General features: G+C 58.3%; 49 protein-coding genes (2 of these 49 only partly in view). 31 read left to right on the top strand and 18 right to left on the bottom strand.

From position 1 onward, the window contains the following. Window positions 1–143 carry the start of a hypothetical protein gene (locus GXP70_RS18715; protein ID WP_162358242.1) on the bottom strand. The gene continues 307 nt to the left of window position 1, outside the view, so 143 of the gene's 450 nt are visible here — the first part of the coding sequence; it begins with the start codon at window positions 141–143; the stop codon falls past the left edge of the window. A 156-nt stretch (window positions 144–299) separates the two neighbouring features. On the opposite strand from GXP70_RS18715, the gene GXP70_RS18710 reads away from it, so the two are divergent. After that, window positions 300–1,097, top strand: a complete 798-nt coding sequence (locus tag GXP70_RS18710) for a carbon-nitrogen family hydrolase (RefSeq protein WP_162358241.1) — start codon at window positions 300–302, stop codon at window positions 1,095–1,097. Window positions 1,098–1,179: 82 nt separating this feature from the next. On the opposite strand, the gene GXP70_RS18705 is transcribed toward GXP70_RS18710, so the two are convergent. Then, a complete protein-coding gene (locus GXP70_RS18705; protein WP_162358240.1) occupies window positions 1,180–2,085 on the bottom strand; it encodes a LysR family transcriptional regulator in 906 nt (301 codons plus the stop codon). A gap of 172 nt (window positions 2,086–2,257) precedes the next feature. Between GXP70_RS18705 and leuC the strand changes: the two genes are divergently transcribed. The 12 genes from leuC (at window position 2,258) to purT (ending at window position 22,139) form a co-directional block, all read left to right on the top strand. Continuing rightward, window positions 2,258–3,679 (top strand): 3-isopropylmalate dehydratase large subunit, encoded by a 1,422-nt coding sequence (leuC, locus tag GXP70_RS18700; RefSeq protein WP_162358239.1) that lies wholly within the window; start codon window positions 2,258–2,260, stop codon window positions 3,677–3,679. Between the two features lie 28 nt (window positions 3,680–3,707). Continuing rightward, window positions 3,708–4,301: a 3-isopropylmalate dehydratase small subunit gene (gene leuD / locus GXP70_RS18695; protein WP_162358238.1), complete on the top strand. Its 594-nt coding sequence runs from the start codon at window positions 3,708–3,710 to the stop codon at window positions 4,299–4,301. A gap of 323 nt (window positions 4,302–4,624) precedes the next feature. Continuing rightward, window positions 4,625–6,070, top strand: coding sequence for an N-acetylmuramoyl-L-alanine amidase (locus GXP70_RS18690; protein WP_162358237.1), 1,446 nt, complete (start codon window positions 4,625–4,627; stop codon window positions 6,068–6,070). 10 nt (window positions 6,071–6,080) lie between these two features. Then, window positions 6,081–6,764: a GerMN domain-containing protein gene (locus tag GXP70_RS18685; RefSeq protein ID WP_162358236.1), complete on the top strand. Its 684-nt coding sequence runs from the start codon at window positions 6,081–6,083 to the stop codon at window positions 6,762–6,764. 14 nt (window positions 6,765–6,778) lie between these two features. Beyond that, window positions 6,779–9,490, top strand: a complete 2,712-nt coding sequence (locus GXP70_RS18680) for an S-layer homology domain-containing protein (RefSeq protein WP_162358235.1) — start codon at window positions 6,779–6,781, stop codon at window positions 9,488–9,490. Window positions 9,491–9,671: 181 nt separating this feature from the next. Beyond that, window positions 9,672–10,322, top strand: coding sequence for an endonuclease III (gene nth, locus GXP70_RS18675; RefSeq protein WP_162360550.1), 651 nt, complete (start codon window positions 9,672–9,674; stop codon window positions 10,320–10,322). A 41-nt stretch (window positions 10,323–10,363) separates the two neighbouring features. Next, the gene (locus tag GXP70_RS18670) at window positions 10,364–10,630 is read left to right on the top strand and encodes an NAD/NADP transhydrogenase alpha subunit (RefSeq protein WP_162358234.1); all 267 of its coding nucleotides are present in this window, start codon (window positions 10,364–10,366) and stop codon (window positions 10,628–10,630) included. A gap of 160 nt (window positions 10,631–10,790) precedes the next feature. After that, window positions 10,791–14,516, top strand: a complete 3,726-nt coding sequence (locus GXP70_RS18665) for a dynamin family protein (RefSeq protein WP_162358233.1) — start codon at window positions 10,791–10,793, stop codon at window positions 14,514–14,516. Window positions 14,517–14,870: 354 nt separating this feature from the next. Then, window positions 14,871–15,899, top strand: coding sequence for an iron-hydroxamate ABC transporter substrate-binding protein (locus GXP70_RS18660; RefSeq protein ID WP_162358232.1), 1,029 nt, complete (start codon window positions 14,871–14,873; stop codon window positions 15,897–15,899). Window positions 15,900–17,241: 1,342 nt separating this feature from the next. Continuing rightward, on the top strand, window positions 17,242–19,023 hold the full coding sequence (locus tag GXP70_RS18655; RefSeq protein WP_162358231.1) for an ABC transporter ATP-binding protein: 1,782 nt from the start codon (window positions 17,242–17,244) through the stop codon (window positions 19,021–19,023). Beyond that, window positions 19,020–20,852 (top strand): ABC transporter ATP-binding protein, encoded by a 1,833-nt coding sequence (locus tag GXP70_RS18650; RefSeq protein WP_225442470.1) that lies wholly within the window; start codon window positions 19,020–19,022, stop codon window positions 20,850–20,852. The genes GXP70_RS18655 and GXP70_RS18650 overlap by 4 nt, the downstream gene beginning before the upstream one ends. Window positions 20,853–20,960: 108 nt before the next feature. Then, the gene (gene purT / locus GXP70_RS18645; protein ID WP_162358230.1) at window positions 20,961–22,139 is read left to right on the top strand and encodes a formate-dependent phosphoribosylglycinamide formyltransferase; all 1,179 of its coding nucleotides are present in this window, start codon (window positions 20,961–20,963) and stop codon (window positions 22,137–22,139) included. Window positions 22,140–22,260: 121 nt separating this feature from the next. On the opposite strand, the gene GXP70_RS18640 is transcribed toward purT, so the two are convergent. The 3 genes from GXP70_RS18640 to GXP70_RS18630 all read right to left on the bottom strand — a co-directional run bounded on the left by GXP70_RS18640 (window position 22,261) and on the right by GXP70_RS18630 (window position 23,970). Then, window positions 22,261–23,175 carry an alpha/beta hydrolase gene (locus GXP70_RS18640; RefSeq protein ID WP_162358229.1) on the bottom strand — a complete coding sequence of 305 codons (915 nt, stop codon included), beginning with the start codon at window positions 23,173–23,175 and terminating at the stop codon, window positions 22,261–22,263. A gap of 64 nt (window positions 23,176–23,239) precedes the next feature. After that, window positions 23,240–23,782: a MerR family transcriptional regulator gene (locus GXP70_RS18635; RefSeq protein ID WP_162358228.1), complete on the bottom strand. Its 543-nt coding sequence runs from the start codon at window positions 23,780–23,782 to the stop codon at window positions 23,240–23,242. A 20-nt stretch (window positions 23,783–23,802) separates the two neighbouring features. After that, window positions 23,803–23,970, bottom strand: coding sequence for a hypothetical protein (locus GXP70_RS18630; RefSeq protein WP_162358227.1), 168 nt, complete (start codon window positions 23,968–23,970; stop codon window positions 23,803–23,805). On the opposite strand from GXP70_RS18630, the gene GXP70_RS18625 reads away from it, so the two are divergent. The 5 genes from GXP70_RS18625 to gyrA all read left to right on the top strand — a co-directional run bounded on the left by GXP70_RS18625 (window position 23,969) and on the right by gyrA (window position 31,554). After that, on the top strand, window positions 23,969–24,796 hold the full coding sequence (locus tag GXP70_RS18625; RefSeq protein ID WP_162358226.1) for a GDSL-type esterase/lipase family protein: 828 nt from the start codon (window positions 23,969–23,971) through the stop codon (window positions 24,794–24,796). The two genes, GXP70_RS18630 and GXP70_RS18625, sit on opposite strands and share 2 nt — an antisense overlap. An 11-nt stretch (window positions 24,797–24,807) precedes the next feature. Beyond that, complete coding sequence (locus GXP70_RS18620; protein ID WP_225442469.1) at window positions 24,808–25,776, top strand: ABC transporter ATP-binding protein; 969 nt, start codon at window positions 24,808–24,810, stop codon at window positions 25,774–25,776. Beyond that, window positions 25,769–26,755 (top strand): ABC transporter permease, encoded by a 987-nt coding sequence (locus GXP70_RS18615; RefSeq protein WP_162358225.1) that lies wholly within the window; start codon window positions 25,769–25,771, stop codon window positions 26,753–26,755. The genes GXP70_RS18620 and GXP70_RS18615 overlap by 8 nt, the downstream gene beginning before the upstream one ends. A gap of 347 nt (window positions 26,756–27,102) precedes the next feature. Further along, on the top strand, window positions 27,103–29,076 hold the full coding sequence (gene parE / locus GXP70_RS18610; protein WP_162358224.1) for a DNA topoisomerase IV subunit B: 1,974 nt from the start codon (window positions 27,103–27,105) through the stop codon (window positions 29,074–29,076). A gap of 21 nt (window positions 29,077–29,097) precedes the next feature. Then, the gene (gyrA, locus tag GXP70_RS18605) at window positions 29,098–31,554 is read left to right on the top strand and encodes a DNA gyrase subunit A (RefSeq protein WP_162358223.1); all 2,457 of its coding nucleotides are present in this window, start codon (window positions 29,098–29,100) and stop codon (window positions 31,552–31,554) included. Window positions 31,555–31,656: 102 nt separating this feature from the next. Here the strand turns inward: gyrA and GXP70_RS29600 are convergent, their stop codons facing one another. Continuing rightward, window positions 31,657–31,824, bottom strand: coding sequence for a hypothetical protein (locus GXP70_RS29600; protein WP_192043370.1), 168 nt, complete (start codon window positions 31,822–31,824; stop codon window positions 31,657–31,659). Window positions 31,825–32,124: 300 nt separating this feature from the next. On the opposite strand from GXP70_RS29600, the gene GXP70_RS18600 reads away from it, so the two are divergent. Next, window positions 32,125–32,532: a MarR family winged helix-turn-helix transcriptional regulator gene (locus tag GXP70_RS18600; RefSeq protein WP_162360547.1), complete on the top strand. Its 408-nt coding sequence runs from the start codon at window positions 32,125–32,127 to the stop codon at window positions 32,530–32,532. A gap of 195 nt (window positions 32,533–32,727) precedes the next feature. Here the strand turns inward: GXP70_RS18600 and GXP70_RS18595 are convergent, their stop codons facing one another. The 4 genes from GXP70_RS18595 to GXP70_RS18580 are packed head-to-tail and all read right to left on the bottom strand — an operon-like array spanning window position 32,728 to window position 36,532. Beyond that, a complete protein-coding gene (locus GXP70_RS18595) occupies window positions 32,728–34,188 on the bottom strand; it encodes a CapA family protein (RefSeq protein WP_225442468.1) in 1,461 nt (486 codons plus the stop codon). Continuing rightward, on the bottom strand, window positions 34,185–34,946 hold the full coding sequence (locus GXP70_RS18590) for an RluA family pseudouridine synthase (RefSeq protein ID WP_162358222.1): 762 nt from the start codon (window positions 34,944–34,946) through the stop codon (window positions 34,185–34,187). Before GXP70_RS18590 ends, GXP70_RS18595 begins: the two co-directional genes overlap by 4 nt. A 1-nt stretch (window position 34,947) precedes the next feature. Then, a complete protein-coding gene (locus GXP70_RS18585; RefSeq protein ID WP_162358221.1) occupies window positions 34,948–35,814 on the bottom strand; it encodes a class I SAM-dependent methyltransferase in 867 nt (288 codons plus the stop codon). Then, a complete protein-coding gene (locus GXP70_RS18580) occupies window positions 35,801–36,532 on the bottom strand; it encodes a response regulator transcription factor (protein WP_162358220.1) in 732 nt (243 codons plus the stop codon). Before GXP70_RS18580 ends, GXP70_RS18585 begins: the two co-directional genes overlap by 14 nt. 50 nt (window positions 36,533–36,582) lie before the next feature. Here GXP70_RS18580 and GXP70_RS18575 point away from each other — a divergent pair, with 50 nt between their 5' ends. Beyond that, window positions 36,583–38,712 (top strand): sensor histidine kinase, encoded by a 2,130-nt coding sequence (locus GXP70_RS18575; RefSeq protein WP_162358219.1) that lies wholly within the window; start codon window positions 36,583–36,585, stop codon window positions 38,710–38,712. A 1-nt stretch (window position 38,713) separates the two neighbouring features. On the opposite strand, the gene GXP70_RS18570 is transcribed toward GXP70_RS18575, so the two are convergent. Both GXP70_RS18570 and GXP70_RS18565 read right to left on the bottom strand, forming a co-directional pair. Continuing rightward, window positions 38,714–39,040 (bottom strand): helix-turn-helix domain-containing protein, encoded by a 327-nt coding sequence (locus GXP70_RS18570; protein ID WP_318652382.1) that lies wholly within the window; start codon window positions 39,038–39,040, stop codon window positions 38,714–38,716. 966 nt (window positions 39,041–40,006) lie between these two features. Beyond that, a complete protein-coding gene (locus GXP70_RS18565) occupies window positions 40,007–41,908 on the bottom strand; it encodes a terpene cyclase/mutase family protein (RefSeq protein WP_162358218.1) in 1,902 nt (633 codons plus the stop codon). A gap of 414 nt (window positions 41,909–42,322) precedes the next feature. On the opposite strand from GXP70_RS18565, the gene GXP70_RS18560 reads away from it, so the two are divergent. Together GXP70_RS18560 and GXP70_RS18555 are read left to right on the top strand one after the other, a co-directional pair. After that, a complete protein-coding gene (locus GXP70_RS18560) occupies window positions 42,323–44,038 on the top strand; it encodes an ABC transporter ATP-binding protein (RefSeq protein ID WP_162358217.1) in 1,716 nt (571 codons plus the stop codon). Between the two features lie 255 nt (window positions 44,039–44,293). Then, the gene (locus tag GXP70_RS18555; protein WP_162358216.1) at window positions 44,294–45,532 is read left to right on the top strand and encodes an aminopeptidase; all 1,239 of its coding nucleotides are present in this window, start codon (window positions 44,294–44,296) and stop codon (window positions 45,530–45,532) included. Window positions 45,533–45,582: 50 nt separating this feature from the next. Here GXP70_RS18555 and GXP70_RS18550 read toward each other — a convergent pair whose 3' ends face one another. From GXP70_RS18550 to GXP70_RS18530, 5 genes are all read right to left on the bottom strand, one after another. Beyond that, a complete protein-coding gene (locus tag GXP70_RS18550) occupies window positions 45,583–46,125 on the bottom strand; it encodes a GNAT family N-acetyltransferase (protein WP_162358215.1) in 543 nt (180 codons plus the stop codon). 69 nt (window positions 46,126–46,194) lie between these two features. After that, window positions 46,195–46,830, bottom strand: coding sequence for a hypothetical protein (locus GXP70_RS18545; protein WP_162358214.1), 636 nt, complete (start codon window positions 46,828–46,830; stop codon window positions 46,195–46,197). A 12-nt stretch (window positions 46,831–46,842) separates the two neighbouring features. After that, the gene (locus GXP70_RS18540) at window positions 46,843–47,250 is read right to left on the bottom strand and encodes a permease prefix domain 1-containing protein (protein ID WP_162358213.1); all 408 of its coding nucleotides are present in this window, start codon (window positions 47,248–47,250) and stop codon (window positions 46,843–46,845) included. 3 nt (window positions 47,251–47,253) lie between these two features. Continuing rightward, a complete protein-coding gene (locus tag GXP70_RS18535) occupies window positions 47,254–47,580 on the bottom strand; it encodes a PadR family transcriptional regulator (RefSeq protein ID WP_162358212.1) in 327 nt (108 codons plus the stop codon). A 297-nt stretch (window positions 47,581–47,877) separates the two neighbouring features. Next, the gene (locus tag GXP70_RS18530; RefSeq protein WP_162358211.1) at window positions 47,878–48,057 is read right to left on the bottom strand and encodes a hypothetical protein; all 180 of its coding nucleotides are present in this window, start codon (window positions 48,055–48,057) and stop codon (window positions 47,878–47,880) included. Window positions 48,058–48,324: 267 nt separating this feature from the next. Here GXP70_RS18530 and GXP70_RS18525 point away from each other — a divergent pair, with 267 nt between their 5' ends. The 8 genes from GXP70_RS18525 to GXP70_RS18490 all read left to right on the top strand — a co-directional run bounded on the left by GXP70_RS18525 (window position 48,325) and on the right by GXP70_RS18490 (window position 56,191). Next, window positions 48,325–48,804 carry a DUF6530 family protein gene (locus GXP70_RS18525; protein WP_162358210.1) on the top strand — a complete coding sequence of 160 codons (480 nt, stop codon included), beginning with the start codon at window positions 48,325–48,327 and terminating at the stop codon, window positions 48,802–48,804. Between the two features lie 30 nt (window positions 48,805–48,834). After that, window positions 48,835–49,227 (top strand): GIY-YIG nuclease family protein, encoded by a 393-nt coding sequence (locus GXP70_RS18520; RefSeq protein ID WP_162358209.1) that lies wholly within the window; start codon window positions 48,835–48,837, stop codon window positions 49,225–49,227. 340 nt (window positions 49,228–49,567) lie between these two features. Further along, window positions 49,568–51,133, top strand: a complete 1,566-nt coding sequence (locus GXP70_RS18515) for a histidine kinase N-terminal 7TM domain-containing diguanylate cyclase (RefSeq protein ID WP_162358208.1) — start codon at window positions 49,568–49,570, stop codon at window positions 51,131–51,133. A 259-nt stretch (window positions 51,134–51,392) separates the two neighbouring features. Next, window positions 51,393–51,701, top strand: a complete 309-nt coding sequence (locus tag GXP70_RS18510) for a phasin family protein (protein WP_162358207.1) — start codon at window positions 51,393–51,395, stop codon at window positions 51,699–51,701. 13 nt (window positions 51,702–51,714) lie between these two features. Further along, window positions 51,715–53,388, top strand: coding sequence for an ABC1 kinase family protein (locus GXP70_RS18505; protein ID WP_162358206.1), 1,674 nt, complete (start codon window positions 51,715–51,717; stop codon window positions 53,386–53,388). 191 nt (window positions 53,389–53,579) lie between these two features. Beyond that, entirely contained in the window at window positions 53,580–54,590 is a 1,011-nt protein-coding gene (locus GXP70_RS18500; RefSeq protein ID WP_162358205.1) for an ABC transporter substrate-binding protein, read from the top strand. 4 nt (window positions 54,591–54,594) lie between these two features. Continuing rightward, complete coding sequence (locus GXP70_RS18495; RefSeq protein ID WP_225442467.1) at window positions 54,595–55,410, top strand: ABC transporter ATP-binding protein; 816 nt, start codon at window positions 54,595–54,597, stop codon at window positions 55,408–55,410. After that, the gene (locus GXP70_RS18490; RefSeq protein ID WP_162358204.1) at window positions 55,385–56,191 is read left to right on the top strand and encodes an ABC transporter permease; all 807 of its coding nucleotides are present in this window, start codon (window positions 55,385–55,387) and stop codon (window positions 56,189–56,191) included. Before GXP70_RS18495 ends, GXP70_RS18490 begins: the two co-directional genes overlap by 26 nt. Before the next feature lie 158 nt (window positions 56,192–56,349). Here the strand turns inward: GXP70_RS18490 and GXP70_RS18485 are convergent, their stop codons facing one another. Continuing rightward, window positions 56,350–57,135, bottom strand: coding sequence for a class I SAM-dependent methyltransferase (locus GXP70_RS18485; RefSeq protein WP_162358203.1), 786 nt, complete (start codon window positions 57,133–57,135; stop codon window positions 56,350–56,352). Window positions 57,136–57,384: 249 nt separating this feature from the next. On the opposite strand from GXP70_RS18485, the gene speD reads away from it, so the two are divergent. Continuing rightward, window positions 57,385–57,671, top strand: partial view of an adenosylmethionine decarboxylase gene (gene speD, locus GXP70_RS18480; protein ID WP_162358202.1) — the start only. The gene runs 526 nt beyond the window's last position; the window shows 287 of its 813 coding nt (coding positions 1–287); the start codon lies at window positions 57,385–57,387; its stop codon lies beyond the right edge, outside the window.

Below are 57,671 nucleotides of genomic sequence, written 5' to 3'. Positions count from 1 at the left end.
CCCGCGACGACGTCGAATGCCTGCACGGGACGGAGTCCCGTTCCGCCTTCGCCCTCGTTGGCGGCGGCGTTCGCGGAGGAAGGATAGACTAAACAGAGCAGAAGGGCGAATACGGCCAGCAGGTTTATGCTTTTTATTCTCATGCAGATAAGCTCCTTTAAGATGGATTATCGTTTCGTTGATACGTTGCCCATCTTGACAGGGAAGCATGAGACGTTATCATTAGGTAAAACTGAGCAAAACAGGCGCGGGAAACCGCTTTGGGCGGTATGCCGGCATGGAAAACGGGAGGCAATGGGATGAGTGGAAACAAAATGCGGCTGGCTCTCGTGCAGATGCATGTCGATGCGGGAAATCCGGACGCGAATTTCGAACGGCTGCGGCTGAAACTGGAAGAAGCCGTGAACGGCGACGCGAAGCCGGATCTGATAATGCTTCCCGAGATGTGGAACACGGGGTATGCCCTTGAACGAATCGAGGATATCGCCGATCCGGAAGGACGCCGTGCGAAGGAGCTGCTGTCGTCCTTCGCGAGAACGCACGGCGTTCAGCTGATCGGCGGCTCGATTGCGGAGAGACGGGAGGACGGCGTGTACAATACGATGTACGTCTTCAATGAAGAAGGCGTGCTGACAAGCCAGTATTCCAAAATCCATCTCTTCCGTCTGATGGACGAAGAGAAGTATTTGCGGGCCGGGGAGGAACCGGGGCGTCTGGAAGCCGGCGGAACGCCCGCGGGCATGATGATCTGCTACGATATCCGGTTCCCGGAGCTTGCGCGCAAGCTGGCGCTCGGCGGCGCGCGCGCGCTGTTCGTGCCGGCGCAATGGCCGAACCCGCGGCTGCATCATTGGCGGACGCTGCTGACGGCAAGAGCGATCGAGAACCAAATGTTCGTCATCGCCTGCAACCGCTGCGGGACGAGCGGCGAGAGCGAGTTCTTCGGCCATTCCCTCGTTATCGATCCATGGGGCGAAATTATCGCGGAAGCGGGCGAAGAAGAGACGATCGTGCGGGCCGAAATCGATTTGTCCCTGGTGGACGCCGTCCGCACCAAGATCCCCGTGTTCGAGGATCGCAGGCCGTCGCTATATTAAGTCCTGACGTTGAGCATCGCCGTATTGTCGCCGCGGCGACGGATAGGCTGCCTGAAGCGTAGTCTTATGCGTCGTTGAAAGGCTAGGCATTGTTGAAATGCTGCTCGGTCGTCACATTCATCGTTTCAATGAACGCCTCGGCCGCTCTCGACAGATAGCGGCCTTTGCGGCTTGCGATGACGAGCGTTCTCGTCGGCTTCGGCACGGCAAAATCCAGATAGACGGGAGCCAGCTCTCCGGTTACGTGGCGCTTGAGCATCTTCGGTACGAGCGTAATGCCCATGCCCGCCGCGACCAGCGATTGCACGGTCTCGATGTTGGTGCTCTCGAAGACGACCCGCGGCTCGAAGCCCGCCTTCTCGCATGTCTCGAGGACAATCTGGCGAAACCCTTGTCCCCGCTTGAGCACGATGAACGGCTCGCTGCGCAGCTCGTCGACCCGCACGGGCTTCGTCCGTTTCGCAAGCGGATGCTCCGGCGGCACGGCCAGCACGATTTCTTCCTCTATAATCGGGATCCATTCCAGCGAAGGCTCGTGCAGCGGCAGAGCGAGCAGACTGAGGTCGGTCTGGCCGCTCGCGGTCAGCTGCTCCAGCTTGGAAGGGGTATCCTCGACGAGCACGACTTCGATTTCGGGATATCGGCGTCCGAAGATCGGGAGCACGATCGGCAAGACATGCGAGCCGGTAATCGACAAGCTGCCGACGACGAGCTTGCCCTTGCGCATATGCGCGAGGTCGTCCAGCTCCTGCTTGAGCTGCTCGACGTTATCCAGAATGCCCTGCGCTTTCTCGACGAAGACGTTGCCGGCATGCGTCAGCTCGACGGAATTGGTCGTGCGGCGGAACAGGAGCACGCCGATTTCCTTCTCCAGCTTGGAGAGCTGCTGGCTAAGCGACGGCTGGGCGATATGCAGCTTCTCCGCGGCGCGGGAGAAGTTCTTTTCTTTCGCGATCTGGATGACGTACTGAAGCTGGCGAAGTTCCAAGTAAATACACTTCCTTTTATGAAGAATCGAAGGTAAGATCGTCATAGGCCGTACCTATTGCTTTTATAGATATTATATCTTGGTTCAATGAAGAAAGAAATGCTATGATGACAACAAGGAATTACTAGATTGCGCCAATGAAATAACGAGAATCTTTTATGAGGTGAACACGATGACGAAGAGAACGATGTTTGAGAAAATTTGGGATAACCACGTCATTCATGCCGAAGAAGGCAAGCCGAGCGTCATTTATATCGACTTGCAGCTTGTGCACGAAGTAACGTCTCCGCAAGCTTTCGAAGGCCTTCGCATGACAGGCCGCAAAGTTCGCCGTCCGGACCTGACGTTCGCGACGATGGACCACAACGTACCGACAAAAGACCGCTACAACATCAGCGATCCGATCTCCAAGCAGCAAATCGATACGCTGACGCAGAACTGTAAGGATTTCGGCGTCAAGCTGTTCGACCTGGACAACATCGACCAAGGCGTCGTACACGTCATGGGCCCTGAAATCGGTCTGACGCATCCGGGCAAAACGATCGTCTGCGGCGACAGCCACACGTCCACGCACGGCGCGTTCGGCGCGCTGGCGTTCGGTATCGGCACGTCCGAAGTCGAGCACGTGCTTGCAACGCAATGTCTCCAGCAGTCCAAAGCGAAGACGATGGAAGTTCGTTTCGTCGGCTCCCGCAAGCCCGGCGTAACGGCGAAGGATATGATCCTCGGCGTTATCGCCAAATACGGCACCGACTTCGGCACGGGATACGTTATGGAATACACCGGCGAAGCGATCCGCTCGCTGACGATGGAAGAGCGTATGACCGTCTGCAACATGTCGATCGAAGCCGGCGCGCGCGCAGGCCTGATCGCACCGGACGAAACGACCTTCAACTACTTGAAAGGCCGCGAATACGCGCCGCAAGGCGAAGCGTTCGACCGCGCGATCAAGGTATGGAAAGAGCTGGCGACGGACGAAGGCGCTGCGTTCGACGTGGTCATTGAATTCGACGTCGACTCGCTGATCCCGCAAGTGACATGGGGCACTAGCCCGGGCATGGGTACGGACATCACGAAGTCTGTTCCTGTACCGTCCGAGCTTCCGACCGAGAACGAGCGCAAAGCTGCCGAGAAGGCGCTTGAGTACATGGGTCTTACGCCCGGCACGCCGATGAACGAAATCGAAATCGACTACGTCTTCATCGGTTCTTGCACGAACGGCCGTATCGAAGATTTGCGCGCCGCTGCCGAAATCGCGCGCGGCTACAAAGTCAGCGACCGCGTAACGGCAATCGTCGTGCCGGGTTCCGGCCGCGTTAAAATCCAGGCCGAGAAGGAAGGCCTCGACAAAGTGTTCACGGAAGCGGGCTTCGAATGGCGCGATGCGGGCTGCTCGATGTGCCTCGCGATGAATCCGGACGTTCTCGAACCGGGCCAGCGCTGCGCTTCGACGTCCAACCGTAACTTCGAAGGCCGCCAAGGCCGCGGCGGACGCACGCATCTCGTTTCTCCGGCAATGGCTGCAGCGGCTGCTATCATGGGTAAATTCACGGACGTGCGCGACTGGACGATCAAGTCCGAAGTGCTGAACTAGCAGGAAGAAGAGAGAGGAGTCATCTATCATGGAAGCTTTCAAACAACTGACGGGTCTCGCCGTGCCGGTAGACCGCGTAAACGTAGATACAGACGCAATCATCCCGAAACAATTCCTGAAGCGCATCGAACGCAGCGGCTTCGGCCAATTCCTGTTCTTCGAATGGCGCTGGGACGAGAAGGGCAATGTCATCGACTCGTTCAGCCTGAACCAGCCGCGCTATCAAGGCGGGGAAGTGCTGCTGTCCCGCGCCAACTTCGGCTGCGGTTCCTCCCGCGAGCATGCACCTTGGGCGATTCTCGACTACGGCTTCAAAGTCATCATCGCGCCGTCGTACGCCGATATTTTCTATAATAACTGCTTCAAGAACGGCATCCTGCCGATCAAGCTCAGCGAGGAGCAAGTGGAAGAGCTCTTCCAGCGCACGGCGAAGACGGAAGGCTACAAGCTAACGGTCGACCTGGAGAACAAAACGATCTCCGACGACGCCGGCCTCAGCATCGCGTTCGATCTGGACGAACACCGCCGTCAATTCCTGCTGCTTGGCCTTGACGACATCGGCTTGACGCTGCAGCATGAAGACAAAATTTCCGCATACGAAGCAAGCCGCGTCGCGTTCTAGAACGCGCTGCTACGCTTCTTCGATAGCAAAAGGGAAACCCCCGGGCGCAATGACTTAATTGCGCCGGGGGTTTCTTTGCCTACCGATTTCGGCCGCCGCAGCAACAATTTTCCTATAAACGCAACTTTTTCTGACAAGCTGCGTCTAATCATCGTCTGCAAGCATCGTGTACTGCGAGCTGGTTAAAGGCGAAAAAACAGTCTTTGAGGTGAAAGATGAAGAAGTTTGTAACCGCTGTATTGCTGTTATCGTTCCTCCTCTCATTGTTCCCGGTTCTCGTGGGTGCAGCGGAAGCACCCAAGCTTTATCTGAATGGCAAGGCATTGTCAAGCACCGCGGAACCGAAGATCGTCGATTCCTCGACGTTCGTTCCGATTCGAACCGTGACCGAGGGACTCGGTTATGACGTAAGCTGGAAATCGCCCAATGTGACGATTTCGAACGGCGACACAATGGTCGTGCTGACGATCGGCAGCAAAACCGCCGTCGTTAATAATCGGAACGTCAGCTTGGATGCGCCGGCGATGATTTCGAGCAGCGTCACGTTCGTGCCGCTCCGTTTCGTAGGCGAACAATTCGGTTTAGATGTAAATTGGGATAGCGAAACCCGCTCGGTACAGATGTACTCGAAGCTCGTCAACAGCCCGCCGCAGACCGGCGGCTCCGATGGACCCGGCACGGCGAATCCGGGCGACGCAGGAAGCGAAGGGACGGTCCCCGGGACGGATATTGGCTCCGGCACGGATTCCGGTTCCGGCGGCGGAACGACGCTGCCGTCGACGAATGTCGGCGCTTTGCTGAAATCCATCACGTATGACGGGACAAGCAGCGTATATTTGGCGTACGAGGGAACGATCGGCACGATCAAGACGGAAGTGCTGCATAATACCGAACGGATCGTCGTCGACGTGCCGTCGATGAATTTCGATCCGTACTTTCTTCCCGGCTTCATACCCGCAAGCAACGGCTCGAAGGTCGGCGAGATCATCGTCGATTCCCATCCGACGCTGACGAAGATCCGCTATTCGTTCTATTCGGACAACCCGGCGACCGTGCGCGTCGTGCTCGATTTGACTGCGCCGACGAATTACAAGGTCGTGAACGAGGATCATGCGATTCGCATCGACGTATTGGATCAAACCGGCCCGGCAGTCGATCAGCCGACTCAACCGGATAATGACAATCCGCCGGTCACGCCGCCGGTTACGCCTCCCGTAACGAACGACAACGGCGTATACAAAGTCGTGCTTGACGCCGGTCACGGGGGCAAAGACCCGGGCGCGTCCAGCGTGAACGGACATAAGGAGAAGGAATACAATCTGGCCATCACGTTGAAGGTGAAGGCGCTGCTGGATAAGGAAACGAAAATCAAAGCCTATTTGACGCGCTCGGACGATACGTTCATCGAGCTCGCCGACCGAGCGAAATTCGCGAACAATCTCCCCGCGGATCTGTTCATTTCTTTCCACGCGAATATGGCGACAAGCGCAACCGCAAGCGGATCCGAAACGTATTACTGGCGTTCGGACAGCTTGGCGCTCGCGAAAGTGATGCACAAGCATCTGGTAGCCGGCACGGGGCTTAAGGACCGCAGCGTGCGGACAGGCAATTACCATGTCATCCGCGAAACGAAGATGCCGGCCGTGCTGCTGGAAGCCGGTTACTTGTCGAACAGTTCGGACAGCGCCGTTCTGTTCAACAGCGCGAGGCAGGACCAGATCGCCAAGGAGATCGTTGCCGGAATCAAAGAATACTTGAAACTCAGCTAGGAGGATGCCCATGAAACGTCAGTCGACGAAAAGGTTGATGTTGGTTCTGGTTGCGGCTGCTGCGATCGTTTCGCTCAGCGCCTGCGGCAGCAAGGCGCAGCCTCTGCAAAGCAGCGAATCGTCGAACGGTCAGAACGGGGCCGTATCGAATAACGGCGCCGGGAATGACAATGCAGCGGTAAACGAAGGGAGCTCTGACGGCACTTCGGACACGGGGGTTGCCGATCCGGATGCCGTTAACGCCGGAGGAACGGGCGGCCAGGGAACGGATGCCGGCACGGCGGCGCCCGAGGTCAAGAAACAGAAAGAAGAAATATCCGTCTATTATACGGACGATCAAATGATCGATCTTCACGCACAGAAAGCGGAAATCGAGTACGGCGATGCGATCGAGAGGCTGACTGCCGCGTTCAAGGCGCTTCAGAAGGACAGCGACAAAGGCGAAGCATCGCTGTGGAAGAATGTCCAGCTGCTCAGCATCAAGCAGAACGGAGACGCGGTGACGCTAGACGTGCATCTTCCGGACGAAGCAAGGCTGGGCGCGCCCGGGGAACAGCTCGCGATAGCGGCCGTCACCCAAACGTTCTTCCAGTTCAAAGACATTGCGTCGCTGGATATCCTCGTTGACGGCGAAGCCGTAAGCAGCCTTATGGGGCATGAAGACCTGGAGCATCCGATCAAAAAACAATCATAGGGGAGCGAAGCAGTATGCCGCAGCAGAAGAAATGGGCAAAACTGGCCTCATCATTCATGGTATTCTCGTTGCTGACAGGTTTCTCCGCAGTCGGCGCCGCTTCGGTTCACGCGGATACGGCGATCGCGACGACGAAATTCAGCGACGTGCCGGCAGGCCATTGGGCAGAGAAGCATATCGCCAAGCTGGCGAGCCAGGGCATCGTGAAAGGGACGAACGGCGCATTCAAGCCGAGCGATAACATTTCGCAGCAGGAAGCGGTCGCGCTGGCGATCCGGTTCATTGGCAAAGAAAGCGAAGTGAAGACGGACGAAGCGGTCGTATTCCCGGAGAACTTCAACGTCAGCACCTACTTCAAGCCGTATATCGTGCTCGCCTTCCAAACGGGATTGCTCAATCGCGACGAAGAATTCAAGCTTGCCGACGCGACCCCGGATACGCCATGGGGCACGAAGCCGGCATCGCGGGAATGGATCACGAAACTGGTCGTCAAGGCGATCGGCAAGGAGGAAACGGCGAAGCAGCTGGCTTCCTCGGCCAGCTATTTCAAGGACGGCAATCAAATCGGAACCGATTATGCCGGCTATGTGAACGCGGCCGTAGCGCTCAAGCTCGTCAACGGCGTGACGGAGGACAAGTTCGATCCGAAGGGCAGCATTACGCGGGCCGCGATCGCGACGATTCTGAGCCGGGCGGAGAGCGTGTTCCCCGTCGCATACGACGGACAGTCAACGGCGGTATTGACGGGTCAAAGCGCGGGATCGCTCAACCTCTATCAAGACAGCAAAGAGACTTCCGTCAGCGTGGATGCCAATACATACGTGTACCGGTTCGATTCCGACAAGGCGCTGACGCTGGATCAGCTCGTGCCGAACACGAATTTGCTCGTCGTTGCGAGCGGCGGCAAAGCGCTGTATGTCGAGCAATTGGACGACACGCAGCAAGTCGAGAAACTATCGGGCACCGTGGATCGCGTGCTGCCGAACGATAACAAGCTGTGGGTCTGGGTCAACGACGAACCGGTAGCCGTCACCTACACGTCCGCCACTACGATTACGGACGGTTCGGGCAACGCCATTCCGGCATCGAGCCTGACGGCGGACAGCAATGTCGAAATTACGCGCGATACGTACCGCTCGAATCCGGTGACGCTGTCGATCGCCGTGAAATCGGCTCCGGTGAATGCGACGGGCAAAGGCGCGGTCAAAGACATCCAGGCGACCGACCTGACCTTTGAAGACACCGATACGAAGGCAGTAACGAAGTATAACGTTTCGCCGCAAGCGGAGGTCGTCTGGCAAGGGCAGATTTTGGACGGCGGCCTGTCGCAGCTCCGCGTAGGCGATATCGTGACATATGAGGTGAAGAATTCGCTCGTGACGCGGATCACGATCGTTCAAACGTCGTCGAAGGTCATTCGCGGCGAATTCTACTCGGCAAGCTCCGACGGGAATACCATCCAATACGTGAAGAACGCCGGCACGGCCCAACAGGCGCTGGAAGCGAAGTTCGTAACGGATACGGTCGATGTATCGATCGGGGGACTGACGGGGACGACGATCGCCGATCTCGTGAAAGGCGACGTGCTCGACATTACGCTGAACGATAAGGACCAAGTGGCCGCAATCAAGGTCATTAACCGCCAAGTCAACATGCTGACAGGCGCAACGGTCGTCAGCTACGACGACGACTTGAAGGCGCTGACCGTCAAGGATGCCAAGAACAATCTGGTTTCCGTGTATTTGAGCGCCAATACGAAGCTCGATATGAACGGAACGGTTCTCACGCTGAATGCCGTTACTTCCCTCCTGCAGAAAGGGAAGAAGGTTACGCTCGGCTATACCGAGAACAAAGCCGTCATTCTTCAATTCGTCTACAAATACGACGGTACCGTGACGGCTGTCAATGCGAATACCAATTCGATCACGATGCTGCAAAGCAGCGGGACGCCGGTTACCGTACAGCTGGATACGCCGATGCATGTCGACATCGTCGGCAAGCCGTCCGCCGCTCTGTCCGACGTGAAGGCCGGCGACGTGGTAACCGCCCAGCTGAACGCGGCGCAGGACAAAGTATCGCTGCTGCAGGTGCACACGGCGAAACAAATCGAAATCTACTCCGTCGACGCGGCTGGCAAAAAGCTGAAATTGAAGGCGAGCGACGGTACGTTCTACGACTACTCGACTTCGACGCTCGACGTGACGAACGAGAAGGGCGAGAAGGTTTCGATCGATAGTGTCGCTGCGGGACAGACAGGCAACCTGTACTTCACCGGCAGCACGATATCTTCGTTGAAAATGCTGAACGTAGCGGTCGGCAGGCTGACGGCCATATCGACGGACGCGATTTCGGTCGTCGACTATAACGGCAATTCGGTCACGTTCCCGCTCGGAGCGGCATACAGCGTCGTCAAGAACGGAGCGACCGGCAGCTCCGCTTCCGTCCTCGCCGCCGGCGACCGGGTGGAAGTCAAGCTGGATGCGAAGGATCAGCTGGCCATCACCGTGATAAGCGGCGTTGCCAAAAATTTCTGGAAATACGATGCGGCATCCAAAACGCTGTCCGTGAAGCGGATCTCGTTATCGGAAAGCAATACGTATGCGGTAACGGCATCGACGAAAATCACGCAGAACGGATTGCCGCTCAGCATCGGCCAATTGGCGGACGGCGATGCCATCGTGCTTTACATCTATAAGAATGCGCTGGTTGAAATCGTAAAAGCGTAATCGAGTTGAATGCCATTGTCCTGGCTTGCTGCCAGGACAATTTTTATTTCAATTCTGTGAAAAAAGCGGTTCAATTGCCTAGAACCTTAACAGAAGCGGTTGATAAATGTGACAATTTTCGCTATGCTTTGAGACGATGGTTCTATTAGGAGTTGAGTGCGAGTTGAAGGCGAAAGAGAAAATGACCCATGTGCTGGACGTCATCGGCGGCATGTTTCCGGATGCGCATTGCGAGCTCCATCACAGCAACCCTTTCGAGCTCACCATCGCCGTCTTGCTTTCTGCGCAGTGCACCGACGAAACCGTGAATAAAGTCACGCTTCATTTGTTTCAAAAATACCGAACGCCTGCCGATTATTTGGCCGTCCCGCTGGACGAGCTTGAAAATGACATAAAGCGGATCGGACTATATCGCAACAAAGCGTTATTTATCCAGAAGCTGTGCCGCATGCTGATCGACGATTACGGCGGCGACGTCCCGCGCGAGCATGCGGAGCTGACGAAGCTGCCCGGCGTAGGACGCAAGACGGCCAATGTCGTCGTATCCAATGCGTTCGGCGTACCGGCCATCGCGGTCGACACCCATGTCGAGCGCGTATCCAAGCGGCTCGGCTTCGCGAAACCGGACGACAGCGTGCTGGAGGTCGAGCATAAGCTGATGAAGCTCGTTCCCCGGGAATTATGGACGGAGACGCACCATAGGCTGATCTTCTTCGGACGGTATCATTGCAAGGCGCAGAATCCGCAATGTCCCGTTTGCCCGCTGCTCGACATTTGCAAAGAAGGCAAGAAACGTATGAAACCCGCTCCAAACCGAAAAGCTAAGAGCTAGACGCTATTTCCAAACACTTGACGAGAAGGATGATTAAACCAATGAAATGCATTTCCGTGTACACGAAAGACTTTGCCTTGTTTTCCGACATCTACGAGCAAATCATGGACGCGCCGCCGGCGGAAAACGAAGAAATCACGATCGAAGGGGTTACGGTCAGCGGAGCAGGGGACGTGCCTGATCAATATATTGAACGTATGAGGCTGAAGCCGGAGTGCGTCGTCATGAAAGAGAAGGAACGGAACGTCACGATTCTGCAGCACGGGGAAGTATTCGAAATCTGTTTGCCAGCGGTACAATTAGTTTGAGCCAAGCGGCTCAAACTAACTGAACCAATGGCTCGACTTGTTTGAGCCAAGCGGTTCAATGAGTTAAGTCAAGCTGCTCAAACTAATTGAACCATTGGCTCAACTTGTTTGAGCCGGCATTGAAGTACCGATAGACGGGGAGCTACAGGGAGAGAGAAACATGAGCCAGACGATTGAAAAAAATGCACAAGCCATGGAATCCGCGTTGACGGACATGGCTTCCATGATGGCTGCGGCCGGCGACGAAGGGGATGCGCGGCGCTTGCTGGATTTGCGGTCGAAGCTGGATCAAGGCCAGCTGACCGTGGCGTTCTGCGGCCACTTCTCCGCGGGGAAATCGACGCTCGTGAATCGGCTGTGCGGCACCGAACTGCTGCCGTCCAGCCCGATTCCGACGAGCGCGAACGTCGTCAGCATCATGAACGGGGAAGCGAAGGCGACGATCACGAAGCTTGTCTCCGGACAAGAGCAAACGCTGGAAGTTCCGATTCAAGACGTGAATGCTTATTGTAAAGACGGCGAAACGGTCCTGTCCGTTTCCTTGTCATACCCCATCCCCCGGCTTGGCGGCCATACGGTGCTGCTGGACACGCCGGGCATTGATTCCACGGACGACGCGCACCGGATGGCGACCGAATCGGCGCTGCATTTGGCGGACGTCGTTTTTTATGTCATGGACTACAACCATGTCCAGTCGGAGATCAATTTCACCTTCGCGAAGCAGCTGAAGGAATGGGGCAAGCCGCTGTACCTGATCGTGAACCAAATCGACAAGCACCGCGAGAGCGAGCTGTCGTTCGAATCCTATAAACAAAGCGTCGACGAAGCGTTCGGGAACTGGCATTTGGAACCGAGCGGCATCGTCTATTTGTCGTTGCGCGAACCGAATCATCCGCATTCGGAATGGGCGTCGCTGCTGGCCTTGTTCGAATCGCTGGCGGGCATCCGCAGACCGCTTGCCGTCTGCAGCGTGGATGCTTCCGCGCGTCATGTGATCCGCATGCACGGCAAGGCGATGGACGATGCGACAGAGGAGGAACGCGAGCGGCTGCTCGCGCAGGCCGGCGGAGAAGGCGAGGCGGAGCGGGTGCGGGAAGAGATCGCATCCTTGGAAAGCCGGCTTCGCGCGAGCGAAGCCGAAGTCGAGGGGCTGCGGACGCGGCTGCGCCTCGACGTGCAGAGCCTGCTCGACAACGCCAACATTACGCCGGCGGCGACGCGCGATCTGGCGCAGACGTTTCTGGAGAGCCGCAAGCCGGGCTTCAAGGCGGGCCTGCTGTTCGCGGGCGCGAAGACGGCTGCCGAACAGGAACGGCGGCTGCAGGCGTTCTACCACGATCTGCATGCCAAAGTGCAGGCGGGCATCGAATGGCATTTGCTTGACCTGCTGCGCAAGGCGGCCGACGGGATCGGCTGGCGCGGCGATACGCTGGAAGCGGAGCTGTCGCCGTTCGTCAACGGCTTGTGGGACGCGGATCTGCTCGTCGCGCAAGTGAATACGGGCGCTTCGTTCGGCAATGCCTACACGATGACGTACAGCAAGGAAACCGCCGAAGCGATCAAGGGGCTGTACCGCAAGCGCGCGCTGGCCTGGATCGACGCGCTTGGCGACCGTGCCGCCGCGGCCGGCGAAGCTGCCGCCGCGCCGCTGCGCGCGCGGCTTGCCGAGCTTGCGGCGCAAGCCGGCGCGCTCGCGGCGCTGGCCGCGCTGGCGGAGCGCGCGGCCGCGCACTTGGCGCGGCTGGCGGCGCTGCTGCCGCCCGCGCCGCCGCGCCCTGCGCTGCCGAAGCCGCAGGCGCTCGGCAGCGGGGCGCGCAGCGCCCCTGGCGCTTCGCCGGCGGCGGCTAGCGCCGGCGAAGGCGCGGCCGCGGCGGCAGCGCCCGCGGCCGGCGGCGGCGCAAGCGCAAGCGCAGCCGCGCCGCCAAGCGGGGGCGCCGCCGGCGCGCCGGCGCCCGAGGCGCCGTTGGCGCCGGGAGCGGCGGCGGCGATCCCCGCCGCCGCGGAAGCGCTCGGGCCGCAGCGCCAGGCGGCCGAGCGGCTGAGCAAAGCCGCGGACCTGCTGGCGCCGCATCCGTCGCTGGCCGCGGCCGTGCACGGCATGCGCGACAAGGCGGAGCGTCTGCGCAGCAGCCGGTTCACGATCGCGCTGTTCGGCGCGTTCAGCGCGGGCAAATCGTCGCTCGCCAACGCGCTGCTCGGCGACGCGGTGCTGCCGGTATCGCCGAATCCGACGACCGCGGCGGTCAACCGGATCGTTCCGCCGACGGCGGAGCGGCCGCACGGCACGGCCGCCGTCTGGATGAAATCGCGCGAAGCGATGCTGGATGATTTGCGCTACTCGCTCGGCTTGCTGGGCGAGAACGCCGCGCAGTTAAACGACGCCGCGCTGCTGCAGGCCATTCACAAGCTGTCGCCGGACGGCGTGCATGCCGGCGGGCGGCCGCATTACAGCTTCCTGAAGGCGGCAGCCAAAGGCTGGGCGGAGCATGAAGCCCATCTCGGCCAACAGCTCGCGGTCAGCGGCGACGAGTACCGCCGTTATGTCGCGGAAGAATCGCGCTCCTGCTTCGTCAGCGAAATCGAGCTGTATCACGCCAATCCCCTCACCGCGCAAGGCATCGTTCTCGTCGATACGCCGGGAGCCGATTCCGTCAACGCGCGGCATACGGGCGTGGCGTTCAATTACATCAAGAACGCGGACGCGATCCTGTTCGTGACCTATTATAATCACGCCTTCTCGCAGGCCGACCGCCAGTTCCTGATGCAGCTCGGCCGCGTGAAGGATCAGTTCGAGCTGGACAAAATGTTCTTCATCGTCAATGCGGCCGACCTTGCGGCCAGTCAAGAGGAGCTGGAAGGCGTGCTCGCGCATGTGGAGCGCAACCTCCAGCAGCACGGCATCCGCTTCCCGCGGATGTTCCCGGTATCGAGCTTGCGGGCGCTGGACGGCAAACGCTCCGGAAGCAGCCGCTTGGTCGCCGAATCGGGCATCGGCGCTTTCGAAGAGGCTTTCCTCGGGTTTACGCGCGATGACCTTGGCAAGCTGGCCGTTGCATCGGCCGAGCAAGAGCTGGAACGCGCCGGCCGTACGATCGCCAACTGGCTGGAGGCGGCGTCCGGCGACGAGCAATCGCGGCAGCGCGCCCGCGAGTCGCTGCAGTCGAGCGCGGAGCAGGCGCGCAAGCTTGCCGACGCGCTTGCCGTGCCGAAGGAGCACGCGCAGCTGCAGCAGGAGCTGAAAGAGCTGCTCTTCTACGTCCTGCAGCGGGTTAATTTCCGCTTCGGCGACCATTATCATTTCGCCTTCAATCCGTCCGTGCTGCAGGATGACGGAAGGGATTTGAAGAAAGCGATGTGGACGTCCTGGCTGGAGCTGCAGCGGCTGCTGCAAATCGAACTGGCGCAAGAGCTGGAGGCAACGTCGCTGCGTCTCGATAACGCGCTGAACAAGCTGGCGGCGAAACAGTACGCGGACACTGCGGAGGAAGCGGCCGGCTTGCTGGACGGCTTCGCGCCGTCCGGTTACAAGCCGATGGAGCTCCCGACGCCGGAGGAACAACCGGCTTGGGCGGCGCCCGGCATCGACGTCAAGCTGCTGTGGAGCAAATTCAAATCGCCGAAGCATTTCTTCGAAGGCGAAGGCAAGACCGCCTTGCGCGAGAGCTTGGAGAAGGAGCTTGCTGCCCCGCTTCAAGCATGGATGGGCGATGCCGAAGAGGCGTGGAGCATCCGTTACGGCGAGCTGATGCATCAGGCATCCGCGGCGAGCGCCGCTCGGCTCGCTGCCGATATCGATTCGTTTGCCGCAGGCAAGCTGGCTTCGTTGACCGGCAATACGGACATGAACGAGCTGCGCCGGATTCAGCAGGCACTGATGGCGATTTAGTCAGGTCGATGCGCGGCCGTACGAAGGATGAAGGCTGATGAACAAGCTTATCCGCGAAAACCAATTCGCGCGATAAGCTTGTTTGTTTTTTTGCTATTTGTTATTGTTGATGCTTTTAGATTAAGCTACCATATCGGATTCTCTTCTGTTCATGTTTATTAGATGCTTTGCGTACAAGCTTCCGTGTGCGAAATCGAGTTTGCAATCCTGCGAGCATGCATAAGCGCCGCGAATTGCGAAGGACCGGCGTTTTTATCGTTGACAGGGAATGGGGGGGTGTATTAAAGTAAGTAATTGTTGATATTGATAATCATTATCATACTATCGAAGACAAGAGTAGAAGGAGATTGGGTCATGAAGAAAATGCTTTTCCTCCCGTTCATGCTGCTCATGCTGCTTGCGGTCAGCGCCTGCGGGAACAACAACAATGCCAACACGGCGAACAATGCGGCAACCGGCAATTCGGCTAATGCTGCGAATAACGGAACCAATGCATCCGGCGACGCAGCCGGCGCGTCTGCCCAAGATACGGACGCGTCCGGCAACGCGCAAGCCGATAACGCCGCTGCGGCAACGGGAACCATTACCTATCAGTCCGAGACCGGACCGGTCGAAGTACCGGCTGCTCCGAAGCGCATCATCGCGCTGACGAACGCGCCGAACGTTCTCTCGTTGGACGGCACGATCGTCGGGGTGGACGAATGGACGAACAAGAACCCGCTGTTCACCGAGAAACTGAAGGGCGTGGAGGTCGTATCGGACGAGAGCCTGGAGAAGATCATCGAATTGAACCCGGATCTGATCATTGCCGGTTCGTACAACAAGAATCTCGACAAGCTGAAGGAGATCGCGCCGACGATCGTGTATACCTGGGGCAAGCTGGACTATCTGAACCAGCAGATCGAAATCGGCAAGCTGCTGAACAAAGAGAAGGAAGCGCAGGCGTGGGTCGACGACTTTAAGCAGCGCGCCGCGGAAGCGGGCAAGGAAATCAAGGCGAAAATCGGCGAGAACGCAACGGTATCGGTCATGGAGACGGATGCGAAGGCGTTCTACGTGTTCGGCGACAACTGGGCGCGCGGCACGGAGCTGATCTACCAGGCGATGGGCCTGAAGATGCCCGAGAAAGTCAAAGCCGACGCGCTCGGCCCTGGCTACTACACGCTGTCGTCCGAGCAGGTCGGCACGTATGCAGGCGATTACCTCGTGCTGAGCCGCAGCGCAACCGGCGATAATTCGTTCATGAAGACGGCGGCGTGGAAGAACATTCCGGCCGTCAAGAACGGCCATGTCATCGAGATCGACACGGAAGCGTCTTCGTACAGCGATCCGACGACGCTGGAATACTTACTGGACATTTTCAAGAAAGGTTTTCTGAAATAAACCATTATCTGCGAGCGGCGGGGCGATCCCGCCGCTTGTTTGCCTCTGAATGTCGCATCCCGCGCGCCGAGCGATACTCTGGCAGCGCCATTTGCTCGCTCTACTCGCCGCTCTACCTGCCTCAGCTCCGAAATCATGCCGGGGAGGCAGAATTCCTGCCTACTTCACTTGCCGCAGCTCAGAAATCCTGCCCAAAGGCAGGATTTCAAGCCCGAAACGGTCTGCCTCCGGTGAAATCCTCTACGGTGGGTAAAGTTGCCCGAATGACAACATTACCCGCATTTTTGCCGGTCTGCGGCGATTAAAGTTGTCCGAATGACAACATTATCGGCATCTTTGCCGGTAAGTGGCGGGTAAAGTTGCCTGAATGACAACTTGTCGGCATTGTTGCTATTCTGCAGCAGGTGTGTGAGGCTCTTTGCAAGTCTACTGTGGCGAAATCCTGCCCATAGGCAGGATTTCAAGTCCGAATCGCTCTACCCCCGGCGAAATCCTGCCCATAGGCAGGATTTCAGGCCCGAATCGCTCTACTCCCGGCGAAATCCTGCCCATAGGCAGGAATTCAAGCCCGAACCGCCCTGTCCCAGCCAAATCCTGCCCATAGGCAGGAATTCAAGCCCGAATCGCTCTACCCCCCCAGCCCAATCCTGCCCATAGGCAGGAATTCAAGCCCGAACCGGCCTGTCCCCGGCGAAATCCTGCCCTCAGGCAGGAATTCAGGCCCGAAACGCTCTGCCCCTCAGCAAAATCCTGTCCGCAGGTCAGGAATGAATAAAGTTGCCCGAATAGCAGCTTTTCGACTTTTACGCTGTTCTGCGGCAGTTGGGTGAGATTCTTTGCAAGGTTACCGGGATTTACATCCATACCAACCGCCCCTGCCCCGAAGTCCTGCCCCAAGGGGGAATCCCCTTTAGAAGGCAGCCGTTGTCCTCCATCGGATTGTCTGCCGTATGTCGACGAGCAAGCACGCGTAGCGACGGCTTTTCCCGCCGATTTTCCATGAAAAATAAATCATGCAAAAACAGCGGCAAAAGTGCAAAAACGGAGGAAAATGGCCTTATTTGCCTGATTTGAGACGATATCGAAGAATACCCCCTTACTTTTGAGCAGGATGGAAGAGGAAGCGAATATTGTCAACTATATGACGCAGCACTCTGTTTGCCGTACCGGACTCATGCTGTTAATATTCAGTCATATCTAGAAGAAGCAGCCGTTCCGAACGATTCTGGCGCGGTTCGCGGCTTCCCGATAGGCCTTACGGCGCGGATTGGCTTTAAGCGCATTCATGCTTGGAGGCAGGCTCAAAAGCAGTTCAAAACAGCACAGGGAGAGTGTTACCCAATTGGATGTCTTCAGGCAGCTAAAACCGTATTACTGGGTCGAACGTAGAAATTTATTCGCTTCGGTCTTCTTCATGATGTGCGCAACCGCGCTCGGACTCGTGTATCCGAACTTACTTCGCGTCCTTATCGATGATGTCATCGTTCCTAAAAAATTCACCTGGGTGCCAGCGCTGTCGCTCGCCGTTGTCGGCGTCGTTTTCGTCAAAGGCAGCATGGGCTTCCTGTCCGGCTTATTCGGCGGCCGGCTCGGCAACCGGGTCGCCTTCCGCCTGCGGAACGCCTGCTACGACAAGCTGCAAACCTTGTCCAATCAATACTACGACACGGCCAAGACCGGCGACTTGATGTCCCGCCTGACGGCCGATCTCGAAGCGGTGCGGAACTTTATCGGCTTCGGGTTCACGCAGCTGCTGAACATGTTTTTGATGGTTATTTTCGGAGCGATCATGATGTTCTCGATTCATTGGCAGCTTACGCTGATCACGCTGTGCACGATGCCGTTCCTGGCTTTCACCGCTATGCGGTTCGAGAAGCGCATCCACCCGGCCTTCCGGGAAATGCGGCAGGCGATGAGCAACCTGACGACGGCGGTGCAAGAGAACATTACCGGCGTCCGGACGGTCAAAGCGTTCGCGCGGGAATCGTTCGAGATGGATAAGTTCTCGAAGCGCAGCGAGTCGTACAAGAACAATCAGATCGGCGCATCGAGCCTGTGGGGCCGCTACTTCCCGATCATGGAACTGCTCGGCAGCCTCAGCGTCGTTATTCTGGTCGTGTCCGGCGGCACGCTCGTTATCCACGGTTCCATCACGCTCGGGCAGATGGTCGCCTTCTACAGCATGCTGTGGTACATCATCGGTCCGATGTGGAGCGTCGGGTTCCAGATCAACAACTACACGCAAACGAAAGCTTCCGGCGAACGGCTGGTCGGCTTGCTGAACGAATACGTGCACGTGAAAGACAACGAGAACCCGTTCGTGCTGGACGACAGCAAAGTCCGGGGCCATGTGGAATTCCATAACGTCACGTTCAACTACGCGGATAAAACGGCCGCGCTGACGAACATCAATATCGATGCCAAGCCGGGCATGGTCATCGGCCTGCTCGGGCCGACAGGATCCGGCAAATCGACGATCGTCCAGCTGCTGATGCGCGCGTACAACGTCAAGACCGGCGACATTACCCTCGACGGGATCGATATCCGCGATCTGTCGCTCGACAGCCTGCGCAAGCAGATCTCGCTCGTGTTCCAGGAGACGTTCCTGTTCTCCTGCTCGATCCGCGACAATATCGCCTACGGCATCGAGCACGTAACGATGGAGCAAATCGTTCAGGCCGCCAAGCTGGCCAAGGCGCATGATTTCATCATGGAGCTGCCGGAAGGCTATGACACGGTCGTCGGCGAGCGCGGCATGGGGCTCTCGGGCGGTCAGAAGCAGCGGATCGCGATCGCGAGGGCGCTGATCAAGAATCCGCGGATTCTCATTCTCGACGATGCGACAAGCGCGGTCGATATGGAAACCGAGCATGAAATTCAAGCAGGCTTCAAGGAAGTTATGGCGGGCCGCACGACGTTCGTCATCGCCCACCGGATTTCGTCCCTCCGCCACGCCGACGAAATTCTCGTGCTGGAGGATGGCCATATCGTGCAGCGCGGAACGCATGATCAACTGATTCAGGTTCCGGGAAGATACCGGGACACGTACGATATACAATACGCCGACCGTCCGATGACCGCCGACGAAATCATTGCCAAAGTTGAAAGAGGGGTCGTACAGTGAGCCAGCAGGAAACGAAGCAGCCCCGCGCCGCTAACGAACGTTTTATATACAAGGATGACGATGCGATCGAGAAGCCCTTTAACTGGGCGCAGGTGAGCCGTCTATTCACCTACATGAAGCCTTACCGCAAGAAGCTGGTGCCGGTCATCCTGATCCCGATGCTGCTCGGCACGCTGACGCGGCTCGCGATTCCCGCCTTGTTCATCAAGGCGATCGACGATGCGATCAATCCGAAGGCCGGCGATCCGAGCCTCTCGAAGCTTTACATGTACGGCGCAATGATGCTGGCCCTGTATATTATTCAATGGGCGGCCAACACGTACCGGATTAAATACACGAATATCATCGGCCAGCAGGTCATCTACGATCTTCGTCACGATTTGTTCCGTCATATCCAGAAGCTGTCGTTCCGGTTCTTCGACAAGCGGCCTGCCGGATCCGTTCTCGTACGGGTGACGAACGACGTCAACGCCCTGCAGGATCTGTTCACGAACGGCGTTGTCAACTTGATGATGGATATGGTGCAGCTGGTCGGGATCGTCATTATTTTGCTCTTCTGGAACTTCCAGCTCGGCATTGCGATCATGGTTACCGTTCCGCTCATGTTCGTCGTGTCCACGGCGCTGCGCAGACGGATCCGCTTCGCCTGGCAGGACGTGCGGATGAAGCAGTCCCGCATCAACGCGCATTTGAACGAAAGCATCCAGGGGATGCGCGTAACCCAGTCGTATACGCAGGAGAAAGCGAACTTCAGCTTCTTCCAGGGCATTAACCAGACGAACATCAAAGCGTGGAACAAGGCATCGGCGCTGAACCAGGCGTTCGGACCGATCATCGAGATCACCTCCGCCATCGGCACGCTCATCCTGTTCTGGTTCGGCTCCCATCTGATCATGACCGGCGCGATCACGGTCGGCGTGCTCGTCGGCTTCGCCAACTATGTCGGCAACTTCTGGGATCCGATCAACCGGCTGGGGCAAATGTACGCGCAGCTGCTGATCGCAATGGCTTCCTCCGAGCGGATCTTCGAATTCATCGACGAGGAGCCGACGGTCGGCGAACTGACGGAAGCCCGCGATCTGCCGCGGATTTTCGGCGACGTCCACTTCGAGAACATCGTCTTCGAATACGAGAAGGGACGTCCGGCGCTTAAAGGCATCGACCTGCACGTCAAAGCGGGCGAGACGATTGCGCTCGTCGGCCATACCGGCTCCGGCAAGAGTACGATCATGAACCTGCTCTGCCGGTTCTACGATCCGGTAGAAGGCGCGGTGAAGGTAGACGGCATCGATATTCGGAACGTCAGTCTGGAAAGTCTCCGTTCGCAGGTCGGCGTCGTGCTGCAGGATACGTTTATTTTCTCGGGCACGATTCGCGATAACATTCGTTTCGGGCGTCTGGACGCGACCGACGACGAAATCGTCAAGGCTGCGACAGCGGTTGACGCGCATGATTTCATCATGAATTTACCGGACGGGTACGATACGCAGGTTCAGGAGCGCGGCAACATTTTGTCGATGGGTCAGCGCCAGCTGCTGTCCTTCGCGCGCGCGCTGCTGGCCGATCCTCGCGTCCTGATCCTCGACGAGGCGACGGCGAGCATCGATACCGAGACCGAGCTGAAGATCCAGGAAGCGCTCAAGACACTGCTTAAAGGCCGGACGTCGTTCATCGTCGCGCACCGGCTGTCGACCATCCGCAACGCGGACCGGATCGTCGTGCTGGATCACGGTCAAATCGTCGAGCAGGGCAACCACGAAGAGCTCATCCGCCACAAGGGCACGTACAACGGATTGATCGAAGCGCAGTACCGCTTTTTGTCGGCCTAATTCTTGCTTTTTCGGGACGGAACCTCCACAATGGAAGGAAATACGCGTGTCTGCACGCGGCGTTGACGCCGCGGCGGCACGCATCTTCCCTGGGAGGTTCTTTCTGTTATGTATGGTTCGCCGTATTCATCCACTGCCCGTAAAATCATGCTGCTCGGCTCCGGCGAGCTCGGCAAAGAGGTCATCATCGAAGCGCAGCGGCTCGGCATCGAGACGATTGCCGTCGACCGCTACGAGCATGCGCCCGCGATGCAAGTCGCGCACCGCTCGCATGTCATTGATATGCTCGACCCCGAAGCGCTCCGGGAACTCATTCTGAAAGAAACGCCGGATCTGATCGTGCCCGAAATCGAAGCGATCGCGACGAGCGCGCTCGTCGAGCTGGAGCAGGAAGGCTGGAACGTCATTCCGACCGCCCGCGCCGCGCTGCTGACGATGGACCGCGAGGGCATTCGCCGCCTGGCCGCGGAAAAGCTCGGCTTGCCTACCGCGCCGTACCGCTTCGCCGATACGCTGGACGAGCTGAAAGCGGCCGTGGCGGAGCTTGGCACGCCATGCGTCATCAAGCCGATCATGAGCTCCTCCGGCAAAGGCCAGAGCGTCTGCAAAACCGAAGTCGACGCCGAAGCCTGCTGGCAGTACGCCATGGACGGCGGCCGCGCGAAGAAGCAGCGCGTCATCGTCGAAGGGTTCGTCCGTTTCGACTCGGAAATTACGCTGCTCACCGTGCGTTCCGCGTCCGGCACGTCGTTCTGCGCGCCGATCGGCCATGTGCAGAAGGACGGCGACTACATCGAATCATGGCAGCCGCATGATATGACGGCACAGCAAATCGCCGAAGCGGAAGCGATCGCCCGCGCCGTAACGGACGAACTGGGCGGCTTCGGCATCTATGGCGTGGAGCTGTTCCTGACGAAGGAAGGCGTTCTGTTCAGCGAAGTTTCCCCGCGTCCCCACGACACCGGCATGGTCACGATGGCGACGCAGGATCTGTCCGAGTTCGCGCTGCACGCGCGCGCGATTCTGGGCTTCCCGATCCCGACGATCCGGCTGCTCACGCCAGGCGCGACGTACACGCTCAAGGCTGACCGCGATTCGGACACGTTCCAGATCGACGGCTTAGCGCATGCGCTCGCGGTACCGAACACGCAGGTTCGCGTATTCGGCAAGCCTGTCACGAAGCCGGGACGCCGAATGGCCGTCGCGCTCAGTACGGCCGACGACGCGGAACAGGCGCGCGCGCTGGCCAAGCAGGCCGCGCAATCGTTAACGATCCGCTACGAATAAACGATACCTGCATGCCTTCCTTGGACGAACAACAACCCCGGTGCCATCCGCGCATCGGGGTTGTTTGTTATGGTGCGGTTCGGTTGCATTCACATGCATGGACAACGATCCGCCAGTCCGTTCATCGCAGTCTCGCTTGAACGAATCGGCCGATATTCGCAATCGCCTGCCGTGCTTCCGGCAACATAAAGGCCATGAGATGAAACGCGCACCACATCTGGTCCCATATTTCCAATTCAACCTGGACGCCTGCGGCTCGCGCGCGATCGGCCAACCGCACCGCATCGCTCAAAAGCACCTCATGGTCGCCCGCCTGAATCAATAAATCGGGCAGTTTCTCCAAGTTCATTCGCAACGGGGAGAGCAGCGGAGTCTCCGGGCGTCCGCCTAGATATGCGCGCAGTATTTGCCGATTGCCTTCACGACTGCCAGTTGGATCAAGCGCCGCCCGGCTTGTATACGATTCGCCGTCCAAATGGACGAGATCGGTATGCGGAGAAATGAGGAAAGCGCCTGCTGGGAGCGATTCGCCGTTGTCCCGCAACGAAAGCAGCGTCATGAGCGCAAGGCTGCCCCCGACGGAGTCTCCTCCGACTACGAGATGTTGGGCGCTGAATCCGTCAGCGAGCAGCGAACGGTAGGCTTGCAGGCAATCGTCGTTGGCGGCGGGGAACGGATATTCCGGCGCAAGCCGATAGTCGATGATCAGCACTCGGATGCCGCTCGCGCGTGCGATTCTAGCGCACAGATCGCGATAAAAGGCACATGTCCCCGCGACGAACCCGCCGCCATGAAAATAAACGATAGCTCGGTTCTCGTTTCCTTGCTCAAGGCGGTTCGGAATGACCCACTCACCGCACAGTTGCCCCTGTCCGATAGTTGCTTCGCGAATGACGGTATCGGCGGGAGCTGGCATTTTCGAAGCTGCCTGGCGCATTTCCTCCCGAATTTGCATGACCGACTTGTTTTCGAAGCTGCCGGTTTGTTTTATATACATCTTGATCGCCGCAAGCTGTTCCTGGCTGGTTCGCTCCAACGTAATCCCTCCTACAGATTGAGATGACATCATTATAAAATCTGTAGGCAGGTACAAGGTCAAGCTAGGATTCCAAATGGAGCGTGCGAAGCATTGCTTGTATTTCCGGGCTCTTGTCGGCGGCCTGTAAATGGATCCGCAGCTTGGCGAGCAGCGTCAGCGTCGTTTCTTTTTTGGCGATGTCGGAACGAATTTTAGTCATCTTCTTATCGATCGCACCCAAGAAATCGTTCAAGTCGATTCGGGTGTTCTCCGACGCTGCCAGCGCTTTTTGAATCTCCTTCAAGGTGAAGCCGCATGATTTGGCATGATGAATGAACGTCAGGCGGCTAAGCGCGTCTTCCGAGTACAAGCGATAGCCCGATTCCGATCGCCGCGGCTGAGGAAGGAGGCCAAGTTCCTCATAATAACGTACGGTCTCCGTATGCACATTCGCCAATTTCGCGAGCTGCCCTCGTAAATAACTTGTCATGACCGACATCCTCTCGTCGCGTTGTACTTTTATAGTGCCTGTTTTAGAATCATGCCGCAAGCGCGCAGATGGATGAATTTGCAAATTGATGTTGAAAGGATTACTTTTATAAGACAAGAAAAAGGATTCTTTCAAGTTTCCCGACTTGTATTCTTTCAGTCTAAGGCGCGCAGCGCCATCCAACGCATATTAGGCACCAAGGAATGGAAGAACGCCGTCCTGAAAAGTGTGTCCGCGCCAGCGGATGAAAACGGGCTTTCCGCCAAGGAAATGTCGAAGACAACAAATTTGAAATCAAAAAACGAGGAGCGACCAGCACCCATGAGAACGTTATCCTCCAGCAGCTTATGGAGATGGATCGGGTTATCGGCCGTATTGTCGACGATGCTGCTGCTTGCTGGCTTCGGCTACGCCGTGAAAGATATGCTGTATCCGAAAGGCGCGTCCTACGCGGGCAGCGAGAGCTTCCCGGCACTGCCGGCAAACGGCAAGCTGAGCGATGCGAAGGAGATTTCCGTCACCGCCGTCGGCGATTCGCTGACGAAAGGAACCGGCGACGCCACGGGCGATGGCTACGTCAAGCAAGTGATCGGCTTGCTGCGCAAGAAATATCCCGACGCCACGGTCCGCTTGAACAACAATTTGGCCATCAACGGGATGAAGGCCGAACGTCTGGCGCAGCTGCTGGCAACGGACAAAGGCTATCGTTACGCATTGATGCAGGCTAATGTCATCCTGTTCACAATCGGCGGCAACGACTTGTTTCAAATCGCCGCGGGGCATAGCGCCAGCCAAGCGACAAGCAATCTGGATTTGAACAAGCTCAAGGCGGAGCTTCCGCAAGGGCTCGCGCAATTGGAGAAGGTGACGAAGCAGCTTCATGCGATCAATCCCAACGCGCATATCGTCTACGTCGGGCTGTACAATCCGTTTTACGACATCGCCGACTTTCGTTCCGGCTCCTTGCAGATTCAGCAGTGGAACGAGCAAGCTTACGCGCAGCTGCACCGATATACGAACATGACGATGGTACCGACGTTCGATCTATTCGAGAATACGATCGGCCGCTATCTGTCTTCCGATCATTTTCACCCGAATCATAACGGTTACGCGCAAATCGCGGCGCGGATCGTGCAGTCGCTGGAATAGGAGGGAATGCGATGAACAGAACGATGAACGACGAGATCGTGTTGTCGGTCCGCGGCGTCAAGAAGCAGATCGGCGGGGTGCCGATCGTCAAGAACGTGACGTTCGACGTGCGCCGCGGCGAGATTTTCGGATTTCTCGGACCGAACGGCGCCGGCAAGACGACGACGATTCGCATGCTGGTCGACCTGATCAAACCGACTTCCGGCGAAATCACGATTTGCGGCGAAGACATCCGGCGCCATCCGGAAGCCGCGCTCAGCCACGTGGGCTGCATAGTCGAGAACCCCGAAGCCTATCCGTTTATGAGCGGCTGGGAGAACCTCGAGCATTTCGCGCGCATGCAGCGGGGCATCGATCACGCGCGTATCGAGGAAGTCGCGGCGATCGTCGGACTGGACGCCCGCATTCATGACAAAGTCAAAACCTACTCGCTCGGCATGCGGCAGCGGCTCGGCATCGCCCAAGCGCTGCTCGGCAGACCGAAATTGCTCATTCTCGACGAGCCGACGAACGGACTGGATCCCAAGGGCATCAAGGAACTGCGCGAATTCGTCCGCAAGCTGGCCGACGAGGGCATGAGCTTGTTCATCTCAAGCCATTTGCTAAGCGAAATCCAGCTCATGTGCGACCGCGTTGCCATTATCAGCCGCGGGGAAGTGCTTGCCGTCGGCACCGTGGACGAGCTCATTCGCGGCGCAGGCAATTACGTAGTCTGGCAGTTCGAGCAGCCGGATGCAGGAAGACGGCTTCTGGCCGGCGAAGACGACGTGCAGCTCGTCGACGACGAGAAGCATCGCATTGACGAAAGTTTGCTGGCCGGCTTGAAGGATGCGCAGGTGACGACGATGAATCAAGACCGGATTTCGGCATTGGTGGAGAAGGCGGTTCGCGCGGGGATCGGGGTCATTGCCGTGCAGCGCATCGCGCCCACGCTGGAGGAACTGTTCTTGCGGATGACGGAGGGAGAAGCCATTGGATAGATTGCTGCCGCTCATACAGAACGAAACGCTGAAAATATGGAAGAAGAAGCGTTTTCTCGTCATTGTCGTCGTCCTGCTTATCTTGATTCCGATCTTCACGTACGCGCAGCTGCGAATCGCCGAGACGAACAAGCAGCATTTCAAGGATTGGCGCAACCAGCTCGTACAGCAGATCAGCGAGTACCAGAACATGCTTTCGAGCGATCGGATTCCGGACGAGTGGAAGCGTTCGCGCCGGATCGCGGTGCAGCAGCTGCAGTATTACCTGGATCACAACGTCAATCCAAATTCGCCGGACGGCGTTACGTTTACGCGCAGCTTCATGTCGAACGCGGTCACGCTGTTCTTCCCGCTGCTCGTGCTGGCGATCGCGTCCGATCTCGTTTCCGGCGAAAGAAGCGCCGGCACGATCAAAATGCTGCTGACAAGACCGGTGCGGCGCTGGAAAATTCTGTTCAGCAAGCTCGTTGCGCTGACGCTCTACGTTTCGTTAACCGTTGTAGTAAGCGCCGTTCTCTGTTATCTTATATCAGGCGCGGCATTCGGCTACGACGGGTGGGAGATGCCTGTTTTTACCGGTTTTGTCATTCAGGGCTCTTCGATCGAAAGCAGTTTCGTCCACGCGGTGCCGCAATGGCTCTATTTGTTGATGGAGGCAGGCCTGATCTGGGTATCGTCGATGACGGTCGCCTTGATGGCCTTAATGGTGTCCGTGCTCGTTCGCAGCACGGCCGCGAGCATCGTGACGATGATGGCCGCGGTCATCTCCGGGACGATCTTGTCCAGCATGTCCTCCTCGTGGCACAGTGCCAAATTCATCTTCTCCGTCAATTTGCAGCTGACCGATTATTTGGCAGGCTCGCCGCCGCCGATCACGGGGATGACGCTCGGATTTTCGCTGGTCGTGCTGGCGGTTTGGGCCGCCGTGTCGCTGGCTGTTTCGTTCTCCGTCTTTACGAAACAGGACATTTTGAATTAGAATAGCTTGATGTGAGGCTTATCATCGAACAACGGTTCGATGCGACGGCGCGTGCGACGGATGGATGAGCCGGATGACGGCAGGCGGTTGAAGCGGCGGCGGATGGCACCGAAGCTCTTCAATCCCGCAGGCGAAAAACCGTAAATAACGGAGTAACCGTAATCTTACTTGATACTTCCGAAGCGGGCGGCCATGCTCGTGAGGGAGTATTTTCGCGAAAGCAAGCTGTAGGATCGATGGATTCAAGAAGTATCGCAATTAATTTGGTTTATGCTTTCGAAGCGAGTTTTTAGCTCGCGTAGGAGTATTTCTAGGAAGCAGCGTAAAAAACTTTTAGGAGGCTCTCTATGACTGATCAGCTGGATCTGTTTGCGGGCGAGAGAAATTCGGCAGCCGGCAACTACGACGCGGATGACATACAGGTGCTGGAAGGGTTGACCGCCGTTCGCAAACGCCCTGGGATGTACATCGGGAGCACGAGCGCCTCGGGTCTGCATCATCTGGTATGGGAAATCGTCGACAACGCGGTCGACGAGCATTTGGCGAAGTTCTGCTCCGCGATCGACGTCACGATTAACGGCGACGGCTCGGTTACGGTGCGCGACAACGGCCGGGGCATCCCGACGGGGATGCACAAAACCGGCATTCCGACGCCGCAGGTCGTCTTCACGATCCTGCACGCGGGCGGCAAGTTCGGCGGCGGCGGGTACAAGAAATCCGGCGGTCTGCACGGCGTCGGCGCATCCGTCACGAACGCGCTGTCGGAGTGGCTGGAAGTGGAGATTTACCGCGACGGCAAAATACATAAGCAGCGTTTTGAATATTGGGTCGACAAGCAGGGCAAGGAGCATGTCGGCGAACCGGTGACCGGACTTGAAGTGACGGGAAACACGAACCGCACGGGAACGAAAATCACGTTCAAGCCGGATGCCCGCGTATTCCACGGGAATATCTCGATCAACTACGAGACGCTCTCGGAGCGGCTGCAAGAGATCGCGTTTCTGAACTCCGGCTTGAAAGTGACCGTGAAGGACAGCCGGGCCGGCAAAGAAGACCTGTATTACTACGAAGGCGGCGCGAGCCAGTTCGTGCAGTTCCTGAACGAAGACAAGACCGTGCTGCACGATGTCATCCACTTCACGGGCGAGCGGGACGATATCGAAGTCGAAGTGGCTTTGCAATACAACGACGGGTACACGGAAACGATGGCCTCATTCGTCAACGCCATTCCGACGAGAGGCGGGGGCACGCACGAGACCGGCTTCAAAACGGCGTATACGCGCGTCATGAACGACTATGCGCGCAAGAACGGCCTGCTGAAGGAGAAAGACAAGAACCTGGACGGCAACGATCTGCGCGAAGGCATGATGGCCGTCATCAACATCAAGATGGCGGACGTCGAATTCGTCGGCCAGACGAAGGATCAGCTCGGCAGCTCGTCGGCCAGAAGCGCCGTCGACGCGATCGTGTCCGAGAAAATGCAAGTGTTCCTGGAAGAGAACCCGCAAGTGGCGCAGCTGCTGCTGAAGAAAGCGGTGCAGGCGTCCAAAGCCCGCGAAGCGGCGCGCAAGGCGCGCGATGAAATCCGCAGCGGCAAGAAGAAGAGCGAGAGCTCCAATCTGAACGGCAAGCTGTCGCCCGCGCAGTCGAAAGACGTCTCGCGGACCGAATTGTTCATCGTGGAAGGCGACTCCGCCGGCGGTTCCGCCAAGCAGGGGCGCGATTCCAAATATCAAGCCATTCTTCCGCTCAAGGGCAAGCCGATGAACCCGGAGAAGGCGAAGCTGCTGGACATCCTCAAGAACGACGAATATAAGGCGGTTATCGCGGCGATCGGCGCCGGCATCGGCCCGGAATTCGACGCGGAATCGTGTAATTATAGCAAAATCATCATCATGACCGACGCGGATACCGACGGCGCGCATATCCAAGTGCTGCTGCTGACATTCTTCTATCGCTACATGAAGCCGCTCATCGATTCCGGCCGCGTGTTCATCGCGCAGCCGCCGCTGTACAAGATCACGCGCAAATCCGGCAAGCTGGAAACCGTCCGGTACGCATGGTCGGACGAGCAGCTGCAGAACTACTTGAAGGAATTCGGCAAAAATTTCGAGCTGCAGCGCTATAAAGGTCTCGGCGAGATGAACCCGGAGCAGCTGTGGGAGACGACGATGAATCAGGAAACCCGCACGCTGCTGCAAGTGCAGATCGAGGATGCCGCGAAAGCGGAACGCCGCGTATCCACGCTGATGGGCGACAAGGTCGATCCGCGCAAACGGTGGATCGTGGAGAACGTCGATTTTACGGAATACGAAGAATAACAAGCCTAAGGAGGGTTCGGCATGAGTATGCTGGAACAGTTTTTACCGGCGTTTCTGGAAGAGGTCGTCGGCGACCGGTTCGGACGCTATTCCAAATACATCATTCAAGACCGCGCCATTCCTGACGTTCGCGACGGGCTGAAGCCCGTACAACGGCGGATCCTGTACGCGATGTACGATGCGGGCAACACCCCGGACAAAGGGTACCGCAAATCCGCCAAAACCGTCGGCGACGTCATGGGCAACTACCATCCGCATGGGGATTCGTCCATCTACGAAGGCATGGTCCGCATGGCGCAGCCGTGGAAGATGGCGCACCCGCTCATCGACGGCCACGGCAACTGGGGCTCGATCGACGACGATCCCGCGGCGGCGATGCGGTATACGGAAGCGCGGCTCTCGCCTATCGCGATGGAGCTGCTGCGCGATATCGAGAAGCGCACGGTCTTGTTCAAAGATAATTTCGATAATACGACGAAAGAACCGGTCGTCCTGCCGTCCCGTTACCCGAATCTGCTGGTCAACGGCGTAAGCGGCATTTCGTCCGGCTTCGCGACGGAAATTCCGCCGCACAACCTGCGAGAGGTCATCGACGCGTGCAAAGCGCTCATGGATAAACCGGACATCGGGCTCGACGAGCTGATGACGATCGTGAAAGGGCCGGATTTCCCGACAGGCGGCCTGATCATGGGCGAAGACGGTATCCGCGACGCTTACCAGACCGGCAAGGGCCGTATTTATCATCGTTCCAAGACGGAGATCGAAGAGCTGAAGGGCGGCCGCCAGCAAATCGTCATTACGGAGATTCCGTTCCAGGTCGTCAAATCCCGTCTCGTCACCGCGATGGAGAACATCCGGATCGAGAAGAAGGTGGAAGGCATCGCGGAAGTGCGCGACGAGAGCGGCCGGAACGGACTGCGCATCGTCGTGGAGCTGAAGAAGGAAGCCGACGCGCCCGGCATTCTGGCCTATCTCCTGAAGAAGACCGACCTGCAGGTCGCGTACAACTTCAATATGGTCGCGATCGTCAACAAGGCGCCGCAGCAATTGGGCCTCATTGCGATTCTGAACGCGTACGTCGCGCACCAGAAGGAAGTCGTCACTCTTCGCTCGCGCTACGAACTGGAGAAGGCGGAGGACCGCGCGCATGTGCTGGAAGGTCTGGCGAAGGCGCTCAACCTGCTGGACGAGGTCATCGCCACGATCAAGGCGTCGAAGAACCGCCAGGACGCGCAGAACAACCTCGTGGCGAAGTTCGCGTTCACCGAACGGCAGGCAGACGCGATTCTGACGCTGCAATTGTACCGGCTGACGAACCTGGAGATCACGTCCATCGAGAAAGAGCTCAAGGACATTCAGAAGCGGATTGCTTATCTGCGCTCCATTCTGGACAGCGAGAAGAAGCTGCTCGGCGTCATCAAGGACGAATTGACGGAAATCCGCGAGAAATTCGGCATCGACCGCCGCGCCGATATTAAGGGCGAAGTGGAAGAGCTGAAGGTCAATCTGGAAGTCATCGTCGCGTCGGAAGACGTATTCGTTACGCTCAGCCAGGACGGCTACATCAAGCGGACGTCGAAGCTTTCGTTCACTCGTTCGGGCGGCGAGCTGACGAGCGCAGGCGTCAAGGAAGGCGACGTCATCCGCACGCTGCTCGACGTGAATACGATCGATCAGCTGCTGCTGTTCACGCGCAAAGGCCAATATTATCAGCTCCCGGTCCATCTGATTCCGGAGTTCAAGTGGAAGGATACCGGCACTGCCGTCGTGAACGTGGTGCCGCTTCCGAAGGACGACAGCATCGTCAGCGTCATGCCGGTTAAGGACTTCGAGACGCCGGGCAGATCGCTCGTCTTCGTAACGAAACGCGGCCAAGTGAAGCGCACCGAGCTGAAGGATTATAAATCGACGCGTTCGACGGCCATTGCCGCCGTCAAGCTGGCCGACGGCGACGAGGTGCTGCGCGTCATGCCGAGCGACAACGCGATGGAATTGCTGCTGATCACGAAGAACGGCATGAGCATCCGGTTCGCGGAGAGCGATGTGAACGCCATGGGCCGCGTCGCGGCAGGCGTTCGCGGAATCGCGCTGCGGGAGGACGACGAGATCGTCGCCGCCGAAATGGTGAGCGGGGACGAGGGCGAGATTCTGGTCATGACGGACCTTGGCTTCGCCAAACGCTCCTTGCTGCTCGATTATCCGATGCAAGGGCGCGGAGGCAAAGGCATTGCGACCTTCGAGTTCAAGGAAGGCAAACGCGTCCGTTCGAACGGCGAACGCCTCATCGGCGGCTTGCTCTGCAAGGAAGAGCGGGAGCTTGTCCTGCTAGCCGCATCGGGCGCGGCATTCGAGGCAGCGACCGAGAAAGCGCCGATCGAGGATCGCAAGTCGACCGGCCGCGCCATAGTCGCGGTCGACAAGAAAGACACCCTCGTCACGCTGTTCGTGCGGGCGGATTTGCAGCAGGTGACGGAGTAATTGAACGTGTACGAGCGAAGATCCCGCGCCAGCCGTCGTCATCGAACGTCTGGCGCTGGGATTCACGTTACAGCTCCACCCGACGATTCCGCAACAGCCGTCTCAATCAAACGGCTGATGCGGGGACTCGCGTTGTTCCAGCAGCTCCATCATCAATTCGAGCACGACCCACAGTGGCGCCGGTTCATCAAGCCGGTCCAGCCATTGCGGGTCTTTTTGTATCCCGAGACGGCTTAATTTATGCAGCAACTCCAGCTTTCGGTCGTCCATGTGCGTTCACGCTCCTGTTCAAGTTTCGAGCCGGTACAACAGCCTATAGCTCCAGTGTATGTCTAAAAGTGTCAAAAGGTTCTCTTTTAACGCGATTAAGCGGACAAAATATTAACTGCATTAACCTTAAATTCGACAACGGCTCATGGTATAATAAGGGATAACAAAGGTGAAACGGCTGATGCCGTCGTTCAAGCGGCGCAGCGCGCTTCATTCCGGAGAGAGATAATCTTAGCTAGAAGTCGATAAACTTACAAAGTCTTGACGTTGCACAAATCGGACAGAAAGCAGGTGATGGTCATCGTTTCTGCGGAATTTGCCCGGCTGTGGATGAAGATGACGAAGGAATGGAAGACGCATCTGGAGGATGAGCTCGCACCGAATTTAACGGAAGGCCAATTGGTCGTACTGGAGCTGCTCTTGCAGCATCAACCGATGAAGCCGTCGGATTTGCTGGCGTACTTGACGACGACGCCGGCTGCGATCACGACGCTGCTCGACCGGATGGAGCGCGGCGGACTCGTCGTGAGAAACCGGGACGAGAGCGACCGCCGCATCGTCTGGGTGACCGTAACGGAGAAGGGGAAGACGGAAGCCGAACGCGGCGTCGCCATCCGGGACGCGTACATCAGCGAGGCGCTCGACCGGATTTCCTTGCACAATCAGCAGCTGCTCGTTTATTTGCTCGGTAAAGTCGCGAATGCATGAACCATCGCCAAGGGGAGCTTGCGCTGCAGCCTAGTCGGCGTAGAGCTTGACAGCCATTATGCGCCGTACTGCACTTCGCGCAGGGGAGCTGCGCGAAGTGCAGTACGCGCGTTTCGCTTTCCGCTATATGAACAAAACCGCCCATCCGATTTCGGATGGGCGGTTTTGCGAAGCGGCTTACGATTATGAAGCCCGTTACGGAGCGGCTTGCAGATGAACCGGCTTGCTGCGCAGCGATTCGATCCGTTTCGCAACGACCGCGTACGTGCTTTTCAGCTTGCCGTAATCGGCAGCACTCATCTCGGGAAACGGCTTGGTCTTGGAAGCGAGCGCGCTTGCGATCGGCACGACGGCATAATGATTCAGGCCTTTGACCGTCGTTCGATGCACCCACGTCGGAATCGCCTTGACGCTGCCGATCGTCGTGGCGCCGTGATCTTTATGAACGGCGACTTGATAGATGACGCCGAAATCCTTCGTATCCCCGCGCTGGTTGGAAATGAAATTGCCCATGGAATAAATGATGAGTCCCTTCCGGACGGATCCGTCCGGATTCTTAACTTCGGCGAACTCGTACGGCTGCACGACATGCGGATGAGAGCCGGCGACGATGTCCGCGCCTGCCGCGATAAGCGCCCGGGCGAGCTTCGTCTGCGCCTCGTTCGGCGTCGTCTGATACTCGATGCCGAAGTGCAGCGCGATCGTGATGAAATCCGCGCCTGCCGCTTTCAATCGATGGATATCCTTGATCATCGCTTGCTCATCGATAAGCGTTACCGCATACGGCTGATTCTTCGGCAGCGGAATTCCGTTCGTTCCGTACGTATAGGCGAGCAGGCCCATGGAGATGCCGTTACGCTTCTCGATCGTGAGCTGATCGGCTTCCCAGCGGGAACGGGCGGTGCCTTTGGTCACGAGGCCGAGCTTCTGCAGCTTCGCCAGCGTCATCGCGATGCCTTGCGAGCCGCGGTCCAGCGCGTGATTATTCGCGTTCGTTACGATCGTAAAGCCCGCGTCCTTCAGCGCATCGGCCAGCTCCGGGGGCGCGTTGAAGCGAGGATAGCCGGAAAGACCGAGCGACTTGCCGGCAATCGGCGTCTCGAGATTCGCGAGCGACCAATCGCCCCGTTCGATGATCGGCTTCACCTGTTCGAAGAACGGCTTGAAATCGTACAGCCCCGTATGCTTATCGAGCGCGCCGGGAAGCTGGGGCGAATGCATCATGATGTCGCCGACCGCGATCAGCGTTGCATCGTAAGTCCCTTCATCGACGGGCGGTTTCATCGGTTCGCCGTTCTGGCCGGTTTGCTGACCGGCGCCTAGACTGGCATCGTCTTGGTCGCTTCCGCCATCGCCAGCTTGCCGTCCGTCCGTTGCAGGAGTTTGCGTTCCGGAATTTCCGTCGCCGGGCTGGACCGGATCTTGTCCGTTATCTTCGGGCGCAGAGTCCGCATCGGGATCGGGCGCCGCTTGACCGGAGCCGTCGTTGGCCGTCCGATTGCTCCCTTGGCCGGCAGCCTGATTATTGCCGTCGTTGGCCGATCGATCGGGAGCGACAGGGTCGAGCTTCGGATGCGAAGCGCAGCCGCCAAGGAGCATGACGGCGAGCAGTCCGAGCAGGAACAGGCGCATGCCCTTCGCGGTTCGGCGATTCATCTGTCCATCCCTCCTTCGGCGCTTATTGCGTGCAGCGCTTTGGCAAAATGATGCTCGTCGAATCGGCTCCATGGCTCCGTCGCCGGCGGCTGCGCGACGATCGTCAGCCATTCCTTCGTGACGGGATGCGTCACGCCGACGGAGGTCGACCATAACGCGATGTCCTGTTCGCCCTGGACGGGCGGCGCGCCGTATTTGCGGTCGAAGACGAGCGGACAGCCGACGGCCGCCATTTGCGCCCGGATTTGATGCGAACGTCCGGTCAGCAGCTTGACCGCGACTAATGCATGCGATCCTTGCTTCGCAACGACCGCGTAATCGAGGATCGCTTCCTTGGCGTCGTTCAACGGCTTGTCATGGACGGTCACGATATTCCGGCCGGCGTCCTTGCGCAGGAAGTGCCGCAGACGGCCGTGCGGGGCCGGAGGAGCGCCATGAACGACGGCGAGGTATAGTTTATCGAAATTGCGGCTGCGAACGGACTCCGACAGTCTGGAAGCCGCCTTCGACGTCTTGGCGAACAGCATGGCGCCGCCGACGGGGCGGTCCAAACGATGGACAAGCCCGACATAGACGTTGCCGGGCTTGTTGTAGCGTTGTTTCAGATCGTCTTTGAGCAGCGACACCATGTCGGCTTCGCCGGTCTCGTCCGCTTGCGAGAGGATGCCGGGGGGCTTCACGACGGCAAGCAAATGATTGTCCTCGTAAAGCACCGGCAGCTTGGGTGCAGGGGTCGGCCTGCCGTCGCTGCCGGTCATCTTACCGGCCCTCCCAGCGGCCGAGAATGCCGCATGGCAGCGTCAGTCCCGATGCCGTAATCGGAATGCCGATCTCGCCGCAGTGAATGCTGCCGTTGAACTTCCTGCCCACCGTCATGTGAAGCATGTTGTGAAGCACGGTGGGCGAGAGGCCCGTCGTGTAGGAGTTCACCAGCACGAAGAGCGGATTCTCGGACATGATCGTCGTGCACGATTCCAGGAACGGGAACAGGTTCTGCTCCAGCTTCCACATCTCGCCGTTCGGGCCGCGCCCGTAGGACGGCGGATCCATAATGATGGCGTCGTACCGGTTGCCGCGGCGCTGTTCGCGCTGCACGAATTTGAAGACGTCGTCCGTAATATAGCGGACGGGCGCCGACGCAAGGCCGGACAGCTCGGCGTTTTCCTTCGCCCACTGCACCATGCCTTTGGCGGCGTCGACGTGGCACACTTCCGCTCCGGCCGCCGCCGCGGCGACCGTTGCGCCGCCCGTGTAGGCGAACAGGTTCAGCACTTTGATCGGCCGGCCGGCATTGCGGATCTTGTCCATCATCCACGTCCAGTTGACCGCTTGCTCGGGGAACAGGCCGGTATGCTTGAAGCTCGTCGGCTTGATGTGGAATTTCAGCTCGCCGTACGAGATGGACCAGCGCTCCGGCATTTTCGTGCGGAACTCCCATTCGCCGCCGCCTGAGGAGCTGCGGTGATAGTGGCCGTCAGCCGTCTTCCAGCGGCCCGTTTCGTTTGCGATCGGCCAAATGACTTGCGGATCCGGCCTGCGGAGCACGAATTGCCCCCAGCGTTCCAGTTTCTCTCCGTTGCCGGTGTCGAGCAGTTCGTAATCTTTCCATAAATCAGCGTTGTACATGCGGGTTTCCTTCCTTGATGTTGAATTTATAGCCGACGCCGCGGACCGTGACGATGTAGATCGGATTCGCGGGATCGGGCTCGATCTTCTTGCGGAGGTTGCTGACGTGCACCATAAGGGTTCGCGTATCGCCCATGCTGTCATGTCCCCAGACAATGGTGTACAGGTCGTCCAGCGCGAACGCGCGGTTCGGCGTCTTGGCAAGACGGACGAGCAGCTCGAATTCCTTGGTCGACAGGAACACTTCCTTGCCTTTCACATGGACCGTCCTGCCCGGCAGGTCGATCACCAGGCCGTCGAAACGAAGCACTTCGCCTGCGGCCCTGTCGTACGGAAGCTGGCGGTCGTTCACCGATTGCCGCCGCAGATGGGCTTTGACGCGCGCAACGAGCTGGCTCGGGCTGAAAGGCTTCGTCATGTAATCGTCGCCGCCTACGGTCAGACCATGTATAATATCAGTATCGTCGCTTTTACAGCTGACGAACAAGATCGGGACATCCGAAACTTGGCGAACGAGCTTGCAGACGTCGAAGCCGTCCATCTGTCCCAGCTGCACGTCCAGAATGATCAAATCCGGCTGAAACGAATCGGCCAGCGCAACGGCATCCTCGCCGTTGTCCGTCGTATGTACGAGATAGCCCTCACGCTCCATATATAACGAGATCAGCTCGGTAATATCCGTTTCATCGTCTACAACCAATATTTTGCTTCCAGCCATTTCCACAGCTCCCCCTCTTCCTCGCACTATTATATCGAATCTTGGGAGGGGTGGGCAATCTACGTTTTCAGGAGGGGAACGTCATTCGCCGCTTATTCGCACTCATACTGTTCCTGTTCATAATAACAGTTTCGCTGGCCGGCTGCTCGGTAGAGCCCAGAGGCGGTGCGCCGGGGGCCAAGGACGGCGTCATCGATCTGCGCCATTGGTCGTTCGGGAACGACGGCCAGGCCGAGCTCTCGGGCAAATGGACGTTCTACGGCGGCCGGCTGCTCGCGCCGGGCGATACGCAGCTCGATAGCGGGGAGCGGTATGTCATGGTGCCGCGGTCGTGGAACAGCTATACCGGCGGCAATTCAGGCATCCATAACGGCCAAGGCTACGCGACGTACAAGCTCACCGTGCTGCTCGCGCCGACGGATCGGGTGCTGGCGCTGCGCGTGCCGAATATTTTCAGCAGCTACAAGCTGTGGATCGACGGCAAGGTCGTAGCGGCCGAAGGCAAGGTCGGCACGAGCCGCGGCGATTCGACGGCGATGCAGTTTCCGCGCATTGTCTCGTTCGGGACGAAATCCGACCATGTCGAGATTGTCATCCAGGTGTCCAATTTCCAGCACCGCAAAGGCGGAATCTGGGTGCCGATCACGATGGGCGACAGCGATACGATCGTCCATTCGCAGATGAAAACGACGGCCAAGGAGATGCTGATCCTCGGCAGCCTGCTCATTATCGGCGTCTACCATATCGGTCTCTACGCGTTCCGGAGACAGGAGAAATTCACGATTCATTTCGGCTTGCTTTGCCTGTTCGTAGGCGCAAGGGCGAGCGTGACGGGCGATAACTACCTGCTGCAGCTGTTCCCGATTCCGTGGGAGGGCGGGCTGAAGATCGAATACATCTCCTTCGCGCTCAGCGCGGTCTCCGGTTATATGTACGTGTACCGGCTGTTCCCGATGGATGCGTCGAGGAAGGTCATTCGTTTCGTGCTCGGCATCGGCGTCGCGTTATGCGCGTTCGTGCTCGTGTGTCCGGCGATCGTCTACTCCCGGCTTCTCTTCGTCTTCCAGCTGTATGTCATCGCGGTCAGCATCTATACGTTAGCCGTCCTGATTATCGCCAGGCTGCGCCGGAGGGTTGGATCCGCCTTCGTATTGTCCGGCGTCGCGGTATTCGTCGTTACGGTAATGAACGACATGCTGTTCTACAACGAATGGCTGAATTATGCGCAGCTGGTGCCGCTGGGGTTGTTTTTCTTCATGCTGATGCAGTCTTTCATTATTTCTAAACGGTTTTCGAGCGCCTTATACCAGGTCGAGCATGTGTCGAACGAGCTTCGGGAGCTGAACATGCATCTCGAGGAACGGATCGAGGAGCGGACGGTGGCGTTAAGCGAGGTTAACGAGTCGCTGGCGCAGACGAACCGCGAGCTGCAGCGTTCCGAAACGTCGAGACGGCAGCTGATGACGAATATTTCGCATGATCTGCGCACGCCGATTACGCTGCTGCAAGGGTATCTGGAAGCTTTTCAGGACGGCGTGGTGAAGACGGAGGAACAGCAGCGGCGGTATATCAAAATGATGCTCGGGAAGCTCGGCGGACTTAATCGGCTTATTCGCGACTTGTTCGAGCTGACGAAGCTGGAGGCGGGGCAGACGCGGTTTGATTTTGCGGAGGTGCCGCTGGGACAGTGGATCAACCAGGTGAGGGACTTGTACGAGATCGACGTCATCAGCAGCGGAATTCGGTTCAACTGCGAATATCTCAGTGAGAACGAGCCCGGGGAAGGGCTTGTCCACGAGGTTCGGCAGCAGAACCGCATCCGGCTGAGCTTGGATTTGTCCCGCATGGATCAGGTCATCGCGAATGTCATCTACAATGCCATCAAGCATACGCCGAGAGGCGGAGAGATAGCGCTTTCTTTTTACTTCGAAGCGTCGACCAACCGTGTCATCGTCACCGTCAGCGATACGGGCGCCGGCATCGAGGAAGAGCATCTGCCGTTCATTTTCGACCGCTTCTACAGAATCGAGGCTTCCCGCAATTCCGCCGGGGGCGGGAGCGGGCTCGGCCTTGCCATCGCGAAGGAAATCGTCGAAGCTCACGGCGGCACGATCGGGGCGGTCAGCGCGGTCGACAAGGGGACCATGATCTGGTTCATGCTCCCTTGCACCGTCAAATAGCTCAATCGCCCTGCTTAAGGACGGCCATCATCCGGTCGATCGACTGTTTGCGTCTCTCCTGATCCATGCCGTTCAAAATTTTGATGATTTCGATCGCTTCGGGCGTTACCGGCGTATCGGGCTTGACTGGCTCTCCGCCGATGATGTAGTCCAGCGAGACGTTGAACAGCAACGCTAATTTCTTCAACGTTTCGTAAACGGGCTGGCGGTTGTTGATTTCGTAATGACTGTATGCGGAACGGGTAATTCCGATTTGCCTGGCTACTTCTTCTTGCGAAATGTTCTTGCGAAGTCTCAGTTCCCTTAATCGATCTCCCATCGTCATCATTTATTAACTCCTTACGTCATACTTCCATTTTGTAACTGGGCCGAAGGTAGTATTGTTCGGCCTTCTAATAGATAATTTATGATACAAAGTGTATCAATGTCAAGGGAATTATGGGAATATAAGGGGACATTATAATTTTTTCACGATTTAAAGGGGAACGACGGCTTTGCAGGCGACTGAGCTGCATTCGAAACGAGCATAGATGCATTCGAAACAATCTATATATGAAACGATTTGTATCAATAAATATTGTGAGAGAAATGGGAAGGGGCTCGCAGCTTGTTTGAGGGTGAGGGGGAGACAGCCTCGGCAGTTTCGGCTTGTGTCGGGATTTCGGCTATCCGGAGGGGACGGACCTTTGGCAGAAGGCGGGCGGTCGAGCGAGAGGGCTGCCGAGGGAGGCATGCGAAAGGGATATCGGAGAGTTTGAATGCCAATCCGTGAATGATATGAAGGGAATATCGGGCTGGTGTGACGGTGGTGTGGAGCAGCGGGCAAAATGCTGGACGAACGCGGCCGATTGTTTGGGATGCCGCGTGCTTGTGCCACACATTCCCTCGTTCTCGAGATGTAGTGCTAGGGATGCATTACATTGGTCCAATGCGGCCATGAACTCAGTATTCGAGCAAAGAGTTGTACGTGGTACAATACATGCCGAGAAATTGGGGGAAATTGAGCAGAGAGTTGTATGTGGTACACTACATGCCTGGTAAAGTGGGAGAAATTGAGCAAAGAGTTGTACGTGGTACACTACATGCCGCGATATCGGCCGCATGCGAGTAAAGAGGTGCACCCCGTGCACTACATGCCGCGATATCGGACGCATGCGAGCAAAGAGGTGCGCCCCGTGCACTACATGCCGAGATACCAGCCGCATGCGGGCAAGAGGTGCACCCCGTGCACGCGTACGGCACACATTGACCGAAGCGGATGATTCTCGCTCGGGTCAATGTGCACGAGAGGCACCTACCCGCTCCCGCCATACTTGGCGCGGTAATGCGCCAGTGCCAGTAGCGGCCAGACGACCGGGTAGCTGTCGTAGCGCATGTAGACGCAGCCGGGCAGTCCGGCGCCGGTTGGATAGGAGACATGCGGCCCGTCTCGCAGCATATGCGCCAGCAAATATTCGCAGGCTCGTTCCATCGCCGGAACGGGCCGTTCTTGTACCGCAATCAGGGCGTCGAGCGCCCATGCGGTTTGCGAGAGCGTCGAGTGCGGCAGGGGCCGGTAGCGTTTGACGCTGTCGCTGGCGCACGATTCGCCGAAGCCGCCGTCAGGCCGCTGGATGCTCAGCAGCCATTCGACCGCGCGGCGAATCGGCGGATGATCGGCCGGTTCGCGGACGGCGGCCAAGCCGGTCAGCGCCGCCCATGTGCCGTATATATAGCACACGCCCCAGCGCCCATACCACGAGCCGTCCCGTTCCTGACGGCCGTAGAGCCAATCCGCCGCGCGGCGGACGAAGCCGTTCGCGCTCGTCAAGCCGGCGCTGCGCCCGAGGTATTCCAGCGTCCGGCCGGTCAAATCCGGCGTGGACGGATCCGTCGCCGCGTCTTCGGCGCCGTCGAGCGGCACCCAGCGGATGATGCGGCTGTCGACGTTCCGCTCGAACGCGGGCCAGCCCCCGTCGCTGTTCTGCATCGCGAGCAGCCATTGCAGGCCGCGGTCGGCGGCTTGCCGGGCTTCCGTCCCGGGCAGCCCGCGGATTGCGCGCAGCGCTGCGGTCGTGTCGTCGACGTCAGGGTTGATCGTATTGACGTCGGAGAACCCCCAGCCTCCGGCCAGCGGCCGGTGCACGTTCCGCTTCCAGTCGCCCAGCGCCGTGTGTTGCCGCGGCAGAATATAACGGCCGGCTCTCGCGACGGCGGGATGACTGCCGGACAATCCGGCGGCTTGGATCGCGTGGCTGATCAACGCCGTATCCCAGAGCGCCGCGGTCGTAATTTGCACCGATGGTTTCGACCCTGTCTGAAGGTCCGGAAACAACAGCGATTCCAGTCCGTTTAGAGCATTCGCCATAACGGGATGGCTGTTCGGATAGCCGCGTCCATGGAGCGCGTGCAGCATCAGCAGCGTGGCGCTCGAGTAGCTGTAGAGCGTGCCGTCCGGCTCGATCCGATCCAGCATGTAGCGTTCGGCGCGTCCGGCAGCCTGGGCGTGAAGCTTGGCGGGCAGCCGCCAAAGTCCTTTGCGGCGGTGCTCGGACAACTCGCGGAAGGGAAGGCCGAAATGCGCTCGCCAATGCCGGTTCATCCAATGGCTGTCCATGCCGTTAAAGCGGCTTGGCTCTGCAATCGGCTGCGTTTGCGGCAGCTTGCCGCGGGTCTTGCGGTCGGCGAGCAGCAGCATCGGCGCCATATGGACGCGGGCATAGCCCGAGAATTGGAAGAAATGGATCGGGGACGAGGACGGGAGCAGCATAATGGACAGCGGAATCGGGAACCAGCGCGGCCAAGGATAGCGTCCGATGACGGCGAGTCTGAATTTCGTCAGCAGGTTGTCGATCCGTTTCATCCCGCCAAGCGCGTCGAACGCCGCTTTGGCTTGGAGCAGCGCCGGCTCTTGCGGTGAAAATCCGGCGAATTGCAGCGCATAATAGCATTCTGCAGTCGCGGACGCATTCCCGCGTTCTTCGTCGGGGTACACCTGCCAAGCGCCGCCATCCGCCTGTTTGGCCTGTATCCGTTCCGCCAGCGCTTGCACGAGCCTTGGCATGCGCACGCCGATGCTCTGCAGCAGGAAGATCGCGGCGGCATCCATGGAAACGCCGTGTTCTATGAAACCCATTCGCCAACTGCCGTCGTTCTGCTGCTGCTCCAGCAGCCTGCCGACGAGCGCGTCGATGCCGTAAGAAATCCGATCGAGCATGCCGTTCACCTCATTCGTCCGGCGCCGCCAAACGCCAGACGCCGGATAGATAGAATAGTGTATGACGGCTGCAGCCCGAATCATGTCGCTTCGCGAATGCGATTCGAACGCGGCAAGACGCTCGTTTGGAACAAAATCGCATATAAAACATAGACAAGCCGCTCCGAACTCTATATTATGAAAATGATTCTCAATGAACGATTGGTCGTGCTTTCATTATCTAACGGTTTGTCGTACGTGCATTCTCTTTCGGTTTGTCGTACGTTCATCGTCTAACGAATCGTCGTACATTCATTGCCTAACGGATAGTCGCGCGGTTAATGCCGCGCCGGGCTTGCTTATCCTGCCAAAGCGCGTTACGGTTTCGCGGATGGATGCTGTCGTTCGTCTCAGTTCTTATTGGAGGGTGTACTTATGCTGTCTCGTTTTATCGCCTATTACAAGCCGTACAAGAAGCTGTTCTATCTCGATTTCTTCTGCGCGATCCTGGCCGGCTTCCTGGAGCTCGGGTTCCCGGTCGCGGTCAATCAATTCATCGACAAGCTGCTGCCGGGCAAGAATTGGAGCTTGATCGTCTGGGCATGCGCAGGCTTGCTGGTCGTGTACTTGTTGATCGCGCTGCTGAATTACGTGGTCACCTATTGGGGCCATATGCTCGGGATCAACATCGAAACGGATATGCGGCGCAAGCTGTTCGACCATATTCAGAAGCTGAGCTTCCGCTTCTTCGACAATACGAAGACGGGCCATCTGATCGCCCGGCTGACGAACGATCTGATGGAAATCGGAGAAATGGCGCATCACGGGCCGGAGGATCTGTTCATCGCGGTGATGACGCTGGTCGGCGCGTTCGTCCTCATGCTGCTCATCAATTGGAAGCTCGCCCTGCTGACGTTCATCGTCGTGCCGCTGATCATCTGGCTAGCCATCTACTTCAGCGGCAAAATGACCGGCGCGTTTCACCGCTTGTTCTCGGACATTGCCGAGTTCAATGCGCGCGTCGAAGATAACGTCGGCGGCATGCGCGTCGTACAAGCGTTCAACAACGAGGAACACGAGAAGAAGCTGTTCGAGGCGAACAACAAGCAGTTCCGCTGGACGAAGCTGTTATCCTACAAAATCATGGCGTTCAACACGTCGATCAGCTACATGCTGAAGCGGACCGTCACGTTATTCGTCATGGTTTGCGGCACCTGGTTCGTCATCGGCGGGGAATTGACGCCGGGCGAATTCGTCGGCTTCCTGCTGCTTGCGAACGTCTTCATCGGTCCGATCGAGAAAATCAATGCCGTCATCGAGAGCTATCCGAAAGGCTTCGCGGGCTTCAAGCGCTACGTCGAGCTGATCGAAACCGAGCCGGACATCCAGGACCGTCCGAACGCCGTTGCCGTCGACCGGCTGCGCGGCGACATCGAGTTCCGCGACGTCAGCTTCGGCTATGGCGATGACGCCAAAGTGCTGCAGCATATCGATTTGACGGTTCACGAGGGCGAAACGGTCGCCTTCGTCGGTCCTTCAGGAGCGGGAAAAACGACGCTCTGCAGTCTGCTTCCGCGCTTCTATGACGTAACCGGCGGCAGCGTGTCGATCGACGGTCGGGATATCCGCGATTTGAAGCTGGCTTCGCTGCGCAAAGGCATCGGCATCGTGCAGCAGGACGTGTTCCTGTTTGCGGGCACGCTGCGCGAGAACATCCAGTATGGCAAAATGAACGCCTCGGAGTCCGATCTGTGGGCGGCCGTAAAGCGCGCGCAGCTGGAAGCGTTCGTCCGGTCGCTGCCGGATGGGCTGGATACGATCGTCGGCGAGCGCGGCGTGAAGCTGTCCGGCGGACAGAAGCAGCGCGTCGCCATCGCGCGGATGTTCTTGAAGAATCCGCCGATCCTCATTCTCGACGAGGCGACCTCCGCGCTGGATACGGAGACGGAATCCGCCATTCAGCAGTCGCTGGCCGAGTTGTCGGAAGGGCGTACGACGCTCGTCATCGCGCACCGGCTGGCGACGATCAAGAACGCCGACCGGATTATCGTCGTGACGGAGCAAGGCGTCACGGAGCAGGGCAAGCACGAGGAGCTGCTTGCCGCGGGCGGGCATTACAGCCGCTTGCACCGGGCGCAGTTTCATGCTTGATGCGCGGAACCCGTTCGAGCGCGAACGGCCGTGAATCCTTGCACGATTTCGTTGATGAAACCGGACGCCGCGCGTCCGGTTTTTGTATCCGCCGGGAATGGCTCCGAGGTCAGATTGGGCAGCATGCGCAGTACCGGCTGGGCCGCGGCCTCGATTCATCGTACAGCGCCTTTTGCAATCCGATATCGGGCCTTGCTATAATGGACAACGTTTCGAAATCATGAACGATCACGTCTTCACGAAGGAGCCAACGAAATGAAATCATTCCAACATCGCATGGAACAATATGCGGCGCTGGCCGTCGAGGTCGGCGTCAACGTGCAGCCCGGCCAGAAGCTGTGCGTCATCGCTCCGGTGGAAGCCGCCGTATTCGTACGCGAGATCGTGAAGCGCGCTTACCGGATCGGATCGCCTTACGTGCACGTCGACTGGAGCGACGAGCTGGTCACCCGCGCGCGGCTGGAGCTGTCGCCCGAAGAAGGGCTCTCCGGTTATCCATCGTGGCTGGCGGATGGCCGCGTGCAGCTGGCGGAGGAAGGCGCCGCCTTCCTGTGGGTCGTCGCGGAAGACCCGGATTTGCTGAACGGCATCGATCCCGCGCGGATCGGCACGGCGACGAAAGCGCAGCAGAACGCGCTGCAGCCATTCCGCAAATTCACGCTGAATAATGAGGTTGCCTGGTCGATCGTAGCTTTTCCGACGCAGCCGTGGGCGGATAAAGTATTTCCGGACCATGCCGGGACGGAGCGCGTTCAAGCGCTGTGGGAAGCGATCTTTGCGGCCGTTCGCGTCGACGAGGATGATCCGGTCGCCGTTTGGCGGACGCATGCGGGCAATTTGCGCGACAAGGCCGCGCGGCTGAACGAGCGGAGATTCAAGGAGCTGCATTACCGCAGCGCTTCGACGGGCACCGATGTAACCATCGGCTTGCCGGACGGACATATCTGGGTGAGCGCGGGCGCGCAGAACAAGCAGGGGACGACCTTCATTCCGAATATGCCGACGGAGGAAGTGTTTACGTCGCCGCTCCGCACGAGCATTAACGGCAAGGTCGCCAGCAGCAAGCCGCTGAGCTACAACGGCAATTTGATCGATCGGTTCACGATTACTTTCGCAGACGGGCGCATTACGGACTATGCGGCCGAGAAGGGGCAGGAGGCGCTGCAGCAGCTCATCGAGACGGACGAAGGCTCGCATTACTTGGGCGAAATCGCGCTCGTGCCGTTTCGTTCGCCGATCTCGGACACGAATCTGACGTTCTTCAACACATTGTTCGACGAGAACGCGGCCTGTCATCTGGCGATCGGCTTCGCTTTTCCGTTCTGCCTGGAAGGCGGTTTGACGATGAGCAAGGAAGAACAGCTCGCGAGCGGGTTGAACCAGAGCTTGACGCATGTCGACTTCATGATCGGCACGGCGGATCTCGAAATCGACGGCGTGAGAAACGACGGCAGCCGCGAGGCGGTATTCAGGGCAGGCAATTGGTCATTTTAACGCAAAAAGAGCTGCACCACGTGCAGCTCTTTTTGCGTGCAGTTCATGAATTATGCCCGCGTCAGCGGTTTCTCGTACAAGCAGAAGCCGCTTGGCGACGTGCCTTTGTACGTATAGCCGAGTCCGCTGTAGAAGGCGTTCAGCTTCGGATTGCTGGCGATGCAATCCAGACGCATGACGGTTTTGCCCGGGAAGGAAATGCCGGTTTCCGCCCACCGCACGATATCGGCGCCGAGCCCTTGCCCGGCATAGTCCCGGTTGATCGCAAGCCGGTGGAGGTAGACGTTGGGCTCATGTCCGTCCGGTCCCCACAAATGATGATCCCAGTCGCCGGGCACCTGCATGAGCAGGACGATGCCTGCGAGCGTATCTCCGTCCTTGAAGAGGAACAGCTCGCCGTTCTCGATGTGGCCGACGACATCGTGATGATCATCGCCGCTCAGCAAGGCGCTCCATTGCGTCGAGCCTTTGCTCTGCAGCCACTTGGCGGCGCCGACGAGCAGCTCCATGACGGCCGGCGCGTCGGCGGTCTTCGCCTGCGAAACCGCGGTGCGCGCATTGGCGCGGTTGTGATGCATCGTATAATTCAACATGTTCGATTCCCCGCTTACAGTTGGATAGGTAGCATAGGGTTCTATTGTATCACCATGCGCGGCGGCGGTTCAAACGGCTTGTTTGCGAACGACGAAATAATACATGCAGAGCGGCCACCAGATGACCGCGAATATCGGATAGACCGCCCAGATCGTTTCCGGCGACGTCACCGCATTCACCGCGATGAACAAGGCGCAGGTCAGCAGCGAGGCGCACAGCGCGAAAACGAACCATTGCCTGGTGCGGCTGAAATAAATCGACATCGGCCACCACAGAATCGCGTAAGCCGGGAAAATGATCCACGGAAACTGCGGCGCGAGCAGCAGGTTCAGCAGCCCGTAATAGACAATGATGCAGAAGCTGCCGGCAAGCGCCATGGCGAGCGTGCCCGCGAACCGGCCGGCGTACATGAGGATCGGCCACCAGATGACGGCGAAGCCGGCGTATAGAATCCATGGATAGTCGGGGCTGTGCGCGATATTCTGATAGCTTAGATAGGCGAGAATAAGTGCGGTCGTTGCCAGCGAATACGCTTTGATCCGGCCGTTCGCGGCATAATAAAGCGAGATCGGCCATTGCAGCAGCGCGAAAGCAGGGTGGATGAACCAGATTACGCCGGGCGAGGTCAGCAGATTGACGATCAGCAAGAAGAAGATCGACATGAAACTGCCCGTCACGGCAAAAGCGATATGATGTTTCCGCATCGGTTTACCTCCTTATTTCCAGCCGAGCCATTTGTAGAACATGACGAGCGGCCACCAGGCGACGGCAAAGGTCGGATAGACGAACCAAATGACGTCAGGCGTGTAATAGACGTTGATGAACAGGAAGAGGGCGACGATCAGCCCGCTGCCCCATAGCGAGAAGCCGAGATGGAGGCCGTATTGCCGCTTGGACGAGCGGGTTTTGCCTTCTTTGACCCCCAGCTCCTGCTTGATGTCCGAGATATCGCCGAATTCGACGATCGCCTTGTTGGTGGCGTCTTCCTCGGTTTTGCCGGCGCGCATGAGATCGAACACCTTCTCTTCGAGGTTCTGCGTGATTTCTTCCTGGATCGCCTGCTTCTGCTCGCTCTCGGGTATGTCCTTGAACCATTCATCCACGTACGCTTTGATTTTCTTCATTTGTCATAGCCCCTCCATGAATATATTGACGATCTCTTTGATTTCGTTCCATTCCTCGACCGTTTCCTTAAGGTACGCCCGGCCGAGCTTCGTAATCTTGTAATAGCGCCGCTTGCCGCCGTGCGAAATGTCGCCGAGGTACGATTCGATCAGCTCTTTGCGCTCCAGCCGTTGGAAAACCGCGTAAAGCGTCGCTTCTTTGATTTGAAACCGGTCGTCGGTGCGGACGCTGATTTCTTTGGAAATTTCATACCCGTAACGGTCTTCTTCATAGATCAGCCTTAAAATAATGGCGTCCAGATGACCGCGGATAAGATCGCTTCGGATCATGCGGGGTCCTCCTGTTCTTGTTCGTTCCATACGCAAGCATGTCTGTAACAGTTGTTCTGGTCCGATTGCCGCAGAAGTATTCTGCCTCATAGTGCTCTGCCTGCCAGTGTTCTGTCTGTCAGTGCTCTGTCTGATAGAGTTCTATCTGATGGAGTAAATGTAGCATATCATTACTCTATGTGTCAAAGTAATTTTTGAAAAGAATGCGGACATGAAGAAAGCGCCCGGTTATGGGCGCCTTCTTCAATGTTCGCATTCTTCAATGTTCGCGGTATCGGATGATGCCATTTTGATGAGCTAGCGCCTTTGTACGTTCTTACCGCCTTTTTTCGCGTTCTGTCCGCCTTCGTTGGCGTAGGAGCCGATATTGCGGTTGATCTGCGAGTTGCCGCTGACCCGCGTATTGATCGTAATCCATTTGTTGATCGTAACGTGGATAATCTTGATGTTGCTGCCGGCGCGCTTGAAACGCTTCATTTGCGAATCCCTCCAAAGCTTGTATTCGTATAGGATATGCGCGGTGCAGGGCAGCGCTTATGTGGATGTCCATCCGTTGCGAAGTTAGGTGACGGGGCCGTCCTATTGACTTCTGCAGCGCGAATCGGCTATGATATTTTTATGATTTAGTAAATCAGTAATCCACTAACACGGATGAATCGTTAGCATGTGCAATCGACAGCTGGAACCAGCTGATACATGCAGCAATTCACCATCGCGCCATATTGCGGGAAGAGGAGCCTAACGATGAAAATTCCAACGACATTGAAGCATAAACCGGTTATCGTTTCCGAGAATTACGAGCAGATCGACGGCAGGTACGCGGGCCATTCCGATGCGAAAGGCCTTTCCTTGGGGCTGGCGCAGTGGAACGACCGGGGCAAGCTGGACATATCTGCGAAGGTATGGCGCTACACGGGCGAGAAGTGGTCCCGGCAGTCCGAGGAGCTGCCGCTGCACCGCGTGCTGGATTTGGCGATTTTGGTCAGCAGAGGGCTGATGCATTTTCAGGACGCGTACCGGTATCCGGATCTGTACGATCCGAAGCAGCCGATCATCGACCGCGTCGGCTTGCAAGGGGACGCCATGACGATCGCCGTGTGCACGGACAACGAGAAGATCAAGGAAGACATGAAGCTGTTCAATCAGGCGCTGGGCGACGACGGCGAGATGATCGGAGAACGGCTGCGGACGCTGTCTAGTCTGTTGAAGGAGCTCGGCTACTAATTACGGCTTCGATCGGAAGGAGCGAACGGCATGACACTCGATAAGCAGAAGAAGAAGGAACTGGCCGCCGCATACGCGACCTCGTTCCGCCCGATGGGCGTCTACCAGATCCGCAATACGAAGAACGGCAAACTGTACGTTGACGGGACGATGGATCTCGAAGGCGCGCGCAACAGGCTCGAATTCTTCAAGCAGACGAATATGAATACGATTCCCGAGCTCAGGCAGGATTGGGCCGCATGCGGCGCCGATGCGTTCGTCTTCGAAGAGCTGGACCGGATCAAGCCGCGCGAGGAAACGTTGAACGATCCATCCGGGCTGTCCGCCTGCAAGGAAGACGTTCAGGCGCTGCTGGAGCTGTGGCTGGAGAAGCTCCAGCCGTACGGCGAGCGCGGCTACAATAAGCCCAAGCGCAAGGCGTAAGCCCGGCGGGTTCACGAGCGTTATAGGTCAGCCCGGCGGCTGTATCTGCAGTCGGATGGAAGGCTTAATACCATTGCTTGCCACCGGTGACACAGTAAACTTCGGATGATACAAGAGGGATCGTTCATGAAGGCGGCAGCCGGCTTCATGAGCGATCCCTTTTTGAATCGCTGCGCCGCAAGGCAAGCGATTTGCAAGCCTTGTACATGCGGTTGCTTCGAGCGGCATCGAACAAAAAATGCCCATGACATCCCGGCGGCGTTATGGTACCATGAAGTCGGCTTTTTCGACAAGATTCTGTCTGTATGGACAACTCAGTCCGGCATAGGGGATGCGTGCAATGGGTTCTTCACTCACCATGTATATTTCGCTTGTCTCGACATCAGGCGTATTTACGATGTTTCTGTTCCTGTACGCGTACATCAAGCGGGCCGAAGTGCATGGCGCTCGCATATTCATGCTTTATATGGTCGCGCAGGCCATTTATATATTCGCGGTGGCGTTCGAGATGGCCAGCGGTACATTGGCCGAACTCATGCGATGGACGTCCGTCCAATATGTGGGCATGGCGACATCGCCCGTGCTGGGTCTGCTGGTCGTGCTGCAATACATCGGGAAGCCGGTATCCCGCAAAATAGCGGCGGCGTTGTTCGTCATTCCGGTGACCAGCATTGTCATGGTGGCCACGAACGACTGGCATCATTTGTTTTACAAGGCGGTTACCGTCCGGCACGGCGCTTCGCTGCCGTATACGGATATCGTGATCGGGCAGTTCTACGTCGTTCACGGCATCTATACGTTCTCTATGATGCTCGCCGGCGCCGTCCTGCTGCTTCGCCGATGGCGGCGCACGAAGAAGGATTACCGGCTGCAGCTTGCCACGCTTATCGCCGGGCAGCTGCTGCCGATCACCGGCGCCTTCGTCTACTTGCTCGGCGTGACTCCGGGCGGGATGGATCCCGTGCCGGTCATCATTTGCGTCACGTCGGCGATGTTCATCTGGGCGATCGTGACCACGCGGATTCTGACGATCGTTCCGATCGCGAAGGAAAGCATTTTCGAGAGCATGGGCGAAGGCGTCGTCGTGCTCGACACCGCGAGCCGGCTCATCGATTTCAACGGCGCGGCGCGCCGCATGCTGCCTTCGCTCGGCGCGGAGATGATCGGCTTGACGCTGGATGAAGCGTGGACGCGCATGACCGGCTCCGGCTTCCCGCTTGTCGGGCTGTCCGAGCATGAACAGGGCGAGGTGCGCTGGAGCGTCGGGAACGGCGAGTTCGCTTACTATCAAGTCAGAGCTTCCGTCGTCCGCGGCCAGAGAGGCGAGGCGGTCGGCAGCCTGTTGATGCTGATCGACGTGACCGAAGCGAGGCGGCTGCGTGACCAGCTGGAACGGCTTGCCTATCATGACGGCTTGACGCTGCTGCTGAACCGGACGTCGTTCTTCCATCGCGGCAAACAGCTGCTCAGCGATACCGAGAATCGCGGCGCGCACGCGTCGGTCATTCTGTTCGACGTCGATTACTTCAAGCGGATCAACGACACGTACGGCCATGAGGTCGGCGACTTCGCGCTCCGGCATGTCGTCGCTGTCGTATCGCCGCTGCTGCCGCCCGAAGCGATCTTCGCACGGTACGGCGGGGAGGAGTTCGCGATTTGCCTACCGGCCGAGCGCGGGGATGCCGCGCGCGTGGCGGAGCGGGCACGGGCGGCGCTCGAAGCCGAGCCGCTCGCCGCGGACGGTGCGACGATTACCGTTACGGCGAGCTTCGGCGTCTCGCAGTCGGAAGGAGCGGCCGGCGAATCTCTGGCATCGCTGCTCAAGAAAGCGGATATGGCGCTGTATACGGCAAAGCGGGAAGGGCGCAACCGGGTACGGCTGCAAGAAGCGGCCGTAACGGCTTGATGAACGGCAGGCAGGCAATGCATCGCATTGTCGGCCTGCCGTTTTTTGTCATGCGTACGCAGCTCTTTGATCACGGCCGTGTATGGCTTCATCCGCGTTTGCCGCCTCCAGTCGGCTCTCCGGTGCGCATGGACTTTCACGCCGAATTGCCAAGCTTGGGAATTGAAGGAGGGAATGGAAGCATACTATAGGACAAGAAGCTGCGCCGGTTATGTTCGTGCCTGCGCTTGCAAATTGATTCGAGAGGATCGTGATTCGCATGAAGGATACAATCGGAAAAGCCATTTCGCTCGGGCTTGGACTGGCGCTTGCCGGCAAAGAGCAGGTGGAGAAGACATTCGAGGAACTGGTCAAGAAAGGCGAAGTGAGCAAAACGGAATCCAAGGCGCTGGTGGAAGAACTGCTGGCCAAAGGAGACGAGCTTCGGCAGCGGGTGGAAACGATGGCGCGCGAGCGCGTGCAGGCGCTGATGGGCGAGGGCAAGCTGGCGACGAAGGAAGACATCGAACGCCTCGAACGGCGGCTGGAAACGCTGGAGCAGGAACGGTCGAATCCGTCCGGACAATGATCGGAGGCCTGCGATGAACGCGGGGAAACGGCTGCGGCAATTGCAGCGCTACAGGACCATTGCCTCGGCGTTCGCGCGCAACGGACTCGGCTATGTGTCCTCTGAAATGGGAATCACCGACAAGCTGTTGTTCTTCCGCAGCGAAGAGAAGAAGGAGCTTCACGCCAAGACGCTCGGCGAGCGCATCCGTCTCATGCTGGAGGAATTGGGGCCGACGTTCGTGAAGCTCGGGCAGATCGCCAGCACGCGTCCCGACCTCGTGCCGGCGGATATCGTGGCAGAGCTGGAACGGCTGCAGGACAGCGTGCCTGCGTCGCCGTTCGATGAGGTCGCGCCGATTATCGAAGAGGAGCTCGGCGCTCCGATCGGGGAGCTGTTCCGGTCGTTCGCCGAGGAGCCGCTCGCCGCGGCGTCGATCGGGCAAGTGTACCGGGCTTGCTTGCCGGACGGCACGCCGGTTGCCATCAAGGTGCAGCGGCCGGGCATTCAGCGGCTGATCGAGACCGACATGGATATTTTGGCCGATTGGGCGCGGCTGGCCGAAGGCACGATGGAGTGGGCGCGCAATTATCGGCTGGGCGAGATTATCGACGAGCTCGGCCAGGTGCTGCGCAAGGAGCTGGACTATTCGCTGGAGGCGCGCAACGCGGAGCGGTTCATGGCCCAGAGCGAACCGCTGCAGCATGTCCTCGTGCCGAAGGTCTACTGGGATTACAGCTCCAAGCGCGTGCTGACGATGGCATACGTGGACGGCGTCAAGCTGTCCGACCGGTCCGCGCTCGAACGCAGGGGGCTGGATACGCGCCAGCTGGCGGACCGGTTCGCCACGACCATGCTTCATCAGATTCTCGTCTCCGGGCACTATCACGGCGACCCGCATCCCGGCAACGTGCTGGCGCTGGAGGACGGCAGCCTGGCGCTGCTCGACTTCGGCATGGTCGGCAGGCTGAATCCCGCCATGAAGAAGCAGTTCGTATCCTTCATTATCGCGCTGCGGAACCACAGCTCGAAGGGCGTCTTGCGCGCCATCTCGAACATGGGCGTCATTCCGGAAGAGACGGACATGGACGCGCTCGCCGCCGATGTCGACGATATGCGCGAGAAGTACTACAAGCTGCCGCTCAACCGGATCGGCTTCGAAGAAGTCGTCGGCGACCTGTTCTCGCTGTCGTTCAAGCATCGGATTCGCATCCCTTCCGAATTGACCCTGCTCGGCAAAGCGCTGCTGACGATGGAAGGCGTCGTGACGGCGCTGGATCCGAGCTTCAGCGTCTTCGACGTTGCCGAGCCGTTCGGCAGGAAGCTGTTCCTCGAGCGGATCGATCCCCGCAACATCGTGAAGCAGTGGCTGGAGGACATCCCGGAGATGCTTGATCTGATCAGCGACGTGCCGCTCAGCCTGAAGCAGCTGGCGCGCCTTATCCGGCAGGGGAAGCTGCGCGTCGAGGTCGCTTCGCCGCAAGTGGACGCGTTGACCAAGAAGATGGACCGGCTCGGCAACCGGTTGTCGTTCAGCATCGTGCTGCTCTCCCTCAGCATTCTGATGGTCGGCTTGATTATCGGCGCCGCGCTCAACCATTCCCAATCGATCCTGTGGCATGTGCCGATCATCGAGGCCGGGTTCATCGTCGCCCTGTTCATGTTTATGTGGCTCATCTACGCCATCTTCCGATCCGGCCGTCTCTGAAGCTTCCGGCTCCCGAATGTAAGCGATGGGCTGCAAGAACCTTCGCCTAGAGCTTTGAATAGGATATTACCTATTCAAGGCTTTTTTGCGTTTGGCCCCGCATGCGTCGGCATACCCGGTTCGGGCGAACCGTTCACATACAGCATGGCCCTTGCATGACGGACATTATCGATGGCAAAGGAGTAGTCACCATGAGGAAAATGATCAAACCGGCACTGCTGCTGCTGGTTGCCGTGCTGCTGGCGATGACGGCAGCCTGCGGCAAAAGCTCCAAATCGGATAAATTGACGACCGTCAAATTCTCCGAAGTTATCCGCTCGATTTTCTATGCGCCGCATTATGTCGCGATGTCGCAGGGCTTCTTCAAGGAGCAGGGCTTGAACGTCGACATGAATACCGCGCAAGGCTCCGACAAAGGCGCGGCGGCTCTCATTGCGGGCACGGCGGACATCTCGATGGTCGGCCCGGAAACGGCGATCTACATCTACAACCAGAAGGGCGGCAAGACGCTGAAAGTATTCCATCAGCTGACGGCGGTCGACGGTTCGTTCCTCCTGTCCCGCGAGCAAATCGACAACTTCCAGTGGAAGGACCTGGAAGGCAAAACGGTCATCGGCTGGAGGCCCGGCAGTTCGCCGCAGATGGTGCTGAATTCGACGCTGACGCAAGAACAGGTCGCCGGCGCGAAGGTCGTCACGAACATCGCTTCGACCGCCATGGCCGGCGCATTCACGAGCGGCCAGGGCGATTACATTCAAGTGTTCGAGCCGGTCGCCTCGACGCTCGTCCAGGAAGGCAAAGCGTATTACGCCGCATCGCTCGGCGAAGCGTTCGGTCCGTACCCGGAAACGTCGTACGTCGCGACATCCGATTACATCAAAGCGCATCCGGACATCATCACGAAATTCACGGCTGCGGTAACCGAAGGCGCGAAATGGCTCGGCACGGCGTCCGACGAGCAGATAGTCGCCGCCTTGAAGCCGTTCTTCGACGGCACGTCGGATGAGCTGATCCTTCAATCCGTCAACCGTTACAAGGCGCAGGGCACATGGCCGACCGATCCGGAGCTGACGCAGGCGCAATTCGACGTGCTGCAGAACGTGCTCGTCGAGAACGGCGTGCTGAAGGCGGAAGACAAGATCGCGAAGATGGAAGACGTCGTCGACATGAGCTTCGTGCAGAAGCTCGGGAAGGCGAAGTAACGCGATGATGCGCAGGGAGAGCGGCGCGCGAGCGAGGCAGGCGGAGCATATCAGGCTGGACGGCGTCGGACTGAGCTATTTCACGCCCCGGGAAGAGACCGAGGCGCTGCGCGATATTACGCTCGCGATCGGCAAGGGCGAGTTCATCAGCATCGTAGGGCCGAGCGGCTGCGGCAAGAGCACGCTGCTCTCCCTCATATCCGGCATGCTGAAGCCGACGCGGGGCAAGGTGTCGATCGACGGCGCGGAGGTGACGGAGCCCTCCGTCAAAGTCGGGTATATGCTGCAGCACGACCATCTGTTCGAATGGCGGGACGTGCTCGGCAACGTGACCGTCGGCGCGGAAATCCGGCGAATGGAGAAGGAGGCGGCGCGGCGCAAAGGCGCGGAGCTGCTCGCCCGTTACGGGCTCGGCGATTTCATGCGCCATGCGCCGGCCCAGCTGTCGGGCGGCATGCGCCAGCGCGTGGCGCTCATCCGTACGCTCGTCGCGGAGCCGGATATCCTGCTGCTCGACGAGCCTTTCTCCGCGCTGGATTACCAGACGCGCCTGACACTGTCGGAGGAAGTATTCCGCATTATCAAGGACCAGGGCAAGACGGCCGTCCTGGTCACCCACGACCTGTCCGAGGCGATCAGCATGGCCGACCGGGTACTCGTCATGGCGAAGCGGCCGAGCACGATCGCCGCGGTGCACGAGATCGACCTCGACGAAGGCGGGCAGCTGTCGCCGTGGAGCAAGCGGCAGGCGGCCAAGTATCACGATTACTTCAATGCGATCTGGAAGGAGCTGGATGGCCATGCCGTCTCCCCTCTATGAACGCTACCTTCGGTCCCAGAGACGAAGGCAGTGGCTCGTATGGTTCGCGCGGCTCATGCTGCTGGCGATTTTCCTGCTGCTGTGGGAGCTCGCGGCGCGGTGGGAATGGATCGACTCCATGCTCACGAGCAAACCGTCGCAGCTGTGGACATCGTTCTTCGATCTGGCGCGGAACGGCAGCCTGTTCCATCACTTATGGATTACGACGCAGGAGACGCTCGCCGGTATCGGGCTGTCGATGACGGCAGGCATCTTGGCCGCGATTCTGTTCTGGTGGTCGTCTTTCGCTTCGAGGGTGCTCGATCCGTACATGGTCGTCTTGAACGCGCTGCCGAAAGTGGCGCTCGGACCGATCTTCTATATCTGGCTCGGCGACCGTTACTCCGTCTACGGGATGGCGGTTGCGATCTCGCTCATCGTGACGATCATCATGATCGAGAGCGGATTCAAGGAGATCAGCCGGACGAAGCTGAAGCTGATGGAGTCGTTCGGCGCGACCAAGCTGCAAATGCTGGGCATGGTGCTGCTGCCGGCCAGCGTGCCGCATCTGATCTCGACGTTGAAAGTGAATGTCGGCTTGACGCTCGTCGGCGTCATCATGGGCGAGTTTCTGTCCTCGAAAGCGGGGCTCGGCTATCTGATCATCTACGGCGGCCAGGTGTTCCAGATGAATTTGGTCATGGTCAGCATCGCGCTGCTCGCGCTGTTGTCCGTCGTGCTGTACGGCGTCGTGAACCTGCTGGAACTGTATGCGAAGAAGAAATACCATCACGAGTCGTGACGGAAGGCGAGGAAGGGCGGAGCGATGGCAGCTTATGAGTCGCCGCTTGCGGGGACGCTGCAAGGGGGAAAGCGCGGACCCTGCAGCTTGTCGGCAAGCGGCTCGTTGGCTGGATGGACGATCGTAGATCTCTCGCGGCAGATGCCGCGGTTATAGAATCATACGGGCACGACGATCGCAGGCTTGACCGCAAGGATGCGCAGCCGTCTGTAATCGACATGCCAGACCCCGTCGCGGAAGAGCGCCGGCCGCGTTTTCGCCGCGACTTTCGCGAATACGCCATGCTTCTGTTCGTCCGTCAGACCGTTGATGAAAGTACCGGCGAAACCGCTCAGCCAGTGATTCAAGCCATGGTCGCCGTCCTTCATCGGCGTCGGCCGGTCGAAGTGAAACGCCGCTTTGACGTCGAAACCCTGCTCCTCCAGCAGCGCGGCGTATTGCCCGATGCTCGGAAAATACCACGGATTGCGCGCTGCCGCATCGATCCCGTAATCATCCGCAAGCGTTTCGCGCAGCGCGTCGATGACGGCCGCGACATTGCCTTGGCCTCCGAATTCGGCGGCGAAGCGGCCTCCCGCGCTTAATGCGTTCCACACGCAGCGGACAACCTGCCGCGGATTCGTCATCCAGTGCAGGGCGGCATTCGAGAATACGGCGTCGTAAGCCGCGTCGACGGCGAACGCCTCGCCGTTGCCGACGCGGAACTCGAGGCGGGGGTATTTCGATCGCGCGGACGCGATCATCTCCCCGGACATGTCCATGCCGGTCACGATGGCGCCCGACTTTGCGATTTCGTCCGTCAAGTCTCCCGTGCCGCAGCCCAGGTCGAGAATCCGTTCGCCGCTCGCCGGCCGCAGCAATTCGATGACGCCTCTGCCCAATTCCGATACGAAGCCGAGCTTGTCGTCGTACATGCCGGGCCGCCATTCATTAGTCTGTGTCATACCGATCACCTCGTTTCGCAGGATGAGGCTATTGTCGCACGGGCCGGATGCAAAGTGAAATACAGGCTGTCTATGACTTCTATAGGCGAATGTTATTTATTCGTGAAACCGGGTAAGTATGATAAACTATGAACGGCGCATATCCGATATAAATTTGGGAGCGGCCGGATAGAACCGGCCTAGGCATCCCATCCTAAGCATCGATAGGGTCGGCGCGACAAGCAGCAATCAGAATTGGGGGGAACGAGGTTGAAATTAACGTCTGAGCAGCGGATCACGCTGCACGGGTTCAACAACTTGACGAAGTCGCTGAGCTTCAACATGTACGACATTTGTTTCACCAAGACCAAAAAAGAACGCGAAGCGTACATCGCCTACATAGATCAGCAGTACAACGCGGATCGGCTTACCGCGATTCTGAAGACCGTCGCCGAAATCATCGGCGCCCATGTGCTCAATATCGCCAAGCAGGATTACGAGCCGCAAGGCGCGAGCGTGACGATGCTCGTCTCGGAAGGCCCGATCGAGCAGGCGCC

Origin of the sequence: Paenibacillus lycopersici, assembly GCF_010119935.1 — a bacterium.
Classification (GTDB): Bacteria; Bacillota; Bacilli; order Paenibacillales; family Paenibacillaceae; genus Paenibacillus_Z; species Paenibacillus_Z lycopersici.
This window is presented reverse-complemented; position numbering and strand designations above follow the sequence as displayed.

Coding starts and splice junctions, on each gene's coding strand:
- GXP70_RS18710 (WP_162358241.1), top strand. CDS start 300: ATGAGTGGAAACAAAATGCGGCTGGCTCTCGTGCAGATGCATGTCGAT.
- leuC (WP_162358239.1), top strand. CDS start 2,258: ATGACGAAGAGAACGATGTTTGAGAAAATTTGGGATAACCACGTCATT.
- leuD (WP_162358238.1), top strand. CDS start 3,708: ATGGAAGCTTTCAAACAACTGACGGGTCTCGCCGTGCCGGTAGACCGC.
- GXP70_RS18685 (WP_162358236.1), top strand. CDS start 6,081: ATGAAACGTCAGTCGACGAAAAGGTTGATGTTGGTTCTGGTTGCGGCT.
- GXP70_RS18680 (WP_162358235.1), top strand. CDS start 6,779: ATGCCGCAGCAGAAGAAATGGGCAAAACTGGCCTCATCATTCATGGTA.
- nth (WP_162360550.1), top strand. CDS start 9,672: ATGACCCATGTGCTGGACGTCATCGGCGGCATGTTTCCGGATGCGCAT.
- GXP70_RS18670 (WP_162358234.1), top strand. CDS start 10,364: ATGAAATGCATTTCCGTGTACACGAAAGACTTTGCCTTGTTTTCCGAC.
- GXP70_RS18665 (WP_162358233.1), top strand. CDS start 10,791: ATGAGCCAGACGATTGAAAAAAATGCACAAGCCATGGAATCCGCGTTG.
- GXP70_RS18660 (WP_162358232.1), top strand. CDS start 14,871: ATGAAGAAAATGCTTTTCCTCCCGTTCATGCTGCTCATGCTGCTTGCG.
- purT (WP_162358230.1), top strand. CDS start 20,961: ATGTATGGTTCGCCGTATTCATCCACTGCCCGTAAAATCATGCTGCTC.
- GXP70_RS18625 (WP_162358226.1), top strand. CDS start 23,969: ATGAGAACGTTATCCTCCAGCAGCTTATGGAGATGGATCGGGTTATCG.
- GXP70_RS18630 (WP_162358227.1), bottom strand. CDS start 23,970: ATGGGTGCTGGTCGCTCCTCGTTTTTTGATTTCAAATTTGTTGTCTTC.
- GXP70_RS18620 (WP_225442469.1), top strand. CDS start 24,808: ATGAACAGAACGATGAACGACGAGATCGTGTTGTCGGTCCGCGGCGTC.
- parE (WP_162358224.1), top strand. CDS start 27,103: ATGACTGATCAGCTGGATCTGTTTGCGGGCGAGAGAAATTCGGCAGCC.
- gyrA (WP_162358223.1), top strand. CDS start 29,098: ATGAGTATGCTGGAACAGTTTTTACCGGCGTTTCTGGAAGAGGTCGTC.
- GXP70_RS29600 (WP_192043370.1), bottom strand. CDS start 31,824: ATGGACGACCGAAAGCTGGAGTTGCTGCATAAATTAAGCCGTCTCGGG.
- GXP70_RS18595 (WP_225442468.1), bottom strand. CDS start 34,188: ATGAATCGCCGAACCGCGAAGGGCATGCGCCTGTTCCTGCTCGGACTG.
- GXP70_RS18590 (WP_162358222.1), bottom strand. CDS start 34,946: ATGACCGGCAGCGACGGCAGGCCGACCCCTGCACCCAAGCTGCCGGTG.
- GXP70_RS18585 (WP_162358221.1), bottom strand. CDS start 35,814: ATGTACAACGCTGATTTATGGAAAGATTACGAACTGCTCGACACCGGC.
- GXP70_RS18580 (WP_162358220.1), bottom strand. CDS start 36,532: ATGGCTGGAAGCAAAATATTGGTTGTAGACGATGAAACGGATATTACC.
- GXP70_RS18570 (WP_318652382.1), bottom strand. CDS start 39,040: ATGATGACGATGGGAGATCGATTAAGGGAACTGAGACTTCGCAAGAAC.
- GXP70_RS18565 (WP_162358218.1), bottom strand. CDS start 41,908: ATGCTCGATCGGATTTCTTACGGCATCGACGCGCTCGTCGGCAGGCTG.
- GXP70_RS18560 (WP_162358217.1), top strand. CDS start 42,323: ATGCTGTCTCGTTTTATCGCCTATTACAAGCCGTACAAGAAGCTGTTC.
- GXP70_RS18555 (WP_162358216.1), top strand. CDS start 44,294: ATGAAATCATTCCAACATCGCATGGAACAATATGCGGCGCTGGCCGTC.
- GXP70_RS18550 (WP_162358215.1), bottom strand. CDS start 46,125: ATGTTGAATTATACGATGCATCACAACCGCGCCAATGCGCGCACCGCG.
- GXP70_RS18545 (WP_162358214.1), bottom strand. CDS start 46,830: ATGCGGAAACATCATATCGCTTTTGCCGTGACGGGCAGTTTCATGTCG.
- GXP70_RS18540 (WP_162358213.1), bottom strand. CDS start 47,250: ATGAAGAAAATCAAAGCGTACGTGGATGAATGGTTCAAGGACATACCC.
- GXP70_RS18535 (WP_162358212.1), bottom strand. CDS start 47,580: ATGATCCGAAGCGATCTTATCCGCGGTCATCTGGACGCCATTATTTTA.
- GXP70_RS18530 (WP_162358211.1), bottom strand. CDS start 48,057: ATGAAGCGTTTCAAGCGCGCCGGCAGCAACATCAAGATTATCCACGTT.
- GXP70_RS18525 (WP_162358210.1), top strand. CDS start 48,325: ATGAAAATTCCAACGACATTGAAGCATAAACCGGTTATCGTTTCCGAG.
- GXP70_RS18520 (WP_162358209.1), top strand. CDS start 48,835: ATGACACTCGATAAGCAGAAGAAGAAGGAACTGGCCGCCGCATACGCG.
- GXP70_RS18515 (WP_162358208.1), top strand. CDS start 49,568: ATGGGTTCTTCACTCACCATGTATATTTCGCTTGTCTCGACATCAGGC.
- GXP70_RS18510 (WP_162358207.1), top strand. CDS start 51,393: ATGAAGGATACAATCGGAAAAGCCATTTCGCTCGGGCTTGGACTGGCG.
- GXP70_RS18505 (WP_162358206.1), top strand. CDS start 51,715: ATGAACGCGGGGAAACGGCTGCGGCAATTGCAGCGCTACAGGACCATT.
- GXP70_RS18500 (WP_162358205.1), top strand. CDS start 53,580: ATGAGGAAAATGATCAAACCGGCACTGCTGCTGCTGGTTGCCGTGCTG.
- GXP70_RS18495 (WP_225442467.1), top strand. CDS start 54,595: ATGATGCGCAGGGAGAGCGGCGCGCGAGCGAGGCAGGCGGAGCATATC.
- GXP70_RS18490 (WP_162358204.1), top strand. CDS start 55,385: ATGGCCATGCCGTCTCCCCTCTATGAACGCTACCTTCGGTCCCAGAGA.
- GXP70_RS18485 (WP_162358203.1), bottom strand. CDS start 57,135: ATGACACAGACTAATGAATGGCGGCCCGGCATGTACGACGACAAGCTC.